Source organism: Cohnella lupini (genome assembly GCF_003386205.1).
Classification (GTDB): Bacteria; Bacillota; Bacilli; order Paenibacillales; family Paenibacillaceae; genus Cohnella; species Cohnella lupini.
On record NZ_QRDY01000007.1, the window covers coordinates 1 to 57,014 of the forward strand.

Consider the following 57,014-nt stretch of genomic DNA (forward strand, 5'->3'; position numbering starts at 1 on the left):
AAAGTCTAATTCGGCGTAAAACGGTGAAAATCATAGGAATACTAAGTGCACAATCGAATAAGAGGTGCGCTGTCCATAATACGGGGGTTTACCCGCTTCTGACTTGTAACGAGAATAATACTGCGTCACGAAAAATCATAGAATCAAACAAAGGAATCTTAACTGAAATGAAAAAGGGAACCTGTAAATATTGGATAAATGCCGGAAAATCCATGTGAACGGCATTGAGAAAAAATCAACCAATGATAATTTTGTGCAAATCAAATTGATAAACGACCTCTCAATCCTTTTTGTTTTATCTGATGACAGCTTGAAGATTAAATTAAAGAATTAAAAACGTTACCATAAGGAAATTGGAGCTAAGCCAATGCAGAGGGTAAGAAATTTTATTTTCTCTTTTATATTAGTTGCTGTTGGTTTAGTTGGATGTAGTCATGCGTCCCCTGTAATTAAAGAAGTGAAAATACAAGAACTTAATAACGAAGTGAAACTCTTCATAAGTAATCTTGAGAATGAAAACGGGTTATATCTGTATTCGTCAGCCGGAAAAACGCAATATCTGGTCGTTAAACATTCTAGTGTGCGACAAGGAGAAGAAGCAACATTTCTTCAATCGATTAAAGCACAAATACAGGATCAAATCTTAACAATAAATATGGAAGAACGAAGCACGAATGATTACCAAGATAAGAGGTTAGAAGCCACACGAATTTACAGACTAGGTAGTGCCGATGAGTATGGGACAATACAGATCAGCAATAACGGGAAAGAAGAAAGCTTTGATATAGTAGGCAGCTAATGAGTGCCTGATTTACTGGGTGGATCCCCTGCGGTAGTCTAGGACTTATTTCGAGTCCGAGGCTGCCTCATTTTTTTAGTGGGGATATAAAACTTCCTTGATGGATCCGGGCTTGACCTTAACATGATGTGATGGTTTAGAATGTTGGTTATCAGATACGGAAGGGGAGGCTGTCGATTCATATCAGCGAATTGTCCCGTAAGACCGGGGTAAGTCTTCGTTCTCTTCGTTATTATGAAGAAAAAGAACTATTCAAGCCTGCTAGACTGGAAAACGGTTATCGGGAGTACGATGATTTCCATATCGAACAAGTCAAAATTATTCAATTGTATTTCAGTCTGGGTCTCACCGTTAAAGAGATAACCAGATTCTTTCATTGTACGAATAGTCAGGAGATTCAAAGAGAATGCATACCGAGTGCCATAAAAGTTGGTGAAAGAAAGCTTGCTGAAATCAAAGAACAAATCGACAACTTAAGAAAAGCCGAATCTCATTTGGAAGAAAATCTATCCAGTTGGAGAAAGATTTTAAGTAAGGGAGACGGACCCATTGAACAATAAAATGAATCAAGAAGTCCCTCGAATTGCATTAGTCACGGGAGCTAATCGCGGTATAGGACGGGAAATCGCATATCAGCTGGCATTGAAAGGTTTACATGTATTAATCGGTAGTCGGGATGCAGATAAAGGGCGATATACAGCGGAAGAAATGCGTCTAGAAGGACTTTCGGTCGAACTACAAGTTCTCGATGTGGATGATACCGACAGCGTCAGACAGACGGCGGAGGAAATCAAACAACAATACGGTCGTCTGGATGTGCTGGTAAATAATGCTGGGATTTTACGCGATCAGGGAGTTTCCGTACTGAACGTGAAAGAATCGGTGATGAAAGAGACATTTGAGACTAACTATTTCGGGACATTACGCATGATTCAAGAGATTGTTCCTTTGATGAAAGAAAATCGTTATGGGCGCATCGTCAATCTTTCATCGGGTTTAGGAGCTTTCGAGGTTTTGCAGGGTGTCTTAGGTCTTAAAGGATCGACTTCCGCGTATCGCATCTCTAAAACGATGCTCAATGCCATGACCTGCTTAGTAGCGCAAGAGGTAGCTGAGTTGGGCATCAAAGTTAATGCTGCTTGCCCCGGCAGAGTAAGGACGGATATGGGAAGAGAAACTGCACCTGTTTCTAAAACGGACGAAGAGGGAGTGCCTCCTACCGTAACCGTTTTTGAAGGAGCGGATACGGCAGTCTGGTTGGCGACTCTGGATAATGATGGCCCTAACGGCGGATTCTTTCGAGATCGAAAGCTTGCGAATTGGTGAGGTTGTTGGTGAGTAGCCTTTATCCGTAGAATGGATTCGAGTCTGGACGGTTGAAGTTGAGGAATGAATGGCGTCTCCTTCTCATACTTAGTAATTGCGGGTTAAGCGCGATTCGGAAGGGGAACTGAAAATGGTTATACTGTATAAAAAAGCGAATATCGACGGGTTGGACATTTTTTTCAGAGAAGCGGGCAATCCCAACCATCCGGCTATTATTTTGCTTCATGGGTTTCCGAGCTCATCCCACATGTTCAGGGACTTGATTCCGCTGCTGGCCGACCGATTCCACGTCATCGCTCCCGATTATCCCGGCTACGGAAACAGTAGCATGCCTTCGACCAAAGAATTCTCGTACACCTTCGAGAATATCTCTCTTGTGATCGAGAAGCTCTTAGAGAAGCTCTGTATTCCCCGCTACATTCTATATATGCACGATTATGGCGGGCCGATCGGATTCAGGCTGGCGATTCGGCACCCGGAGCGGATACTCGGATTTGTTATTCAGAATGCGGTAGCTAACGAGGAAGGGTTAGGCAAACCCTTCGATCTGTTCAAAGCGCTGTGGGCTAACCGAAACCCGGCAACCGAGAAGGCTTTTGCCGAGCTCGTAACCTTTGATTTTACGAAAAAGCAATACCTGACTGGGGTATGTCACCCCTACTTGATTAGCCCGGACGGTTATTCGATGGACCAATTTTTCCTGGATCGTCCCGGAAATAGCCAAATCCAGCTCGAATTAGGTTACGATTATAGGACGAACGTGGAGCAATATCCGCTCTGGCAGCAATATTTGCGGACGTGTCAGCCTCCTACCTTAATCGCTTGGGGGAAAAACGATTTTATTTTCACGTTGGAAGGCGCTCTTGCCTTCGGCAAAGAATTAACGCATAGCGAAACTTGTTTTCTGTGCGGGGGACATTTCGTGTTGGAGGAACAGAGCCGGCATGTCTCGGAGCTGATCAAGAGCTTCTTCGGTCGCATGTACATGTGGCGGTGATCGAGGAGTCGCTTTCATTCGATGGAGGGAGATAGGCAGCATGGCAGTAAGCAACAACGATAAGAAGCTTGCGACTTTCGCGGGGGGATGTTTCTGGTGCATGGTAAAGCCGTTCGACGAGTTGCCGGGCATCGTATCGGTCATCTCTGGCTATACGGGCGGTCATACGGAAAATCCGACATACGAAGAGGTATGCACCGAGACGACGGGACATGCGGAAGCCGTTCAGATTACGTATGAGCCGGAGCTTTTTCCGTATGAACGCTTGTTAGAGCTGTATTGGCAGCAGATAGATCCGACGGACAAGGGCGGTCAGTTCCACGATCGCGGGTACTCTTATCGGACGGCGATCTTCGTTCATGACGAAGAGCAGAGGGAGCAGGCGGAAGCCTCGAAGCTGACGCTAAAAGCAAGCGGCCGATTCAAAGGCCCCATCGTCACGGAGATCGTAGACGCGGGTCCGTTCTATCCGGCGGAAACGTACCATCAGCACTACTACAAAACCCATTTCGCCGAATACAAAGGGTACGAGAAGGGCTCCGGTCGCTTGGACTATCTGGCGGGTAAGTGGAATACCGAGAAGGACAAGAGGGGCTTACGGGAGCGGTTGACGGAATTGCAGTACGAGGTTACGCAAAATAAGGCGACCGAGCCGGCGTACGAAAATGAATACTGGAATCACGTTGGAGAGGGGATATACGTGGATATCGTCAACGGCGATCCGCTCTTCAGCTCGGCGGACAAGTTCGATTCGGGCACCGGCTGGCCAAGCTTCACGAAACCTCTCGACGAAGGTTTAATCCGCCGGGAAGCCGACCTCAGCAAAGGACAAGTCCGCACCGCCATCCGCAGCCGTTTGGGCAACACTCATCTCGGCCATCTGTTCCACGACGGCCCCGGTGACGATCATCTCCATTACCGCGTCAACTCCGCTTCTTTGCGTTTTGTTTCGGTGGAGGATCTCGAGCGGGGAGGGCTTGGACGGTATTTGGTTGGGTTTTGGGGTTGAGGGGATTAGCAATTACGGAGTAAGGACTAAGGATTGAAGAAGGGGAGTAAATTCGGGCTCGCCGTCATTCGACGGCGGCTTCTTTGTCGTTGTGGAAATTTTCGATAATTATTTACATATACAGGGATTCGGTGTCGGGTTGTAGAAGATTAAGGGAGAGAATATTTGTGAAGTTCGTGGATTGATTGTTATCAGAAAGTCTCGAGATCAATACATAAAGAGGAGATATCTATGACAATCGTTGGTGTCTTAGGGACAATTCATAATGAATCATTAAGAAATCAGTTTAATTGTTCTTTGGATCTTTATCGAGATCTTGTTGAAGAATTCAAACCAGAAATTATCTGTGGTGAGGTACATCCACTAAGCTGGAATAGATATAAGAAAGACAAGAACGATAAAGGATACTGGGGAGAACCTGCTAGCGAATACTGGGAGCTAATATTTCCGCTCTGTGAAGAAAAGAATATAGAATTCATTCCGATCGATTGGTTTGAATTAGATGTGTGGAATGATTTCAATCCTTTTGATAAGTTTTCAGAAGAAAAACGAAAAGAATTAGAATCAATGGATGATGAATGGTTTTCAAGACAAATGAAAACTCATTCATTTGGCAGTATTCCATTTAACTCGAAAGAATTTGATGAAGTAACTAAACAAAAATATGAATGGTTATATCAATTAAATCCTGAAGCACAAAATTTTCGATGGGTAGTAAGAAATCAAATAATGATTCAAAGGGCAAGGAACGCAATAAAATCAAATCCAGACAAAAGAATTCTATGTATTGTAGGAGCAGACCATAGCTACTTATTCAAAGAAGGGTTAATAAACGATCAGATAAGACTTAAATATCCATTAAGATAATTCGAAGAAGTCGAGACCTTCTGATAACACCATATTCACGCTTCGGGCCATTCGGCCCTCGGTCCGGCAGAAGTCCGATGAGAATTCGAAGAGGCATTTCAGTAGCAGGGAAGCAGATTCAGCCGGACACACCCGCACCACCTAACCGCATCGCGGCCGGTTCCTTCGGAACCTTAAGGTGGTGGGGCGTCGCGAATACATGAACGTTAGAGGAAATTCATTTGGGGGTTCAATTATGGAAGAGATGAATTCAACAGACCTTGATAATAGTTTTTCGTTAAATAGAAATTCGTATTCTACTGATTTTCTGCCAGTGTATGTTGATAGAGGTATTGTTCCCCAATACCTTATTCAATTTCCAGTATTACTTCCATTTGAACTTCCTTTTAAGAATGGATTATGCAATACATTTGTACTTGAGAATGGAGATGGTTGCACATTACATTTTTCGGAAGTTCTTGTGACGGATCATATCCATCCTGGTGTTGTTTCAACAACACCATTAGCAGTAGAAATTTGTAAAACAAGAGTTGAAATGACTTATGTATCTGCAAATGCAAATGAAAATCCACTAGTTAAAGATATTGAATACCTAAGTGAGATCTTTGATGTACTGGTAGATAGTTTGAATTGGATTATCTCAGCATACCAACTCTACAAAAAAGATATTCATGTTCATCAAGTAAGTCGTGAAATGTTTGAATTCACTAGTCTTGCAAGAATTATTCCAGTAAATGATTGGGATAACACGAAAGTAATGCTTTTTCTCACAAACTTAAATGTCAAACATAAAAAAGAAAAACTAAATGATGAACAGCAATATGAAGTTATAAGACATGCAAGCATAATATTTACAGAATCAAATCCCTTTATATTATCTGAAGAATTACTTTTATCATCGAGACACAACTTTAATTATGGCTTCTATAAAGAAGCAATAGTATTTTGTCAGAGCTTTGTTGAAACTTTTTTAAATGCGTTATATGTAAATATATTGGTAGGTGAAGGGAAATCAGATCAAGAGATACAGACAAGAATAGAAGAATTGTCTTTCATGAGTATGATTAAGAAAGAACTTCATCCTAGAATTGGTGGAAATTGGAACATTGAAGACATTTCAATTCCAATAGGTAAGTGGTATTCAAATACATATCTTCTTAGGAATAGAATTGTTCATGCTGGATACCTACCTTCTTTTGAAGAAGCATCTTATGCATTGGATAGCGCTGGGAAATTTAGAGCGTTTGTAATACAACAATTAAAAATGAAAAAACAATATCAAGAAATTCTTAAGTATTTTCACCTGTTGTAATGAACTTCGTCTAACACCATATTCACGCTTCGGGCCATTCGGCCCTCGGTCCGGCAGAAATTAGAAGAGGATTCGAAGAGGCATTTCAGTAGCAGGGAAGCGGAATCAGCCGGACACACCCGCACCACCTAACCGCATCGCGGCCGGTCCCGTTGGGATCTTAAGGTGGTGGGGCGTCGTGAATACAAGAACGTTAGAGGAAATTGGGGTAACTGCTAATAAATCATTATTGTACTCCTCACTCATTTATTATTTGGAGGAATGAATTTGAGAACATTTGGAATAGTGTTTTTAATAATTGGAATTTTCTTAGTAAGTTTGAGCGGATTAGAAAAAATCATCATATATTCATCTTTAAGTCAAAGTGCAGGGGATATTCAAACTTTAAGAAATATAACACCAAAGGGAATTTGGAATATAACGCAAATGACATTTGTTTTTGGAATTATTTTTATAATTGTTGGCTTAATAATGTCGTTATGGAAAATTCTCATTAAAGAAATGGGGAAAATTAAAAATGCTGATAGGGAATTTAAAGAACAATATGAAAGAAGAAGTAATAACCATAATGAATAAATACTGCAGGTATTCCTTCGAAGGTCCCGACATCCTCTAACATCATATTCACACATTGGGCCATTCGGCCCTCGGTCCGGCAGGAGTTAGAAGTAGATTCGAAGAGGCATTTCAGCAGCAACGAAGCACATTCAGCCGGACACACCCGCACCACCTAACCGTATCGCGGCCGCCCTTCCGGCTTAAGGGAGTTGGACGTCGTGAATACAAGTAACGTTATCTGAAACCGACCTAACTGTTAAAAAAAGTTATGAAGGAGTTACCGATGAAGAAGGAACTAAAAATACTTATCGAATCGTTGGTAGTTTCATTGTGTATATTAATTTCAGTCATATTATTCTTTGTAACTAAAGGATACTTTACAACAAAAACTTATCAACCCAAGATTCAAGATGTATATATAGTAACTGAAGAACTTACACATGAAGTCAGAATAGGTTGGATAAAACCTTTAAGCTGGTCGGAATATATCTCAAGTTACCTAATAATACTTTGTATTTATTTCTTAATTCGATTTGGCTTGTGGAAATTCTTTAATAAGAAGAAAACATGAAATAATGATTATGTAAGCAGTATCAAGAAGAGGTCGGCATCAGATACACCATATTCACGCTTCGGCAGGAGTTAGAAGTAGATTCGAAGAGGCATTTCAGCAGCAAGGAAGCACATTCAGCCGGACACACCCGCATCACCTAACCGCATCGCGGCCTGTTCCTTCGGAACCTTAAGGTGGAGGGGCGTCGTGACTATAAGAACGTTATCTAAAAGGGACGAAATGATATTATTTTGGAGGTTTAATCGGTGAAGCTGATGATAAATAACCAGGAGTACTTTTTTCGTGAAATCTCGATTGAATTTACTGATACTACCTACACTAATGTATTTTCAAGTAAAAATAACAAAACACTCAGAGAAACAATCAAACATCATAGGTACAATAGATTCAAAGGCATTGTTGAAAATAAATACTCAAATTCCCTCGATAATAGTCTAGGCGCCTTTCTGGCTCGAATGAAAGAAGAGGGGGATTTGTTTTATAGAGAGTTTTTGAATAAGAACGGAGATAAGATTTATTCAACCTTCCGAATTACGGATAGAGCTGCGCAGGACAGCAAAGGTATCTATATATATTGTATTGATAATAAAATTAAATATATTGGCAGATGCCGTGATTCTTTCGGAAAGCGCATTAATCAGGGATACGGAAAAATTCATCCAAAGAACTGCTTTATTGACGGACAATCAACAAATTGCCATTTGAATTATCTTGTAACTGAAACTAAAGAGAAGGTTAAATTTTTTATTTTAGAGCTTGCTGAAGAAATACAAATTATGGAACTTGAAGAAATGCTAATTAAGAAATACCAACCCGAATGGAATATCAGTTTAAAGGCAAATTGAGATTAGTTCGAGAAGTCGTCCCCATCAGATACACCATATTCACGCTTCGGGCCATTCGGCCCTCAGTCCGGCAGAAGTTAGAAGTGAATTCGGGGATGAATTTTCAGTAGCAAGGAAGCGGAATCAGCCGGACACATCCCTCCACCTAACCGCGTCGCGGCCGCCCTCCGGGCTTAAGGTGGAGGGACGTCGTTACGAAGTCCTTGTAGGTCTAAGGAAATTGAGAGCGGGTAACGTATGAGGAAGAGAACTATCTTATTTCTTGTAATGTCACTTCAATTATTTATTATTGGATGCTCAAATAATAATAAGGATATAAATCCTAATATTACGAGAGAATTCTTAAAACAGCATGCAGTAATTGGGATGACAGACTCTGAAATTTCAATTGTATTTGGAAAGGAGGCATTTCGAGAATTCGGAGATGGATCCTTCGTGTGGATTTTTGATAGGGTGACAAATAATTATACTTACAAGCCTGATCTTCAAAGAGTCGCATTCGAAGACATAAAGAGCGGTAAAATTAAATACCAACTATACATTAACGAATTAGAAAATAAAGCTTTTATGTTTTCATATTTTTATAAAGGAGATAACAATGAGGTCTGGAATTATGAAATAAGACCGGATGGAACAAGTGATAAACAAGCAACAACAAGTTAAGTATTTCAAGAGGACAAGGACTTCGTATAAACACCATATTCACGCATCGGGCCATTCGCCCCTCGGTCCGGCTGAGGTTAGATGCAGATTCGGGGAGGACATTGGGCAGTAGCAAGGAAGTAGATTCATCCGAACACACCCGCACCACCTAACCGCATCGCGGCCAGTCGCTGCGCTCCTTTAAGATGGTGGGGCGTCGTGAATACAAGAACGTAATCCGAAATGATTGTAACTAATGAAAGGAAGGGCAGTAATGTACAGATGGATATTTAGTTTTATTTTACTGTCAATTCTTGTAGCCTGTAACTCTGATAAGTTACCAACAAATGATGATTTTGTAGTTAAGGTCCGCACAGTTAACAAGACTGCAAAAGTTAATGAAGAAATTGAAATCATTACTGAACTAATCAATAAGTCCAATAAAACTTTTTTGATTAAACATTCGAACCCATTAGTGACTGTTCAGGCCTATGATAAAAATGATAAACCGTTGTATGAATACCTTGTGGTGGACGATGTAGGATTAAGCCATAAGTTCAAGTCAAAAGAAACTTATAATCCTAATGAAGAATGGAAACCAAATGAAAAACGAATTATTAAAATAGACAAACCCGGAAGGTATGAATTAATTGGAAATGCCTCTTTCCTAATTGATCAAAGCAACGGAGAACGGCAGGAATATTCTTTGAAATCACAACCATATGAGATATTAATTGAAGAATGAGTTGGTAGAATTTCAATGAATACAATCACTTAGGATAACACCATAGTCACGCATCATCGGTCATTCGCCCGCGGTCCGGTAGAAGCTAGAAGTGAATTCGAAGATGCATTTCAGCAGCAGGGAAGCAGATTCAGCCGGACACACCCGCACCACTTCGCGGCCGGCTCCTTCGTAGCCTTAAGGTGGTGGGACGTCGTGAATACAAGGATCGTTAGAAGATATGGCCGTGAAAAACATAGTAGGGAGAAAATTTATGCATGAGAGAATCGCAATTATTTCAGATATTCATAGTAATAGTGTGGCATTAGAGGCAGTATTAAAAGATATTTCAGCCCGAGACATTCAATTAATTGTTAATTTAGGAGATAGTTTGTTCGGTCCGATTGATCCACTAGGTACAGCTAAACAATTAATGGACAACAAAAATATTATTAATATTATGGGCAATTGTGATCAAATTCTTCTAAATGATGAAAGCAATTCTGCTACCTTTAGATTTGTAAAACCAATGCTAGATGATGTAATCAAGGAATGGATTAGATCGTTTAAAGACACTTGGGTATTTGAAGACCTTTTGTTTTGTCATGGAACTCCATTAATAAATGACCAGTACTTACTAGAAGAGGTTAATGAATTTAGTGTTAGTTATAAGAACCCAGATCAACTATCAATGGAACTTGAAGAAGTACCTCAGAATTATATATTTTGTGGTCACAGTCATGTGTTCAGAATGATTTATTTACCGAATGGTAAGTTTATTGTTAATTCAGGGAGTGTAGGTTTGCCAGCTTATAAGGATGAACTGCCATTTCCACATGTGATGGAATCCAATTCACCTTATGCGGTTTATGTTATTGCGTATAAGACACAAGAAAAAAATTGGATAATTGAACATATAATGATTCATTATGATTGGGATAAAGCCAGTTCAATAGCTGAAGAAAACGGACGAGAAGATTATGCGTTTGCAATAAAGACTGGAAGAGCGATCCCTTTGTAGGTGGTAGGGCGCCGTGAATACAAGGAACGTTATGTAAAAGAACGAAGCCAATAATATTAAGCATAAATATGAAGATTCAAGAAATTAAGTTACTCTCGAACAACTTGGATAAGGTAATAGATTTTTATAACAGAATTCTTGAGCTTCCAATCATTGAACAATCTACAGCTAAAGTTTCTTTTCAAATTGGCGCATCAAAATTAGTGTTTGAACTAAGCGAAGAAGTTACTAATCCATATTACCATTTTGCAATCAATATTACGGAAAGCAAAATAGACTTAGCCATCAGTTGGTTAAAGGCTAAAGGAATAAAAATTAATTTAATTAACGAGGAAGAAGTCGATTTTTCAAAATCATGGAATTCTCATTCTATATATTTTTATGACTCCATCGGTAACATTGTAGAATTTATTGCACGACACAACATCAAAAGTATATTAAGTCATGAATTCTCATATGAAGACCTCTTAAACATAAGCGAAATTGGAATGCCGGCACAGGATGTGATAATCCTGTCGGGATATTTAACGGAACAATACAAAGAACAAATTTATATTTCTGGGAACTCAATGTTCACACCCATTGGAAATGAAGAAGGTTTATTAATACTTTCATCCTTAAATCGAAACTGGTTGGGATCGAACAAAAAAGTTGAAATCTTTCCGTTAGAAATTTTCATTGAAAATGGAAGAGAAGAAATTATAAGTGTATCAAATCACTCTTATATTATTTCAACAAGGTCAATAACAATTCAATAAATTGGAGGTTGAAGTTATGTTTTATAGAAGAAAGTATTACATTGTCAACAATGAATTTGTTGATACTTTTAATAAGCATTTCAGAGAAACAAATTTACCGAATCAATTGAAACACGGAGCTCGTTTAATAGGGAGATGGATGTCTCCATATACAGAGACAACAACTGAAGTATTCGCAATATGGGAATATGATAGTCATGAAAAATATGAAGAAGTCGAACGGAATGTTAGAAGCGATAGTGAACACTTGAAGATAATTAATGACTGGTACGAGAGAAACGGCGGCAGAGAGCGCTTATTTAAGGAATGCATCGTTCAAGTGAAAAATGAAGAACTAATCTCAACAGTATAAGAACTGATAAAGATAGAGCAGAATTTCAATTAATCGATTTGAGGTGAATATAATTTTGCTAAATGATCAGACAAATTTGATTGGTAATAAAGTTCAACTGCGTGATATTCAATTAGATGATTTCCTTGAACTGTATCAATTGACTTACGGTGAAGAAAAGCCAGAATGGAAGAATTGGGATGCTCCATATTTTCCATTGAAGCCTATTAGCTTTGAGGAATTCCAGGAAGGAATGCGTGAAAGAATCGAAGATACTATTGAACCAAGAACACGGATGATAATTCAGTCAAATAATGAAATTATCGGAATTGTAAGCTACTATTGGGAACATAAGCCTTCAAACTGGTTAGAGATTGGTATAGTAATATATAAGCCTGATTACTGGAATGGAGGATTTGGAACGGAATCATTGCGATTGTGGATTCAATATTTGTTTATTGAGTTTTCACTAGTAAGAATAGGTTTAACAACTTGGTCTGGGAATGTAAGAATGATGAAGGTAGCTGAAAAACTGGGAATGAAATTAGAAGGTCAAATTCGAAAGTGCCGTTTACATGATGGTATATATTATGATTCGATTCGGATGGGAATTCTTCGTGAAGAGTGGAATGAGAAGAAGTTAGGAGATAATGCAATTTCGTTGCGGAGAATGGAAAGAGACTAAATAAATTTGAGGTGTAGGAATGAAAGGTAAATTAACCAAGCTTGATTTCTCGTTTGTTGGGTATAAATTCTCCGGACTATTTTCAGAGTATGCTGATTTGATTCCTCGAAGTCTAAGGGAAGTAATGCAAAAGAAGGGTACTACGCATAATCAATTAGAAACTACTGTTATTCTATACGAGCCATGCAAGGGTGAAGATCATAAGATAGGTTATTTCTATATTGGTAACATGGTGACCAAGGAGCAGACTAATCTATCAAACGAGGCGGAGCTCATTAGAATCAACGGACAATACGCAACTTCTTCAGGGACGATAGACCAAATGGCAAGTATCTATTCTTATATAAGTAGTTGGATAGAGGGGAATGGATATAAGCCGATATGGCCGGACGCTTTATTCATTGAAATTTATGAAAAACCATTGCAACCGGAAGTGACATGGAAAGAAGAGGTACAAGTATATTTACCTGTTTGGCAAAAATAGCGCCAAGCGGCTAAGTTGAAGTGATCCAACTAGCCGCTTGGCGCTTCGTTTATTCACGCGATTAGACGACGAACCGTTACTTTTCCGATTGGTGTAGCAAATTTAAGATCATCGTTACGGCCTCCGCACGCGAAGCAGTGCCGAAGGAGTCGAACAGATTATTGCTTTTCCCTTGAATCAGGCCGGTAGCTTTAGCGGTAGAAACTTCATCATAGGCCCATACCGGGATCTTGCCATCATCGGCAAAGCCGGACGGCGTACCTTGGGACAACTCAAGGCTAGAGGCACGAATGATCATGACCGTCATCTCTGCCCGCGTAATGTTGTTGCTCCAACGGAAAGTACGATCCGAATAACCGACGATGGCGCCGGCAGCGGTTGCGTTCGCAACGTAAGGTGCGGCCCATTTAGGAATTTGATCGCTATCGGCATAATCCAGCCGCGATTCTCCCGCAGCAGTCAACTTAACGCCACGAGCCAGCATGGCGGCGAATTCCGCCCTGTTGATCTTAGCGTTCGGACGGAAGGTGCGGTCCGGGTAGCCGGAAACAAAACCGATGCGAGTTGCCTCCTCAATCGCCAACCTTGCCCAATGGCCATTGATATCGGTAAAAGTCGGAGGCAACGCAGGAGTGATTTGTAACGCTGCCTTGGATGGCGATGTTTCTACGACGGACTGAATCTTCGAGTCGACGAGCTTCACCCTAGTCAAGGTAATTGCGGCGTCTCCGGAGTCTTTGGCTATGAACGAGAATTTGGCTATATCGAGGGATCCGTTTTCCCCTTTGGTTTGACCGAGTTTCGTATGCGCGAAAACAACCTCCCCATCGTCGTCCGAATCCGGGACGGAGAAGCCCGGCCAGAGAGCGGAGGCACTCTTGAACCGAACGTGTTTAGGATCGTAAGTCAGATGGATTTCGTATCCGTACAAGTCTTGAATTTGATCTCCTCTAACGGTGACCGACACTTCTTCGCCGACTCCAGCAGTCGATTTGTTGACGACGATCGTAAAAGAAGGCGTGCTCGCTCCAAGAGCGGTAATAGGAAACAGGGAGAGGCCCAGCAGAACGATCAAGCTGAAATTAATCCATCTCAAATTCATTAATCAGCAGTCCTTTCCATAGGTAGTAAAGAGGGAGAAGCAGCTTCTCCCTCTTTACCGGACTTATTTCAATATCATTACTTCATTACTTGTTGAAAATAAGCAGCGCAATGGCGACAAGGTCGGCGATGTCGATAACGCCGTCCTTATTCATATCCAGGTGCTTGATTTGGTTCCAGTTAGCATCCGAGGATGTTCCGCCGTAGGCCTTAACCATAATAGCCAAGTCGCCGACGCTAACATTAGAATCGTTGTTGTAATCTCCCGGAACGGAGACGATAACCAGTGCTTTGAAGGCTTGCAGAGCTGCGCTCAATTCGCTCGCCGCTTGCTCGATCTGCGTTTGCGTCGACGTTGCATCATCGGCAATTTGTTTCGCATCGTCGATCGCCGTTTGCAAGGTTGCTTTGGAGCCTACAGGATATTGTCCGCCCATGCTGCCTTCGACGGCATCGTCGTGCACATCGTGTGCCTCTGCGATGAGATCGGTCAGAACCGACTTATCGATCACATCGATTTGAACCTCATGAGAGGATCCGCTTATTGACGATTCCTCGCCTAAACCGTTCGCGTTGACTAGCTTGTCGATAGCAATGCTGGTGATGCCCGATTCAGCCGTTTGCTTGGCTTTGAAGCTAAGCTTGATTAAGTTGCCGTTCGGCTCCGTTTGTTTGTCGCCGAGATGTACAAGCAATATTCGAACGGAGCCGGGCTTATCGTCGTAATTCGCGATAACGATCTTCTGTTCATCCAGCGAAGTAGGAGGAGCGATGAATTCCAACGTATCCGCATCGTAGGAAACGGTGATGTCCTGCGCGATCACTTCGTTTGCGATGTTTTGCAAGCCGTAGGTAATATCGAACGGCTGTCCGGATGTTACGGCGTCTACGCCGCTCAGAATACCGCCGCTAGTTACTTCGTTTACGAGCGGTGTCCAGAAGTCTAGCACCTTCACCTTAGAGAAGTCCGTATCGCCCGCGAAATAGTAGCTCGTGTAATCCGCTTGGTTATATACGGTTTGCTGTCCGGCAACTTGCGCTCTGTATTGGGCATCGTGCATCAGCGTATGAAGCTTATGATCCGTCACGCTTGTGCTCTCGAAGATCCGAAGAGCGGAGCTATCGGCCGTTCGGACGATGAGTTCTTCTCTCCAGTCTCCGAAAATATCCGCAACGAGATTAGGGTTGCCTTTAGTAGAGTTGTTCGTTCTCGTGCCCGTTGCCGTCAAGACCGTGGAAACGGTCGGATAACGCTGCTGGATCGTAGGGGTAGAGTTACCTGAGCCGTCAACGATCTGCGTCGTCATATCCGCGTTCCATTTAATGCTCATGTTCGTTCCGGGCATACCGCCGCTTACCGGGGCGCCGGTCGCGCTCAGCAAGGAAACCGCCCACGTTTCCAATCCTCTGACGTTCGGATTAATATCGCCGACCATGCCGCGGCCGGTGTCTCTGCCGGTGTAAGCGCCATATATGATTTCGCCGGTCAATGCATCGCGCAAGGTATAGCCGTAAGGTACGCTTGCGGCGCCCTCATGCACCATGAAGATCTCAAGTCCCGGACGATCCGGATCGATATCCGCGACGTGCAGCATATCGCCATGTCCGATCCTGCGCGTCTGGCCTGGCGCCTCGCTTCCTACCGGCATAACGCCTGCCGAATTGTACATAACGGTACCGTCATCATCTATCGTCGATGCGGCATAGATGATCTCTTGCTTGCCATCGGAATCGACATCCGCGGCGGTCATGGAGTGTCCGCCCTGAGTCGTCAATCCTTCATATCCGGGATTCGTTCCCAGTCGGCCATGCGGATTGTCGAAGAAGGGATTGGTCATCGGAACCCAACCGCTGTCTACGGTCCAATATTCCTCCAGATGCTCTCCATTCCAGCTGTAAGCAACCATCGTCACTCGGGTATATACTCCTCTAACGACTAGGGAGTATGGCTTCTTGCCGTCGAGGAAAGCAATGCCGCTCATGTACCGGTCTACGCGATTGCCCGGCTCGACTCTGCCCAACGCATAGTCTCCCCACATGAGGCCGTCGTCGGTACGTCCGACTTTGTAACGAATCGTTTCCATTTCATCGCCGGTCTCGCCGTTGAATATGGATAGATATTCAGGTCCCGAGAGGATGAAGCCTTCGAACGTGCGTAATTGGTTGTTGGCGCTCCGTTTGGGAGCGAGAACGTCGATATAGTAGTCTGCTAGAGTCTGAGCATCTGCTAGCGACAACGGATATTGATGAACCGGCATAGGAGGGATCGCCTGACTGCCGGTGAAGAGGGCCTCTAACGGACGGAAAGCTTCTTCAAGCGTTGCCGGCCAATGACCCGCTACAACCTCCGGATGGTTCTGATAGTCTTGGAACATCCGGACAAGATGGTCGTAATAGTCGTCGGCGCTATAACGATAGTCGTCCGTATTGCTATAACCGGCAGCGATATCCTCCGGCAGCATCGTAATATACCGTTCGGAAGCGACATTACCCGCCTCGTCGTACTTAATCACTTTCGTGCCGGGCGCGGTCTTAAACATAACTTCCGCTTTGCCGTCGCCATCGAAATCATAGACGCTGAATTGGGTGTAATGGGAGCCGGCTCTAATATTGACGCCGAGGTCAATTCTATAGAGCAGCTTGCCTTCAAGCGTATAACAATCGATGAATTCATTTCCGGTATAGCCCTTCTGCGAGACGTCCTTCGAGTTCGAAGGATCCCATTTGACGAAAAGCTCGTATTGACCGTCGCCGTCCACATCGCCGACGCTCGTGTCGTTCGCCGAGTAAGTATAGGCTTCGCCTTTGGGCGTCTGCCCTGGCGCGGGAACTTTAAGCGGAATATCAAGGTAATTGTTGGCCCAAGGCGTTACCGTATCGCTGGTTTCCTTCTCTACGTCGTTTACGACGGAGACGACGGAATACTCGCTCGTTACCGTACCGGCCGCATCCAGATAGTTGGTGCTGTCCGTGACCGTGGCGATCTTCTCGCCGTCCCGGTAGACGTTGAAGTTCGCTCCCGTCAGGCCCTCGTCGGAATATCCGGTCACCTCGTTGCCTAACAACCGCCAGCTCAAGAATACGCCGTTAGTTACCTTGGCGGCGACGAGTCCGCGATCCAGATACTCCAGCTGATAGCCGTTCTTAATCGTCGATTGATTGGTCTGTACGCTAGCCGCTACGATGCCTGTCATGCTCGAGAAAATCAACGAAGCTCCTAGAAGCGTTGTCAGTATCTTTTTGACGAAGGGAAGTTCCCTTGAAGCCATAGCGAACACCTACCCATCCTTGTATTTGAATACCCGCAGCATAGAAAAGCCGTTACGCGAATTACCTCCCTTAAAGCTCGAAGCATAGATGACAAGTCGATTGTAACCGGTTACATATAATGGGAAGCCGTTTTCCTCCTTTTCCGAATTTTCCACCTACAATCGAGGAGATTAGTTCCCATTATAGGTTTTCGCTAGGGACGTCAACATAGAAAAAACAGTGTTTAACTTTAGAAAACCAGTGATTATCCGCAAATACGATTCTTTCAATAAGCGTAATTCAGGTTAATCCTCAATCCGATCTACGCATAAGAGATGATTTAATAAAGATCCTCTAAGAGGAATTGATCTATGGGATAGAGAATCTATTGTAAGTATATCTACTTGTCTGTCACTCCTTTATATTGGAAAATAAATGAGATATATAGAAATCATTTTTTATATAGATTGAGACATCTAGTAGCATGCAATCAAAGCAAGCCCTAAAGACATCTGGAGGTGTTTGTCCGCAATGTTTAAGCTGAATTTTCATATTTCGGCAGATCAATTTTCTACGAAGAATTTGAATCTGGAAGAAGAAGTCTACGGTTTCTTGGAGCTTCAATTCGGGGAACAAACCTATGGGTTTTGTCCGAAAGAACCTATAGCAGCCGAAGGCAATGATCTATTGTCGACCTGGTTCGATCAATTAACCGAGGTGTGCGTGTTACTCAAAGCGTATCCCATTATTCTAATCAATGACATTACTTCATATAATTCGTGGCTTCAGATTCAACGTCAGCGTCGGGGGATTCTAGTTATCGATCAGATCATATCCCTGAAGAAGAGCGGGAGCAGGTCGATTCTGACCGAGCCCATTAGCGATGCCGAGCAGGGACAGATTAACAATGCCGAAGTCATAGAGGATGAATTCCGTCAAGAAATAATGGCGTCGGCTAAAGAGTTTCTAAGCGCTTTGAACGACATCGACGAGAAGTATATGGACACCGAATGGGTGAAAAGAATTTCCGATAACATGTCGAGTTTTCAATAAGGGATTCCGCGCCGGGATTATAATCATCCACGACACGCGAACGCGAGGTGCTATATGAAGTTGAAAAAGTTTCTTATCGTATTTACGACGACTTTAATTATCTTCATTGGGATCGTATGGAGCTCGCAGACGGCGCTAAGCGGGGAAATAGCTGTCGTAAAGGAAATAAGGCCGGATGAAATCGTAATACAAAATCTCAATGGAGAAACAAAAACCATTAGATCTAAAATCGTGAATAAATTGATAAAAGTCGAGAGCGAATATTTCATTCAGTACAACCAAAGAAAATGGGGAAAACCGGTATTAACCGGAATTGAGCCGGCTGGAGGACATTAGTATTGAAACCGTTAAACATCACCCATATCATTTGCTCGGCAATCATAGGGATATCGCTCATTGCGGGAAGCCTCATTATTAGTAATCATCGCGAAGACCCATCGGTCAAAGAAGCGGCAATGGAAGAATCGCAGGAGTCGGCTCAGGCTACTTACAAGCCTCTGATGACTATCGAAGAGACGGCGGAATACTTGAATCTATCGGAAATGCAGGTCAGAACGATTATTTCTACCGAGGAAGCAACCACTTCTTACGGCGGGATAATGTTTCCCATGATCCGGTTCCAGAATGAAACTTACGTGAGCACGGATGGATTAAAGGAATGGCTCAAACAATTTACGCAGCAACGAAAACAGTATTAAGGCGGAAAATAATCCAGCGAATGGAGGAAGTCGTCGAGTGGATACCCTACGTTTTCCCATCGGTTCGTTCGAGCCGGTTGTGCCTTTTAGCGATGAAGATCGGGAGCATTTCATTCAGCAGATTCCCGAAATTATCAGGACACTTAGAGACGCGGTGGAGGAACTCGGGCCGGAGCGTCTTCATATTCCCTATCGTGAAGGCGGTTGGTCAGCCGCGCAGATCGTCCATCACATGGCGGACAACGATATGAATGCGTATTTCAGATTTAAAAGGGCATTAACCGAGGATGAACCGATGGGGAGCTCTTATCGTCAAGATTTGTGGGCAGAGCTGAGCGATTACAAGGATGTTCCGATCGACAACTCGCTCTCCTTACTTGAAATCCTCCATAGCCGTTTTTCGATTCTGCTTAACGGTCTTAACGAGGACGACTTCCATAGAAAACTGAGAACGCAAGTACTTGGTACCATAACGCTGGATACGGCTCTTCAAAGGTTCGTCTGGCACAATCGTCATCATACCGCTCAGATAAAGTCATTGCTTCATCATATCGAAGACTAAGGTCTACCGTTAGTGACGGAGCGGTCAGACCATAGCTCGCCTAAGTCATTACTCCGGATAAAACGTTCCATATCGTACTTCAGGTCAACGACCGCATTCTTATGCGAAGAGCTGTAGAAGAGTAACGCTCTTAGGCTTTGACCGGGCTCGAGGAAGAGATATACTTCTTTGATTACATCGGAATAGATCGGATTCGTTACCGCAATCGGCGACGAGTACGGTACATGTACGATCAGTCCGGCTTTGGGATCCACGGAGAATCCGCCGTAAGGGGTCGGAGAGGACTGAAGCGCGTCCAGTATGGATTGATTCATTGTCGAAGTCAGCGGAGTTACTTTAACGACCTTCTCCTGTTTGACGCTGAAGATCGAGACCATGGGCGGCAGCTCTTCGGAATGGGTTCTGGTTCCTAGAGGCAGCGTAAGCAAGACAAGGAATACGGATAGGATTTTCAACATCATGTGATCACCTCGCAACAATTATTCCCAATTCCCTTGAAGAACATGAGAATGACAGAGAGCGAACAAAAGGAATGATTCCATTGAATGAATTATCAAGAGCCGTACAGCTTAGAGAAACGGGTCGGTGGGAAGAGGCCAGAGCGTTATTGCTGGAGCTGTCGATCAAGATGCCTGAAGATCCGTCCGTGTGGTATCAATGCGCATGGGTCCACGACGTGATGGAACTGGAGAGGGAAGCCGTACCTTTTTACGAGAAAGCATTGGAATTAGGCATATCGGGCGGGGAACGACAAGGTGCGCTGTTAGGTCTCGGGAGCACCTTCCGGACTCTCGGGTGGTATGAACGGTCCAAAGCCGTTCTCGAACAGGCCATTGCGGAGTTCCCCGAACGAAGAGAGTTCCAGGTTTTCTATGCCATGGTTCTATATAACCTGAAGGAGCATGGCCGCGCGATGGAAATCCTGTTGAAGCAACTAGCGGAAACGAGCCGGGATACGGACATTCAGTCCTATAAGAAAGCGATTCTGTTCTACTCGGACAAATTGGAGCGGGTGTGGGAATAAGGGGGATTCGAATGATCGACCGTCCGATATTTCTGAGCTGGCGGGGATGCGGGGAGATGTTCATGAGCATTCGTAGTAGAAGTATGGTTCTCATTATGATTGCTTTGTTGCTCTTAGTAGGCTGCAAAGCTGAATCCGAAACCTCTATACAACCTACGACTCTGGCTCAAGTCTACCCCGGCAGCATTATGGATGCGGATAAGATCGAACTAGTGGACGGTTCTTCCGGCGAAAGAAAAGCCATAACGGAACGCAAGGAGATTCAGGATTTGTTAGCGGAAATACAGGATATGGAATGGATTCCCGAGGAAGATCAAGAAGGCGTAGTCGGTTATTTGTTCGGGATCGGATTGTTTCAGGGCGAAGAGAAGAAGCTGCGATTCACGCCGACCAGCATCAACGATAGCTATTACAAGCCGAATGAGCAGTTGGAAAAAGCGATCAGAGAATGGTTCGAGAAGAAGTTCGAGCGAGAATTCTAGCAGGTGCCGGAGCCGGAAAATACGAAAAAACAGCGAAGAAGCTTTCTCTTTAACTTCTACACGTTCCATTACATAATGTGGGTGAAGCGCGCGGGTAGAAACGTTGAGGAGGTAGTTCGGTGGGGTACATCGAGGATTTGAGGGCAAAGGTGGGCCATTCGCCGCTTATTCTTGTCGGGGTGGCCGTTTTGGTTTTCAATGAAGAAAATGAGTTGTTGCTGCAGCAGAAAATTAATGGACAGTGGGCTATTCCCGGTGGATTAATGGAGCTGATGGAGACGACGGAAGATACCGGGCGAAGAGAAGTGCTAGAAGAAACCGGCTTGCAGATCGGGGATATGCAATTAGTCGGAGTATTCTCGGGCGAAGAATATTATCTGAAATTAGATAACGGCGATGAATTGTATCCCGTCACTATCGCTTACCTCACGAGAGATATCAGGGGAGGTATTCTACAAGCGGACGGAGTCGAAGGAATCCAGGTCAAGTTTTTCGAGCTTGATCAATTGCCCGAGGAATTTAATCCGAGAATAAAGGAACTTCTATCGCGAAGTCTTTCGGTGCATGGAATAGGACGGTTTGAAGGAGGCGGGCGGACATGATGAATTCGGTTTTGCTGCCCTTTGCGGAAGGGTTTATTGCAACGGATCATACGATGAACGATGTCACGGCCTTTTTCAAGCTACATAACGATTTAGATACTTTACGCCATACTTTGCAGGTAGCGGGCGAGGCTACTCGGCTTGCGGAATTGTATGGCGTCGATCCTGTAGCGGCCGAACAGGCGGCATTGCTGCACGACATTAGCAACGTCATTCCCATCCCCAATATGTTGGAAGCGGCAGAAGAGCTTTCCATTTCGATATTGGACGAGGAGCGCAAGTATTCACGGATCGTTCATCAGAAATTATCGACGGCCATGGCAAGAGAGATTTTCGGAATCGACGACGAAAAAATTTTATTCGCTATAGAGTGCCATACCACCTTCAAACCTAACGCCTCGCTCTTGGATAGAATTCTTTTCGTAGCGGATAAGATTTCGTGGAATCTATCGGGGGAACATCCTTATTTGCAAGTCATGAGAACCAAAGCGGACGGGCTTGAATTAGACGCTGCCATCTTGATTTACTTGAACCAGGTATGGGATCAGAGGAAAAGATTAAAGCTGGTGCATCCATGGCTGATCAGCGCGCGGGAACAGTTGCTTGGGGAAGCGGAGTTGCGAAATCGAGCAGAGCGATGATCGTGGGTCCGTTGATAGAGAGAATCTATTCGTTTTTAATAGCGATGCCTCTACAACTGCAACCTTTTGAAATAAAAACTCGTTTTGTAAGTGGTTGGCTAATCAAAATTTTACCAACACAAACATCACGAGGTGAAACAAATGAAAAAATCATTGAAGCTATTTACCGTATCCGCCGCTACCGTACTTACTTTAACATTCGCATCTCAAAGCTTTGCCGCAACAGGTACATTCAGCGATCTTGGGAATATTGCTTCCAAAGATAAGATAGCCACTCTACAACAAAAAGGATACGTGAACGGTATTAGCGCCAATCGATTTTTACCCGATGCAAAGATAACAGCTGCGCAGGGTATTCAACTCATCGTTAACACTCTCGGATTAAACATAGACACGATTAGATTCTTTAAGGAGCCTCAAGCCACCGATTATTTCCCGAAAGCCGACGATAACGCGTGGTACGAAGAAGCGTTGATTATCGCCGCTAACAACGACATTGGCTTACCGGCCGATCTGGATCCGGATAAAATATGGACGCGGGAAGAATTCACTCACCAGCTGATTCTGGCTACCGAGAAACACGGCAGGTTGCCGATGATCAACATCAAGCCGATCGAGTTCGGTGATCTGGACGATCTGACGATCGACTACAACGGAACGATCCAGCGCGCGCTTGTGCTCAAGATCGCCAGCCTGGACGCGCAAGGAAACTTCAACCCTAAAGTCGAGATCACCCGCGCGGAAGCTGCCGAGCTCGTGTACAACGCCGTCGAGTATCTCGAGGCGCACCCGGCACCGACTCAGACTCCGGTCGTTGACGTCGAAGAGTAAGTCACGGATAGGATAAGAGTAAGACAAGCGTAAGATAAAGAGTGAGATAGTTAGCGGGGAAGATACCGACTGCATTTGTTTGCAGTCGGTTTTTTGCGCTTTTCATGCAGTCGGCGCGTTTCGATGAGAGGAAGGCAGTTGGTTGCTGGTTTTTGGCCGGATGGGGCCGGGTAACGTTACGGCATCACTTTATTATCGCTCTCATGAGTGGCTCCCGTGGGGATAAGGTGATGACGCGTCGTTATTGGTTGGTTTCTCCACGTTCGGAGCCCCGGGTTGCGGCTATAGAGTTACGGCGTAACGTTATCCTCGAGTTAAGGTCTCAAACACGAACAATAAGGTGTTGGCGTAAGGCTAACACCCGAACAAACCCAGCCCCCGAACAAACTCAGCTCCCAGCACACTACGCATTTCAGCAACTACGTAAACGCCGAACGATTCGCAACTTCAATCTTCGGCCCGACGAAGATCTGGCGAAGATAGCGACAACGGGGAGGATAGTAACTTAGCGGGTATTGTGTTAAGGCAGTTGGTTAATATGATCGGCTGCGTTTTGATTCTAATATAATCAAGGTAAAATAGGGAATTCTGTATTGAATCGTGTTATTCTCAGTCGTGAGCGATACAGTACTATTCGCTTCAAACACAAAGCTTTTAAATCCTGAATGATTGGAAATGGACAAATGTCTGATTACCATGCCCTTTATGACCAATATCGTCCGCTGCTTTTCTCTATAGCCTACAGGATGCTCGGATTGTCTCAGGACGCCGAAGATGTCGTTCAGGACGTATTCGTAGCAGTACAACAACAGAATACTCGTGAAATCACGAATATAAAAGCGTATCTTTGTAAACTTGTTACCAATCGTTGCCTGAACGAACTCAAATCATCGCGAAGGGCAAAGACCGCCTACATCGGCCCTTGGCTGCCTGAGCCGATTGTAACTGCGGCGGAAGGCAATCCCGAGGAGGCGTTCGAGCTTAAAGACGACATCGCCTACGCCTATTTAGTCGTGATGCGGCGACTGACTCCGATGGAACGGGCCGTTTTTGTACTTCGGGAAACACTCGGTTTCTCTTTCGAGGAAATCGGAGAATGGATCGGTAAATCGGAGGTTAATTGCCGGCAGTTGTTCAGTCGCGGAAAACGCAAGCTGGACGCTGAGAACAACGACGCCGGAGTGCCGATTGCGCCATTAAAGCCTGAATTCCAGGCACTTAGCGCATTGTTCAGCGCGGCATTTCTCGCCGGCGATATCGCTGCTATTGTTGAATTGTTGAGCGAAGACGCCATCTTGCTTACGGACGGCGGCGGTAAAGTAAACGCTGCTATTAACCCGATTATCGGCCGGCATCGCGTCCAGGCTTTGCTGACCTATTCCATTTCTAACTATCTTCGGGATGGGGCTATCGAGAAGGTACTCGTCAACGGCCGCGACAGTTTTATGGTGATGTTCGACGGTAAACCGTTCGCCGTTTACTCCCTCGCTTTAACTCCTGACGGTTCGGCTATTTCTCGCGTATATGTCATGATGAATCCGGATAAACTTCAAAGCGCCGTCCGTTTGTTCGAAAGGCAATCCTAATTTTTATTGATCATTGTCACAGATAGGTTCCTTCGGTTGTCTTCTTTGATGTACAAACCAAAACAAAGTTGAAGGAGACAGTTATCGATGACGAATTTAATTGCCGATATAAAGATTCCCGATAGTAAACTAGCCGTTGAAGCTGCTGAATTATTGCGCGAGCATGGCGACGATCTTCTGTGGAACCACTCGAACCGGGTATTTCTGTTCTCTGCTATGAAGGGTAACCTGAACCAAATGAAATACGATTCCGAATTGCTTTATATCAGTTCGCTTTTCCACGATCTCGGCCTCACTCCCGCATTTCGAAGCGCTGACAAACGTTTTGAGGTCGATGGGGCTAATGCTGCCCGCGATTTTCTTAAGAGCCGCGGGATCCCGGAAGATTCCATTCGACTTGTATGGGATGCCGTTGCCCTGCATACAAGCATCGGAATCGTCGAATATAAGGAACCCGAAGCGGCGCTTATGAATTTCGGCGTCGGTTACGATGTGGTCGGAAAGAACTTCGATCTTATCTCGGCAGAAGCGCGGCAGCAGGTCGTCGAGGCTTTTCCCCGCAACGAGTTTAAACACGACATTTTACATGCATTCTTGGAAGGCTTCAAACACAAACCGGAAACCACATTCGGAACAATTAACGCGGACGTGCTCGAACTGTATCTTCCGGGATTTAAGCGCCCCAACTTTTGCCATCATGTCCTTCATTCCCCATGGGATGAGTAAATGTCTTGAATGATCGGTTTCAATAACAGCAGCAGTCTAGGACTTATTTCTTGTCCTGGGCTGCTGCTGTTTCGTTTTTTTTGGGTTAATCTAATCCTTATTTTTCGGAGTCAGGCGGCGGTACTTTTGTTGCTCCCCCCGCTCATGAATAATCAGGGAATTCGTTATATTATTACCTGTTGCATAAGAACGCACGTTCGCCATATAATAAGGGAACAAATGTTCGATTATGGAGGCGATGAGCATGCCTGAGAAATACGTCGGCCAGATGGTCCGAATCATCTACCAGGATGCCAAAGGGAAAATCACGATGCGCACCATCCGGGTTAGGAGCATTCGCGACGGCAAAGTGTTCGCATACGACGTGGCGAAGAGAGCGCCCCGGCCTTTCAGGATCGACCGGATATTGTCAGCGTTCCCGGTGAACCTGCATGCCTCCTGAACGTACTATTTTTCTTGTAGACGGACAGTCGTTCTATGCATCCGTGGAGAAGAGCGCGCACCCGGAGTATCGCGACAAACCGATCGCAGTAGGAGATCCCGAACGTAAATCCGGGATTATTCTCGCAGCCTGCCCGATGGCGAAGTCTCGCGGCGTGACCACGGCGGAACGGATCGGAGAGGCGCTCGTGAAGTGTCCCGACCTTGTCGTGATTCGTCCGAGAATGCAGCGCTACATTACGATTTCTTTGTTGATTACGGAGATTTTCGAGTCCATCACCGATCTGGTTGAGCCTTATTCGATCGATGAGCAATTTCTAGACGTGACGGGATCCGTCGGAACCTTCGGTTCCCCTAATCAGATTGCCCAACATATCCAAACCCATATTCGGTTGTCTACGGGAGTCTGGTCTAGGGTTGGAATCGGCCCGACGAAGATTCTGGCGAAGATGGCCACCGACAACTTCGCCAAGAAACGGGACGACGGCGTCTTCGAACTTGGATACGAGAACGTGGAGAAGGATCTGTGGCCGCTTCCCGTGCATCACATGTTCATGGTCGGATCCCGCATGACCAAGCATTTTATGTACATGGGTTTGAACACGATCGGAGATATCGCCCAAATGCCGCTTGCGGATTTCAAGCGGCGCTTAAGGCAACGGATGGGGAAGCAAAGCGATATTCAGGCAGAATATTATTGGCAAACCGCCCGGGGGATCGATCCGAGTCCGGTCGTGTCGTCCATCCGCGGCAACTTGAAATCGGTAAGCCACGGAAAAACGTTACGAAGCAGCCTCTACCGTAAATTAGCGGATATCGAAGTCGTGCTCTTAGAACTGGTCGTGGAGGTTTGCCGGAGAGCTCGCCGGCTGGGTTACCAAGGCAGGGTCGTATCCGTCGGCGCGGGGGAGACGGACGGAGAGAAGTCGTCCGGATTCGGCAGGCAAATGACGCTGCCTCAACCCACGTCGCTTACGCATGAAGTGGCGGCTGCGGTAATGAAGCTATTCGTCGAGCATTGGCGCGGCATGCCCGTGAGTCACTTGTATGTATCATTGACGCAGCTTTCCGACGACAGCACGTACCAACTGACGTTATTCGAGAATCGCGCGGAAGCTTACGACATAGAGCGGACTACGGACGAAATCAAAGACCGATACGGGAGCGATGCCATCATGAGGGCTTCGTCCTTACTGGGATCCGGCGTAGCCAGAGAGCGTTCAGAGCAAATCGGAGGACATTACAAATGAGCAAATTGGATGGGAACGAGCGCTGGAAATCGAAGATGCTGCTAACCGAACATCAAGAGCAATATGAGGAACGTAACAACAAGACGTTGATAGGCAGGGCGACAAGCGATGAACTAACGATGATCCGCGACGTGATCATGTTTCCCCATATGCTTACGATGAGCGAGAAGAGCTTGCAAGAAGCCAAGAGAACCCCTAATTTATACAAAAAGTATTTCGAGCAGTTCATTGAACTCGTGATGGATCGGATCACGAAGGATTTGTTCGCTCTCCGGCGCGAGCTGAAATCGCGCAATATTAAGGTGTACGACGACGAGACGGCGGATGGGATTATCTACCATAGGTACGTCTGCCGCGGATACGAAGACAAGTTCGGGATCGTGCGGGAGACGTTGCGTTCGGAGATCAGCTTCCGAATGGCTCGTTATGCTTCGTCAATATTCAACCCGAATCCGACGCCGCCCAAGAAAGAGTGAAGAAAGTCGCCCACATGCGACTTTCTTTGCTTCGTCTTCACCGTCAGAATCCGTAGGAAGAGAAAGGGAATTCCGGTCCGGAAATGGAATTACTTAAAGGCTAGACTGAAAGGAGAGTGAATGAACATGTACAAAGCGATTATTTTCGATCTGGATAATACCCTGCTTAACTATACCCTTAGCGAACTGGATTCCATGAAGAGAACGTGCAGCGATCATGCGCTCTTTGGCGATGACGAGACGCAATGGAGCTCGTTCTGGGAAACCTTCTTAAAGCACAATTACGCGCATTGGATGGATTTCGTGAATCAGGGCAGCGTCAAGAGCATCGAGGACGTATTGCGGTTTTCATTCCGGGATACGCTGAACGCCGACGTAGCGCTACATAATCAGCTAACGAGCACCTACTGGAATTACTTCTGCAATACGTGCCACTTCGAGAGCGGCGCCGAAGAGGTATTATCGGTCGTTCAATCCAAGTATCGGCTAGGCATCATCTCGAACGGAATCAGCGAAGCGCAGAAGAAGAGGCTCGCGGCGGGAAATATCCAGAGCCTGTTTCAATCGGTCGTCGTGTCGGACGAGGTCGGAATCCGTAAGCCGAAGAAAGAAATATTCGATATCGCGCTTCAAGAACTAAGGGTGGACTACGGAGAGGTGTTGTTCGTAGGGGATTCCTTGCAAGACGATTATCACGGAGCGTTGAACGCGGGGATCGATTTCTGCTTCTATAATCGCAATCAAATCGAACTCCCAACGTCCATAACGCCCAAGTATTCGATTGCCAGAATGCAGGATCTGTTATCGGTCGGGGGATTATAATCGGCATAAAGCCAAGCCAAGCCAAACCAAGCTCAATAATTCCGCAGTCTCGCCTCGAGCTGCTTGCGGCCTCTAAGGAGAGACCATTGTCCCATTAACGCGATACCCGTAATGGCGCCGCCGATATGAGCCCAAATATTGATGCCCGGCATTAGCACGGAGTAGATCAAACCGAAGATCAAGGTGGCGTATACGGTTTTCCGGGAACCGTCATCCAACGCGTTCTTGTGAAATATCGCAAGAAACAGATAACATCCGAAAACGCCGTATATAGCTCCCGATGCGCCGACCGAGCTATAATCGGAGCCCGCATGGACGAATGCGCTTAATACGTTTCCGCCAATCCCGGCGACGAGGTAGAACGCCAGATATCGAAGATGCCCCAGAAGCCTTTCCAGCGGAGGAGCGAATACCAGAATAGAGAAGCAATTGAATAACAGATGCTCCCATCCCGCATGCAGGGCGATAGAGGTCACGAACCTATAAGGTTCTTCGAACCCGTACCGATTGAAGACATGCTCCTGATAGAACATTCCCCATATCGTAATTTCCCGATCCAAGAACACGAAATCCACGATAAACAAAGCTACGTTAATGATCAGAATGAGTGAGGTAATCGGGTACAACCGGATATAGCTACGCAAATTCTCATATCGTACGAACATCATAAGCAACCCTCCGTATGCGATAGATTTACTTCTGTATATTCTAACATGAGGGATCTAAGATTAAGAAATTTCTTATTTCGAATATATACCTTGACAGGAATATTCCGCGTAGGGTATATTCTTTTTAGAAGTTAGCTAGCCCATGAAAACAATCAAATGCTAAGACGAAAGGAAGTTGAATGATGGCCAGACTTGTTCCCTATATTTTCTCGGAGGACGCTAAATCGCAAGCCGAATTCTACGTGAAGGCGCTTGGAGGAGAGATTCGTTCGGTCCAGACGTTCGGCGATCTTCCCGGATCTGCGGAAGAGCTCAAGAACAAAGTCATCCATCTGGACATGGAAGCTGCTGGAGTTCCGTTATTCTTGTCCGATTCCCCGTCCGGTCCGATTCACCGGGGCAACGGAACGGATCTTAGCTTGATCTTCGGCACGGAAGACGAAGCTCGTGAAGCATTCGCCAAGCTCTCGGAAGGCGGTGTGGTGAAGGATCCGCTGCAAGTTCAATTCTGGGGAGCCTTGTTCGGACGTCTGGAGGACAAGTTCGGTGTTTCATGGCAAGTGTCCAATGAATTTGCACCCATCCAATCGTAATTCCGTTCCATTAAGTTCTAACTAAATTCAATGAAGGGGTGAAGGTAATGGCATTGACATCGGATAAGATTTTCGTGAATTTGCCCGTGAAGGATTTGAACAAATCGGTTGCGTTCTTCAAAGCGGTAGGCTACGAATTTAACCCGCAATTTACGGATGAGAACGCGACGTGCATGGTTATCAGCGATAAAATTTACGCCATGCTGCTGGTGGAGGATTACTTCAAATCGTTTACCAAGAGCGGGATTTCGGATACGTCGACAGGTAACGAAGTGATCGTAGCCTTATCGGCCGAGAGCAGGGCTCAGGTAGACGAAATCGTGGACAGGGCGTTCGCGGCTGGAGCCCAGCATTACAACGATCCTGCAGATCATGGATTCATGTACACGAGAAGCTTCAAGGATCCGGACGGTCATTTGTGGGAGTTCATGCACATGGACGAGAGCGCGATTCAAGGTTAAATCATACGCAAACAGGAGATCGGCAGCCGCCGGTCTCTTTATTTTGTTCAGGAAAAAGCACCTCGAGTCTATTATAATGGTGATATTCGGATACAAGAGGGAGACGGCAATCATTCATAAGCGAATCATGGTCGTCGATGACGATCCATCTATAGTCAAGATCATCAAGCTCTATCTGACCAAACACGGATACGAGGTCGAGGATGCTGGCGACGGGTTTGCCGCGTTAAATAGCATTCAATCGGGCCGGTTCGATCTGGCGGTGCTAGACCTCATGCTTCCGAGGCTGGATGGATGGGCGGTGTGCAGGCAATTAAGAGAGAACGGAGACATGACGCCTATCATCATGCTGACCGCGCGGGGAGAGGTTCACGAACGGATAGAAGGCCTCCGCATGGGGGCCGACGATTATTTAGTGAAGCCCTTCGATCCCAACGAGCTGCTGGCGCGGATCGATTCCGTACTGAGAAGAACGGCTCAGACTCGGACGGGCATGAAGGCGGAAACGCAGAACGAGCTTAACATCGGAAATCTATCCTTGCTCATGGATTCGTATACGACGGCCGTAGATTCGAAGCCCGTGTCGCTGACCCGGCGCGAATTCGATCTGATTAGCTTCTTGGCTCGGCGTCCAGGCAAAGTCTATTCCCGAGAAGACTTGATCTCTCAGGTATGGGGCTGGGATTTCGATGGCGAGGATCGGGTAGTGGACTTATATGTTCAACGGATCCGACGCAAGCTCGGCAACGGCGACATCTGGAGCCTGACAACCGTGTGGGGCGTAGGTTATAAATTCGAGGTGAACGCCTGATGTTCCAATCGATCTTCCGGAAGTGGGTAGTCGCTGCCATAGCGATCACGATCGCTATTCTCCTAATCCTTACCTTCGTAATTAGCTGGCTCGTTCAGAAGGACTATTACCGGCAAAGCTTGGATCAATTAAACGATCGCGCAACAAGCGTAGAGAATGCCTATCATCGATTTCTTCAGAGCGAGATCACCCTCTCGGAGCTCAGGAAAGAATGGAAGAGGATGGAGCAAGAAAATAACGTTAGCATCAGCATTATCGGAAAAAAAGTAAAGTATCTCAAGCAGGATCTCTTCGACGTCGGGGTGCGCCCGGACGTGAAGGTTTGGGTATCGTCCGTGAACGAAGGGAATAGGGTCAATGAAATCGCGAGGTTCCGGCAACAGGACGGAGAGAAAATGCTGATCGTCGGTTTTCCTTTGCGCATGGACAACGAAGTGGTCGCTTCGGCGTTCATCTACTCCCCGGTTACGGACGTTCAACAGTTGGCCGCGCCGATCCGCAGAAGCATATGGCTAGTCGCGGTATGCTGCGCGGGACCTCTTCTTATTCTCTTATGGTTTGCAACCCGAAGGGTAGTTAAGCCGATACAGGAGTTAAGCATAGCGGCAACGGCGGTATCGAATGGAGATTTCGCAAGCCGGGTTACGACAAAGGGTAACGATGAAGTCGCGCGTTTAGGCAATTCGTTTAATCTCATGGCCGAAAGAATAGAGCGAATTGAGGAGCAAAGAAGACGGCTCATCATGGAGATGTCGCATGAGCTTCGTACGCCGTTGACGAGCATACGGGGCACGTTGCAAGCCGTTGCCGATGGAATACTGACCGACCGGGAACAATCGGAATTCATTGCTCTATCCTTGCAGGAATCGGAGCGGCTCGGCAAGCTGATCGATCAGATCATGGAGTTGTCTGCGTTCGAGGAGCACCAGATTCGATTCGACTTTCAAGAAGTGGATATGAACGAGCTCGTCGAACAAACCGCGCAACAATTGAAGCCGAAAGCCGAAGCGTTAGGCATGCGCTTGAAAGTCGCGATGCAGAAGGACAATGCTATCGTCATGAGAGCCGATCCGATGCGCTTAAGGCAAGCATTGGTCAATCTGATCGGTAACGCGCTCGACCACAACCTTGCTGGTACGAAGATTTTAGTAAAGCTATTCATGAATCATCAAAGAGTGGGGATATCCGTTCAAGATGACGGACAAGGTATCGAGCCGGAGCATATGCCGCACTTATTCGAGAGGTTGTACAAAGCCGAATCCAGCCGATCTACAAGAGGTTCGGGTCTCGGACTTACGATATCCCGCCACATCGTACACGCCCATGGAGGGAAGATTCATGCCGAATCGACGCGAGGGAAGGGCACGGAGATCAGGGTCGACTTGCCCCATGTTCGAGTGTGACAAACTTTTGATACATTTGAACGGTAAAGTGAGGATGTAATTAAAATAGTCGTAGGAGGTACAATGAACATGTTGAAGAAAAGAATCGTTTTAGTCGCGCTGGGAATGGCTCTATCCCTTGGAGCAGCGCAATCCGCTATGGCCGCAACGCCGAAATTGGACAAGGAGACCAAGGCAGCCAAGCAAGCGCAGCTATCCTCGTGGAAAGATCAAACGGAACAGCTGAAAGGCCAATTAGATACCTTAAGGGCAGAGCAACAAGCCTTGACTGCCCAGATTAAAAGTTTGCAACAAGCGACTAAATCCGCTCGCCATGCTTTAACCAAGGAACAGAAAGCAGCGCTTAAGTCATCGCTTCAAGCGTTGGGAGTTCAAATCAAGGCGCAGCATACTTCAATAGAAGCGCTTCGCACGCAGAAACAAGCGCTGTGGCTTCAAGTAAAGGCGGCAAAACAAGCGGGCAACGCGGATGCGGGAATCGCTTCGTTGACGCAAATCCTATCGTTGAAGGAGCAGATTATTCAGGCTAAGGAAGCCGTTCTCGTTCTTCAGCAAAATCTGCAAACGGCTTTATTGACAGCAACTGTTTAAGCCAAATTTCCAATCAAATCTGGTAGGCAGCAAGGAATCCGGGATATCATCCATCCTCGGGTTTCTTTTTTTAGCTGGGGTCACATCCGATTGGAGAGAATATTATCGGCACCGAAGGAGAAGGTAAGAAGATGACTTACCATTCGCGCGGAGGTGTATCATGTATTACTACAAAGAAGAATTGATCAATATCATCGAGCCGGATCAACCGGATCCCGCTGCGGCCAAGGTGCTTCAGGAAGCGCTCGGAGGTCAGTTCGGCGAGATGCGGACGATGATGCAGTACTTTTTCCAGAGCTCCAACTTTAGGGGGAAGGACAAACAGTTCCAAGATTTGATACGTGGCGTTTTCTTGGAGGAGATCGCTCACGTAGAGCTCGTCCAGAAAACGATCAATCAACTCTTGAACGGCGCCGGAGAGTCCACGCCGGGGAATGCCGGCATGAATGCCGCGCCGATAGACGAGGCAGTCAAGCATGCGAATCCGCATCACTTCATCATGGGCGCCCAAGCATCGTTGCCGGTGGATGCCGGAGGTAACCCGTGGAGCGGCTCTTACGTATACAGCCACGGAAATCTCATCGCCGATCTGTTGAACAACGTCGTTCTCGAATCGACGGGAGTGTTGCAGAAATCGAGGATATACGAGATGAGCTCGAACAAGACGTTCCGCGAAACGCTCGGTTTCCTGATCGTACGGGATAACGCTCACCAGAACGCGTTCGCCAAAGCGCTGGAGATGCTGGGCGTGAGTTGGGGCAAGTTATTCCCCGTTCCGAATTACGATATTAATAAGTATCCCGAGTGCCGGAAATACGTGGACAAGGGATTCCACAATATCCAATTCAATTTCAGGTTAGACGAAACCAGAATCGCGGAAATTTTCCAAGGCAAGAGTCCAAGCCGCAACGGCGGCGACCTGTCGGTTACGGAGCCTCCCCAAGGGTTCCCGGTACCTCAGATGCCAGAGATGCCGAACGAGCACGCTCCCGGCTTAAGCGATATGAACCGATAAGCAAACAAACCCCTGTCAACACTGGAAAGGAACAGACCAGTTTTGACAGGGGTTTTCATATGCTATATTCTTTCTCCCATTAATTCGATAAGCCTTTGCAAGTTGACCTTGAAGTCGGATGTGAAATGCCAGTCGCGGTACTTTTCGGGAATAGCGGCGTCCTCTGCGGTACGATTGTGCCGAACCAGTTTCTCGGCTATGGCCGTCATCTCGGTGATATATTCGCGAACTTGCCGGAGTGCTTCAAGCGTGCCGACATCGCCGTGTCCGGGTACGATGGTCTCCAAATCCAATTCCTCGACCCGGTCGAGAATGCTTATCCACTGATCCGGGTCTGCGCGTCGCATGACGGGATGTTGGCCTGAGAAAACGAGATCCCCCATTACGGCCGTTTGCTCATCCGGCAAGTAGACGAATGCATCGCATTCGGAATGCCCGCCGCCATAGGTAATCAGTTGCACCGAGCGGCGGCTGCCATGAAGAGTCAAGTCATGCTCGAATGTTATAGACGGCAGCGTTAAGATGATATCCGGAAGTCCTTTGATATATTCGCGATCATATCCAACGTCCAATTGCATCTCAAGCCTAAGCTTGTCATCCTTCTCTTCCCGTATCTTCTCTTCGATCGGCTGCAGCTCTTGATAGAATTCATCCGGCTGAGCAAGGTGTTGAGCGATTCTCTCCTTCAAAAGGGTGGACATCATTTGTCTCGTCTTGGATGTGGAAATGATCTGAGCGGCAGGAGCAAACACCTGATTACCGAACGTATGGTCCACATGCCAGTGCGTATTGAACACATACGAGACAGGCTTTCCGAACAAGCTTTCTGCGGCATCACGCAAATCCCGGGCAGCTTCAAGCGTTAACATCGTGTCGACGACAAGCGTCGCATCCCCAAGATCAATGATTGCGGCGTTGCCTAGCGAGCCTGTGCCGGGCTTCGAAATCGCGGCGAAAACGCCGTCCGCTACCCTCTCCATCCGAAAGTGTCTCGATTCGGAAAATGGTTTCATCAATGGTTTCAACCCCTTATCCCGCTTTTGCAGTTGCAAACTCAATCCTATCATTTAATCAAATTTACAACATGTAAAAAATGGGAGAAGCATGCCGGAAAGGATGAGAATTGAACTAAAGCAGGATATAATCAGGAGAATACCATCCTCGCGACGCTAGGATATACACCATATACAATCGAAGTTTCTATTCGACAATCGTATCTCAGAAGGAGCAGGGCGACTTGCATGTAATCGTTAACGAAGTCAGTAAGTTCAATGAGCTGACGGTATACGAATCGACCGAATTAAACGGAAAGACGGGCAAATACCGATGCTTGAAATTCGCGGACGAAGCCGTTCAGGGAGCGATAGACTTAAAGGATACGAAACGCGTCGTACTGGACTATCAACGGGCGATAATCGACTTGATGGATCTCCTGCAACCGGAATTCCGCGATGTTTTCGTTATCGGACATGGCATCGGAACCATAGCCGGCCATTATCCGGATAAGGATTTCAAGGTGGCGGAAATCGACGAGAAGGTCGTCGAGTTCAGCAAGACATACTTCGGGTATCTCCAGGATAACGTGATCGTGGGCGATGGGCGGCGAATTCTTGGCCAAGAGCAATCCAGCCGGTACGACTACATCCTCTTGGATGCGTTCACCAGCCAAGGAACTCCGCTTCATCTCGCCACGATCGGTTTTTTCGAGATGACTCTGGAGAAGCTTAAGCCGCAAGGAGCTATTCTCTTGAATGTGATGGGGAAACCCAAGAACGATCGGTATATGAACGCCGTGTATACGACCTTTAGCGAGGTTTATCCATTCGTTAAGGGCATGTCTTTGCAGGCAGACAGCGCCGCGGATGCTCGGAATATCATTCTTGTCGGTAGCCGTCTTCCGATAGATATGGCCGAGCAAGCTTCCCCCGGCTTAGTCGAGGTCGAATTCGATTCCGGCCATATCATAATAGACGAAGCTTGGAGTCGTCCTCATGAGTAAAGTGCTTATCCCAAACCGCCTTGGGTTAGCATCCAAGCGATGGCCTTATTCACGTCGAAGGGATGCTTTAAGATAATACTCCCCCATAACGCAGCCCCCAGGGTCGTAATTCCGATGAAGATGGCCTTGTCCTTCTTGGTTAATCGATAACCTCTTAACATCAACAGTCCGCCTAAGATAAACAAAACGTACGCGATGATCATCCGGGTCATGCCGAAGGCTCCCTCCCTTGCGAAGGTTTTTTCTTCCTAAACCACGAGCAAACGATGAGCAGGGCCGGGAACGCGACCGCGTAATGCAGGTAATATTGGAATAAATACTTTTGGATCCAGTCGACGTTATCGACGATGCTTTCGAATAATAGAGAATACGCTGAAATTATCCAGATTAGGGGAAAGGCGACGACCGCGCGCTCTTTCAATTGGAATAGCTGGCAGATACCCAATACCGCGCAGTAGAATAAAATGCTTAATTTGATGCAAACGATAAGAAGGGTATTGACGGAAAATATCGATTCCAAATGCTCGGCGAAGTTGGTAAACTCCATTTCGCGAAAAATGATGAATATGGGATAAATAAGATGGGAGCTGCGTTCAACACCCAGTATGCCGATCGTAAAAAATACACTTAGACTAAACAGAATTCCCGAAAAAGCGATCCCGGAGAAAACCGATAGTTTTAATCGGCGCGTTGAAAACGGAAATAGCATCATGAAGGAAACGACCTCCATATAGGGAAACGCGAGGGCATAGCGAGTATGAATAAATGTCTCTATGGGCCGAAACGTATAAGGAAAGCGGAAATTTTGCCAATCCCACTCCTGAACCATCACCCCGAAGGATAACCAGAAAACCAAAATGACGAAAGGCGCCAAAAACTCGCTTACCATGGCGATCGATTCGATTCCTTTGATGACGGCATAGGCGCATACGAACAGGATAAGGATATTGAAGACGGATAAGGGAGTCTTAGGCATCAGGTTAATGTGCATGAAATCGCTTAAATTTCGCGTAACCCAAGACGCGATTTGGATGAAGAAGAGAATGTATAGCAGGGACACTAACCCTCCGGCCCATTTACCCAATACTTGCACCGCGATCTGAACGATGCTTAATCCGGGAAATCGGCTGGACAAGTATAGCCAGAACCCCGCTAGCGCGATTCCGTAGACGAACGACCATACGCCGATCATCCAGCCGTATTGCTTGGCATCGGCGATGAGGCTTCCCGGCAGCAAGATGAACGAGGTTCCAATGATGTACATGAAGAGCAAGTTGAACATCTGCCAAGCGCTTAATTTAGGATTCTCCATCGGACGGTTTCCTCTATTCTAGAGTGTAGGGTGTACTGGAGTTACCGATCGTCGTCAGCCTGGAGTGGATTTGAAACGTGACTTCCGTCTCGTGCCATGTCATCGTATTGCCCCCATTATCTTGTATGCCAAGCAAATCCCAACCTTTATCTTTAGACAACCGCTCGAAAGCCGTTAGTCTTTGCCCGAAGCTTAGATCGAACGCCGCTTCGATGTCGTGAATGTTGGGCAAGGTCATTTTGTTTTTCTGTTGATTATTCAACAGATGGAGGTCGGTATGGACTTCTATAACCATCCGGGAGCCGGGAGTCACCCATTTACGCTTAACGTGTATATTCGCAGCCTGCACATCGACGAGACTTCCGTTCACTTTAAAAGTCTCCGTCGTTTGTCTGTATTTGCTGTTGATGATGAAAAATATATTTTTCATTTGCTCGCTGACCGCGCCTACCATGCGGTCTTGAATGAAGACGGCTGCTCTGCCATAGCTCATCCCATCACGGGTTGCATCGATCTGTTCCAATCTACTGGTTTTGGAGGATGGATTCTCTCCATTATAGTGGACGATGGGAACGACGATCGGAGTGTGGCGATTCATCTGCTTAGCGAAATCTTTAAACCGGATCGGAAAATTACTCATGCTAAAGTTGGGTTTATATTGACTCGTCATGTCTCGGATAAACCGACCGGGCACTCTTTCCAATGAAGTAAAGCTGTTCATGACCTTATACATCGGACTGTCCGTGACCAACAAGATCACGTTAGACCGACGTTCCGGGCTCAGCTCGACGAAATTGAGAATATCCAATATCCCGCTTCGGGCATACCGTTCGGAAATGATGTAGGTCTGCAGATGAGGCGTAAAGAACCTCCTCGGCATGGACATGCCTGTTTTCTCGGAAAATTTGCCGATGCTGTAGTCTTTGAAATTGAAGGTGTAGACGGCCGCTCTCGACGTAGAGCCAATACGGGTAGAAAGCCCCGTCGGATTAATGACTTGGTAATAAGCTGTGAATTCTCCGGTGTCCGGATCTTTGTCCACTCCGGCCATCGTAACGATTGCAAGAGAATTGATTTCTTTCATATCCCAGCATCCGGTGCAACATAGTAACAGCACTAGAAGGGTAAAGGAAGCTCTCATCTATATGCACCTTCTTATTTGGTAGCCGTTCTCTTCTTGGGAAAACGCTTCATCATATATCTGGGTACCCGTACCAAGGTATCTTTCCACTCGGAGACGGCTATCGGAGCTATCGGAGACATGTATTTCACGCCGAAGGATCGTAGGGAAACGAGGTGAATCAATAGAAAGAATACCCCGCACATTAGACCGAACAATCCTAGAAAACCGGCAAGAAGCATAAACGCGAACTGAATGATTCTCTGGGCAATTCCGAAGCTATAATTCGGAGAGACGAAATTCGATATGGCGGTAAGGGATGTGACGATAACCATGGCTGCGGACACGAGTCCGGCTTCCACCGCGGCTTCGCCCAATACGAGCGCGCCGACGATCGATATGGATTGACCGGCGATACGCGGCATACGCAAGCCGGCTTCCCTCAAGATCTCGAAGGTAATCGTCATGATCGCAGCCTCGAAGAAAACCGGGAAAGGAACTTCCTCCCGCTGCGCCGCCAAGCTGATTAACAGTGATGTAGGGAGTAGTTCTTGATGATAGCTGACAACCGCTATATACAACGCCGGCGTGAATATGGCTAATAAAAAGGCGAACATGCGTAGCCAGCGCGAGAGTGTGGCGAAGTCCGCCCTCTGATAATAATCCTCGGGAGAGTTGAAGAGTTGGAAAAAGGTAATCGGACCGATCAGAACGATCGGGGTTCCATCCGTAAGGACGCCGACTTGGCCCTCTATAATTTTGGCTACGACGGAATCGGGACGTTCCGTGCTTGTTAATTGAGGAAACGGGGTAATCGCCGTGTCCTGAATCCACTCTTCGATATAGGAACTCTCCAGAATGCTATCCGTATGAATGGCTTTAAGGCGCCGCCGAAATTCGTCTACGACTTGCGAAGAAGCGATGTTATCGACATAACATAAGTACACTTTGGTTCTGGTCTCGGTACCGATAACCATCTGTTCGAACACGAGATGCTCCGATTTCAACCGCTTGCGGATTAACGCGACATTCCTTGCGATATCCTCGACGAAGCCTTCTCTCGGTCCGCGGATGGAGGATTCCGTCGACGGCTCGGATATGCTTCTGTTCTGACCCTGGGATACGTCGTAGCAAAGAAAGCGGTCGCTAGAGGCGGGAATGAGAAGGCAATGACCTTCCAGAAGGTTGCGTATGCCTTCCGATGCATCTTCGAAAGCCATTAGTTCCGCTTTGGGAATTAATAATCTAAGCCATTCTATAAGATCCTCCGAGACTTCCCCGTGTCGACTTTGTTCCTGGATAGGTTTTAGTAGGATTTCATCGATAACGTCGGAAGATACGATCGTCGTAATGAAGATGCAATAAACGCTGGAGCCGGGTTTAATATGTATCTCATGACAGACAAAGTCCGGAGATATCCCCAGCCGTTCGGTGATTTGATCGACAATGAGCTTGCCGGTACCTTTGCGAACCAGGATGGAGCCCTCCCGACTTATGGTTTTCCTTATCATGCTCCGGAAAAGGAAGAATTATGCGATTAAGGGGCTGTAAGGAAAAGGCGAACGTTTTATGTGCGAAGTCGGATTGTGCTATGATTAAAACGTATATGAGCACCCGAGAGAGGCGGACTGGAGTTCCCGATGGAAAAGACGAAAATTCTAATTATCGAAGACGAAGAAGCGATCGCGGATTTGCTTGCCTACGGCTTGACCAAGGAGGGCTTCGAAACGATGATTGCCGGCAATGGAGCCAACGGATTAAGGGCAATGGAACAGTTCAAACCGAATCTACTACTGCTGGATTGGATGCTTCCCGATCAAAGCGGACTCGATATTTGTAGAAAAGTAACCGCGGATTACAATATTCCGATTCTTATGATTACGGCGAAATCCGATATTACCGATAAAATACTCGGTCTCGAGTTCGGCGCCGACGACTATATTACGAAACCGTTCGATTTGCGGGAGGTTATCGCGCGAATTCGCACCATTCTCAGACGGATGGCGCAAGCTAGCAAAGGCGTGGAAGTAGAAACGGAAAGAATCCGATTCAAGAATATCGAAATCGTTAAACACGAAAGAGTAGTCCGAAAAAACGAAGAAGTCATCGAGTTAACGCCGAAGGAATTCGACTTACTGGTCAAGCTTTCAGGCAATAGAGGTCGGATTTTCACGCGGGAAGAACTGCTGGAATACGTCTGGGGTTACGAATACGCCGGAGAAACGAGAACGGTAGACAATCACATTCAACGCTTGCGCAAAAAGCTGGACGCGAACGATCTGATTACGACCGTCTTCGGCATCGGCTACAAATTCGAGAAGGGCGCGGATTAAGCGAATGTTTCGAACGATAAGGGCGAAATTCATCGTCGGCTTCTTCTTGATCTTCTGCGTGTCGTTCTTATTATTGAACCAGACCGTCATGCGGATTATCGAGTCCAGCAATCAGAATATCATTACGGACGATTTGATCGGTTTGAAGAAGAACGGGAACGGTTACGTGCGTCAAGCTTTCATGATTAACCACTTCACGAACGACGATCTTTACTTCGGACAGGTAGCCGAGGAAATGGTAGGAGATCTACGCTACGCGACCTCCAGCGAGGTTAGCGCCTATACGGTAGGCGGAGTGTTGCTCTACTCTTCGAAGACGGACTCCTTCTCGGGCGGTTCCGAGGAGGATCTTAAGCAAGCGTTAGGGGGTGCCACGGCGTATACGATCTCTTACGAGAACGGTACGGCCTCGGTGCTATACTCTTACCCCGTTGTCATTGACGGAGTCAAGGTGGGCATTCTGCGTTACGCGAAAGAATTTTCATTATTGTACGAACAAAGCGGAAGAATTCTAAATGCGGTTTTCTATATCGCGCTCGCGATCTTCGCCGCCGCGTTCCTGTTCTCTTATTTACTCTCCCGCCACATCACGATTCCGCTCGTGAAGCTCGCGAGAGCTTCGACGGAGGTCACGAACGGAAACCTTGATGTTCGTTTAACGTTGCGACGCAGGGACGAAATCGGTCGACTGGCCGGTAATTTCAACGACATGATCGAACGAATCAAACACCAGATCGGCAGAATCGAACGAGATCGGGATAGACTGGAGAAGCTGAACTCCGAGCGGAAGCAATTTTTCGATAACGTCACCCATGAGCTTAAGACACCGTTAACGTCGATACTGGGCTATGCGGAGATGATCCGGGAAAACGGGGAAAAGGACGAGGCTTTTTTCCGCAAAGGGATGACCCATATCGTCGAAGAGAGCCAACGTTTGCACGGTTTGGTGCTTCATTTGCTAGAGCTGTCGCAGGAATCGTCCGGATCGGGCGAATACGACAGAATAGACGTCGGACAGGTATTGCGGGACGTCTGCGATTCGATGAACTTCAAAGCGAAGCGATATAATAAGGACATTAGGTGCGAGACGGGGGAAGGACTGTACGTTCTTGCGCAATCCGATAAGCTTAGGCAAGTGTTCATTAATCTTATCGACAATGCGATCAAATACGGCTATGCCAACTCGGAGATTGCGGTAACGGCCGAGAGGGCTACGGATTCCGTCCTGATCTCGGTTGTTAACGACGGAGATACGATTGCGCCCGATCATTTGACGAGAATATTCGAGCCCTTCTACCAGTCCGACCGGGAGAAAAAAGAGGCGGGGAGCATGGGACTCGGGCTTAGCATCGCCAAGGCGATTATCGACGATTCAGGGGGGAGCATCCGCATCGTCAGCGATAATGGACAAACGAGCGTATATGCGGAATTACCTTATATGAAACCGGAGAGGCTGCCCATATGAAAATTCGAAATCTTGCCGGGATATCGCTCATTGCTCTACTCGTCGCCGCAATGTCCGGCTGCATGGGGAGATTGCAATCGGAAACGATTATTATCCCGGATACGGAGACGGAGGTCGCATCCGCACCCGCTAACGCTCCGTTCGAAGTGAAGACGATTTATCGCTTGCCCTCGGTGGATTCGGAAAACAACGAAGGGTACGTATGGGTGGGACCGGAATCTCTTGTCGTCTCGCTGTGGAATAAGAGTCCCGAGCAGTTGCTTGGCCGCGTCGGATACCCTTACGATAAGTTGATGAAGCTACCGAGCCCTGGCCCCGATATTTCTATTGACGGATTTTCGCCGGATGGACGTTATATGGCCGGATTTGCCCGGGGAGAGAGTGGCTTTCAAATTAAATTACTTACCTTATCCGATGGGCAGGAACAAGTAATCGATACGATTACTACCAGCAAGTTCTTATTGGGAAGTTCAGTATGGTCTCCGAATGGCAGATTTGTATCTTATTTATTGGGAGATGCCGGAATCAAGGAAACAAGAATAAGCGTATACGACGTGAACAAAAAAATCGGCAAGTCGTATACCATACCGGGAAGCAAAGAAAAAATGAACCTTTCTTCGGCTATCCTTGCCGATGACGGAAAAAGCGCGCTGATCGTTAAGGAGACGTATGAGGGGTGGGGCTTTCAGTTAGGGACATGGCAAGGCAGCGAATTCTCCACCGAATACGAGCATTCCTTAAGCGCGGACATTCAAGTCGCTTGGCTTAATAACGATCAGATCGCTTTTGTCGGCACGGACAGGACCTTATTCTTGTACGATAGGAGAAATAAAATGATTTCCGTGCTCAGGGAGCAGGTGGTGGGCTTTCAGTTATCCTCGGATCGCCAATATATGGCCTTCTCGACGAACGAAGACAAGATTTACGTGAGCAAGCTTCAAGGCAACAATCTGCTGAACGAGAAGATGGTTTACCAAGGCGTCGTTTCGTCTCGCATGTCATGGAGTCCGGACAACGGCAAGCTTCTCGTACAAGGCCGTAAGCCTTACTCCAGGGCGTCCCAGGCCGCCGAAGCGGCACCGGCGGTAATTTCTAATAGCCCGTTCATCATCGAATTCCAATAAAGCTGGTTATAAGCCTCTATTCGAAATAATGGAACCCGTGCGGGTATCCCTTTATCTCGTAATAGAGGCTTTTTTGTTGCTCACACTTAGTTTTACTACTTAGGTAGCTAACGTTCTTCATCTTGCTTTAATCGAATATTTCGTGCAGCTCCAAATTATTTCACCCAATTTGCTCCCGTTACTCGAATACTTCGTTTCCATCTCCCCGACAATTCCTCTCAACCGAACCGAAATAGTAACGAAATCGGACTATCTCCGCCATCTACAGTCGAATCGAGCCGATATAGTAACGAAATCGGACTATCTCCTGCATCTACAGTCGAATCGGGCCGTTACTACTCAGGTCTATAAAAGAAAGCTCTCCTGGGTACATATCAAATTGCGATGTTATTCAATGTAATTTCGATGCATGATCAAAATATGAGCTGGATAAAGATGGTTATCATCGCTATTGTTCTCAATTTATCGTATTCCTTCCGAATATTCGATTAATAGCGATGTTCTTCATCCTACTTTGATTTCAATATCGCTCATTGGCTCGAATAACGATGATTACCATCGTACTGGACAAGCGGGCACCTGAGTAGTAACCGCTTAGGCGTCATTCAAGCGCCCATTCAGGCGTCTATTCGATGTTATAACCGTCCGTGACAACTTGTTTACAAGTCGAAGAAGCTTTGATGACATCCGTGTTATACATTATAAAAGCCATAATCAAGTATGGATTCTGGTGGAGAGGGGTGCGCAATGAAAAAAATCACATACGCCATATTAAGCTTTACTCTTGTATTCGGTTTAGTCGCCTGTAGCAATTCGAGTAATGAAGGTAACGGACAACAGACCCCGAGTAACCAGACCGGCTCCTCCGGAGACATCGGTACGAATTCGGGAGTGGAGACGGGCACAGCAGGTACGGGAGGGACGAAATCGCCGGATTTAGACGCCAAGGCGACGGTCGTATTCTCAACGTTCTGGCCCGACGATCGCTTTAAGGAAGCGAAGAAGAAATACGAAGCCTTGCATCCGAATATCGAGATCAAGCTTCAGAACGTGGAGACCGATAATTCCCACTTGGAAGCGGAGCTGGAGAAATATACGACAGCTACGAATACGGCCATGCTGGCGGGCAAAGGGCCGGATATGCTGGAATTGGATTTACTGCCTACCGACAGCTACGTAAAGCACGATCTGCTAGCCGATATGGGCGAAATGATGGATCAGGATTCTACATTCAAGAAGGAGGATTATTTCTCCAACATCCTGGACGGCGCCCGGGTCGGCAAGGGGCTTTATGCCATGCCATTGTCCTTCTTCCTCATGGGTTTTACCGGCGATGAGAAAGCGATCGCGAATTCCGGCGTGAAAGTAAATGACAAAACGTGGACTTGGAACGACTTTGCGCAAACCGCGAAGGACTTGGCCAAGACGGACGGCAATACGGCGGCTTTTAGCTACCCTGCTAACTATATGCTTAGCGAGATGGTCAAAGACAACTACCCGCTGTTCATCGACAAGGCTAACGGCAAAGCGAATTTCGAATCGGCGTCGTTCAGCGGATTAATGCAGCAGGTTAAGGGGATGGTCGACGACGGCGTTATCGTCGAAGGAGGAAGGAACTCGTATTTTCAATCCACCCAGATCAATTCTCCATGGGACTACTTAGTATCGCTTAGGGAGAACGGCGAGAACACCAAGCTATTCACGAAGCCGCACGCCCAAGACACGGCTGAAGGAGGCTATTTCCGGTCTTATCGAACGATCGGCCTTAACGCGAATTCCAAGGTGAAGAACCAGGCGTGGGATTTCATCAAGTTCATGATGTCGGAAGAGATCGAGACGCCGCCGGAATCCGCGGGCATCCCCATTAACAAGAACAACTTCGCCAAGCAGATCGCGGAATTGAAAAAAGAGGGAACCGTAAAGGCTTACGTGGAAGGGCCGCTCCAGGGACTAGAGTTCAAGGTGGACGAAGCGAAGCTGGGCGAGCTGGAGAGCTTCGTTCAAGGAGCGGTACATGCGGTAGCCTACCAATCGGATAAAATCGGGGAAATCATCTCCGAGGAGTCGCAAGCGTATTTCAGCGGACAGAAATCGGCCGAGGCGGTAGCGAAGCTCATACAGAATAAAGTGACGACCATCTTGAATGAGTAAGAATATATTCGGGAGATTAGCGCGCGGCGATTGGAAGGTTGCCTTGATGTTTCTCGCGCCAAGCTTGATCGGGTTCGCTATGTTCTACCTGATTCCGTTCGCAATGGGAATCTATGAGTCGTTCACGGACAATGCGATTGGCGGCACGTTCGTGGGCCTCGATAATTACAAGGAGCTGCTTGCCAGCGGCTCCTTTCGCAAAGCGGCATCCAATATGTTCCTCTTTACCGGCATTAGCGTGCCGCTGCTTATCGCGTTGTCGCTCTTCTTGGCTATCTTGCTGAATCGTCCCTTATTTCTGCGTAATTGGCTGCGAACGGCTTTTATTTTACCGCTCGTCGTACCCGTTGCTTCGATCGTAATGATATGGCAAATCTTCTTCGATTGGAACGGTACGTTAAATGCTTGGCTGCACCATTACGGCATGGCGCGAGTCGATTGGCTGCAATCCGATGGATCGATGGGCGTACTGGTCGTTATGTATATTTGGAAGAACATCGGCTATAACATGATTTTGTTTCTGGCGGGCTTGCAGACGATTCCCCAGGATTATTACGAGACGGCCCGCATCGAAGGAGCCGGACGAGTACGACAGCTATTTCACGTGACTTTGGTTTATTTAACGCCGACGATGTTCTTCGTGCTTCTGATATCGATTATTAATTCGTTCAAGGTGTTCCGCGAGACCTATTTGCTGGCCGGCGACTATCCGTACGACCGGATTTATATGATGCAGCATTTCATGAACAATATGTTCTTCTCGCTGGATATCCAGAAGCTAACCGCTGCGGCCACTCTTATGGTAGGTTGCATCGTTATCGTAGTGACGGGATTATTGCGGGTAGAACGCCGATTCCGGGAATTCATGGAGTAAGGCGGGAGGTGCGGGATGAAGAAATTAAACGTTTTACCTATGATTGCCCTGACGATTATGCTCGGAGCGGTCGCCGCAGCCATGCTGATTCCCATTCTGCTTACTTTTACGAACTCTCTGATGACGGAGCAGGAAATCGGAAGGAATTACGATCTGATCGGCCAGATGACGGACGTGGCGGCAGGAGGTAAAGACGCTTTCGTCAACTTGAAGATTTTGCCCGATTGGCTTTCGTTGGAGCAGTATACGCAGCTGCTTATCTTTTCGCCTAAATATTTGCGCATGTTCTGGAATTCCGCTGCTATGGTCGTGCCTATCATCGCGGGTCAGACGGTTATCGCGGCATTAGCCTCATACGCATTGGCCAAGCTGCGCTTCTGGGGACGGGATAAGCTGTTCATGCTCTACATCATGACGATGCTTATGCCTTTTCAGGTAACGCTCGTTCCCAATTATTTGGTCGTGGACAAGCTTGGGCTTATGAATCATGAGGCTGCGATTATATTACCCGGCATCTTCGGCGCATTCGGAGTCTTCATGCTGAGACAGTTCATGGCTCATATTCCGAACGCGTATACCGAAGCGGCTAAGATAGACGGGGCAGGACAATGGACGATTTTCTCGCGGATCATTATTCCCATGGTCAAACCGGGCTTGGCCGCATTGATCGTGCTGCTATTCGTGGATTATTGGAATATGATCGAACAGCCTCTCATTTTCCTTCAGGATTCCGCCAAGCAGCCCTTATCGCTTTACTTGGCCCAGATCGACAAAGAAGCTAGAGGGATAGGGTTCGCAGCCTCCGTGCTGTACATGACTCCGCTCGTCTTATTGTTCCTTTACGCGGAATCGTACTTTATTGAAGGAATTCAATTGTCGGGCATTAAAGGATAGTTCGGGAGTGATCGCAATGAAAGTGGAGTCAACTCAGCCGATGCAGGATAAGAAAAAACGCAAAATTCGCTTGATTGCCGTCTTATTCATCGCGTTGCTGGTTATTTGCACGTTGCTAGGAAACACCCTCCAAGCGCTTACGTTGCCGAAAGTGGCGACGATTCAGAGCAGCAAAGGGGCGCTCGTTCATTCTTATCAAGGAAGCGCGACGGTTCGATCGGAGATGGAGAGGGACTTGCTAAATCCGATGAATTGGATCGTCGAGAAATTACCTGTTCAAGTTGGAGATAAGGTGGAAAAAGGCCAAACTCTCGTTGAATACGATGATCGCAGCGCCGTGCAGCAATTGGCCGACGAGCAATCTGCTTTGCAGAAGCTTGAATTATCCATGAAGCAGTTAGAGCAACAGTATATTCAAGCCATGCAAACAGAGGACGAGATGGCCAAGTCAAGCGCTTCGTCGGCCATCGAGCTGGCGAAGATCGACATCGCGACCCAGAAGTCGCATATTCAAATCGGAATGGGCGAGCTGGAGGAGCATCGTCGAATCGTCGCCCCGTTTGCCGGAATCGTCACCGATGTCAACGCGGTAGTCGGACTCGCGTCTTCCGGCGAGCCGGATATTCGGCTTGCCAACGCGTCGGCGGGATTCCGCATCGATCTCCAGATTCCGGCGGACGTAGCGGCATTGATGAAGGAGGGCGAGGATCTTGACGTTCTGCTCTCCGGCGAGAAGACCCGCATTCTTGCAGGTAAAGTCGCGAGCATCGAAGCGGGAGACGGTCCTCCCGTCGACGAAGATTCCGACTCGATGGGAGGGAATCAGACTGCGGTCGCGACGGAGAAGCTAACCGTCTCGTTGCAAGACAAGTCTCTTCAAGGGGGCGAACGAGTGAAGGTTCAAATTCTGAAATCGAACCCGGAGGAAGAAATTCTACTATCCAACCAAGTGATTCTCGAGGATAATGAAGGGAGTTACGTCTTCACATTAGAAGAAAGACAAGGCCCGCTCGGCAACGCCTATTACGCCGTGAGGACACCGATCAAGAAATCCGATTCCAACGGCAGCATGACGGCCGTTAGCGAGGGACTGTTCGAGGAGCAACAGATCATCGTGGTTGGCGACCATGCCATTATGGACGGGACACGGGTTCGGTTGTAGGTAACCGCAAGCATGACCCGTAACGGCACGTCGTGCCACGTACTCTACCATTTTCTACACAAGTTGGTGACAAGTTTAAGATACTCCCGTGACTTCCGAGATTTATAATGATGAAGTGACTTATTCCTAACATCTTAAGGAGGACACCATGAGCAATCGCGGGAAACGTAATCGATCTTCAAAGTCCGCCGTTCTTCTTTTTTTCTTATTAGTGCTCGGCGGTGCTTTCTTATTTATACAGAGCGGCAATCGAATCGACGGCGCGCCTAGTAAAGAGGAGGCTTCAACCGAAACTCCGGTGAAGCAAGAAGCCGAAGACGTTAAATTATCGTCGGATAAAGTCTTCAAGATCGTTATCGATCCGGGACACGGCGGTAATGATCCGGGCGCGCCGGGCTACAGCGGTATCGAGGAAAAGGCGGACATGCTTGCCATCGGGCTTAAAGTGTACGACTTACTGCAGCAAGAGCCGATGTTCGAAGCGCGCCTAACCCGAAACGACGATACATTCGTGGAGTTGGGGGATCGTGCGGCAATAGCCAACGACTGGGGAGCGGACGCATTGATATCCATCCACGGCAATTCTTACACGGATGAATCCATTTTCGGGACGGAAGTGTATTACGAGAAAGAAAACAGCCTTCAACTGGCGGAAACCATTCATAGCAAGATGCTGGAAAAAACGGGACTAGTCGATCGGGGCGTAAGGAACGAGCAGCTCAAAGTACTTTCGGAAAGCGAGATGCCCGCCGTGTTAATGGAAACGGGATACCTCTCGAATCCGGACGAAGAAGCGTTCATCCAAAGCGAGGACGGACAAGCCCGCATAGCGCAAGCGATCGTGGATGGATTGAAGCAATATTTTCAAGATCGACAGTAAAATGCCATTATTCGATTAGTCGTCTACACACGTGCACCCCCTATCCAATGGATAGGGGGTGTTTTATTGATCCGGAACTATTCTAGAATTTCAATTCGGTACGATTATTAGTCGCTCCGTAGTTGCATTCAATAGTTTAGTCTCTTGATGCTACGTAGAGCTGCTGGGCAATTCGGGCAGGCTCCAAGATGATGGCGGAGAAATGATCTCCGGGAGTCTTAACCAATCGGAACAATCCAAGCCTGCTAGACATATGCGGGTGCCAACCGTAACCTTCGCCTTGAGGCAGGACGTTGTCCTCCGTCAAGTATAAGTAGCTTTTCGGAGTAGTTAGCTTAAAGAACTTCTTGAGATCGAGCTTCTCGAAGAGAGGCGTGGCGGGTTCCGGCAATATTCGGCTGTATGCTTGCTGGGCGAACGGCAGATCGGCCAAGTTAACGAACGTCTCCCGGAAGACGGGGAAGGGCAGCATGATCGTATCGTTCCCGCTCGCTTTTCTAAGCTGCATGAAGCCTGCTTTGGACTCGGGCGGGAATTGATCCGCGAGGGACGCGCCGTCATTCACGACGAAAGCGTTAAGGAAAACGATTCGCTTCAGTCTGTCGGGAACTTGTTCCGCTACCTTCTGAATGACCGAACCGCCGAAGCTATGCCCGACGAGTATGATGTCTTTCAGTTGGTTCGCGGTAATGAAGTCCACGACCGATTTGGTAATCATCGCATGGGTCACGCCATCCGTCGGATATCCGCCGTGGCCCGCATACTCGGGAACGTAAACGGTGTGTCCTTGCTTGCGCAATTCCGCGGCAACGCCGTCCCAGAAGCTGGTATCCGCCCAAGAACCGTGAACGAGCACGAAGGTGAGAGGTTGTTGAGCATCCCGATAATAGCCGTAATAACGTTGGTCGACTTGAGGATATGACCCATGCGCCCAAGGTGTCGTATTCCGATAATACATTTAAGCCCACATCCTTATGGAGTACTAGGCTTTAGTCTATGTTCGCATGCCTAATCCGTTCCCGAGGGCGATGAAAATGCATTAAATGTACTCCCGCATTCCGTTTTTCTTTAACAAGACGACGATATCCTTCACGTCCTGCGCCCGATCCTTCGAACAGATCAGAAGAGCATCCTTGGTATCGGCGATGATCAATCCATCGATTCCGATGGTCGTGATGAGCCTCTCTTCGCCATAGATAATCGAATTTCTCGTCTGAATGCCCAGATGTTTCGACTTTACGATATTACCGAATTCATCCGGAGGAATAATAGCGCCGAGAGCATCCCAACTGCCGATATCGTTCCAGCCGAAATCCCCGCTGATGACGACGACTTCGTCGCTGCGTTCCAATATTCCGTAATCGATCGAGATATTAGGAAGGTTCGGATAGATATCGCGCACGATTTCTTCCCGATTATCTTGATTGATCTCTTCCACGAGAGGAAGCATCGTCTTGTAAAGTCTAGGTAAAAACCGTTTGAAGTTATCGATGATCACCGACGTTTTCCAGATGAATATACCGCTATTCCATAGATAGCTTCCCGAAGCCAAGTACTCCTCCGCCAGGAGGAAGCTAGGCTTCTCGACGAATTCGACCGCTTCATACACGTTGCACGGCTCGGTCATATACGTATCGCCGGAGTGGGAGATATAGCCATAGCCGGTAGAAGGGAAAGTAGGCTTGATGCCGATCGTTACGATCTTATTCGTCTCTTCGGCGACGGCGCATGCTTCGGTCAACGTCTTCCTGTATTTAACCTCATCGGTAATATGATGATCGGACGGAGACACGACCATCAGGGAGTCGCCGAATTTCCGATCGATGAACAATGCCGCGTAGAGTATGCTGGCGGCGGTATTGCGCGCGATAGGCTCCACTAAAATATTGCTGGCGGGGACGCTGATATGCATGATGCTTTCCAACTGAACCGCTTGCGACGAATTCGTTACGACGATCGTATTCTCGAGCGGAATGACGCCGCTAAACCGGCCGATCGTGTCGTTCAGCATAATGTCGTTACCGCTGATGTTCAGTAATTGCTTGGGCATTTCCTGCCGGGACAAGGGCCAGAACCGCGTGCCCCCGCCGCCTGCCAGTATCGTTACGAACTTATGCATGTTGGATCACCGAATACGCGATGCAGTAAGAGATGATATTTTCCGAGCCTTGATTCAAATTCAGCCCGCTTGCATGTATGCCGTCGTAGCAACCGCCGGTCTGCGGGTCTATCATGGAGTGATTGCTAGAGTTGCGGCCATGAAACCAATCCAGGCATAAGTTGGCCTGACGCAGGTACGAGGGGCTTCCCAGAATTTCGTAAGCTTCGCGGAAGGCAAGGAGCATCTCGCAGGCTTCGATAGGCTGCTCGTCATATCGCGCTGCTTCTTCTCCCCGAACGAGCCATCCGTTGCTTCCGATCGGCCTGAAATATCCCTCCGCCGTGAAGGTTAACGAAGCAAGAAAATCCAAGCTGGCTTTCGCGGTATGACGCAAATCCGTTCTTTCGCACAGACGCGAAGCTTTGAACAACGCCCATGGCAACATGGCATTCCCGTAAGTGATGCTGTCTTCGAACCAATGCCAATCGGAACCGCTGTATTGATCGTATTGCGTCTGCAGGCGATCGGCCAATCCTTCGACTAAGTCTCTGATCAATTTGTGCGGCAGAAATTTGGAGGCGTCCTCCGTCTTGTCCGTATGAGGATACGGGAACGAGTAGGAGAGAGAGTTTTTGGTTTCCAGCAAGTAGCACAGACCGACTAGGGCATACGCAATCGCTCTCGGAGATTGCAGTGCCGCAATGTGGGGAAGAGCTTGGTTAATCATATATCTGCAGCTATTGTGGAGGCTGTCCGGCACGTTGGAATCCGATACGGCGAAACCGAGCGCCCATATGCATCGTCCCAAGCAATCCTCCGAGCCGATTTGCTCCGTGAAAGTACGATTGTAATCCATGAAATTCTTGAAGCTTCCGTCTTCGTTCTGGGCATGGTGGACGAAGGATAGATAAGTGCTAACGAGTTCGAGCCAACCGGCGTCCTTATCGTTGCCGTGAAGCATGACGGCCGCGATCAGAGCGCGGGAATTATCGTCGGTCGTATAGCCCCTCGTCCGATCCGGAATTCCGAATTTGGTATGCTGAAAAATGCCGGTATCATCCGTTAGCCTGCGCAAATAATTCGATTGCAACGGTTTTAATATGATTTTCTCCATTAAATCACGCTCCCATGGTTCGTATAACTGCTATGGGCAGCGACGGAATCCCTTATGAGTCCCGCATATTGTTTGACGATTTGATTCCACATCATCGTTCGTCCAAGATCAAGCGTCCTCTGCTCCATATGCAGCTTTTTCTCCGGATGATCGAGAATATCCAGAATACCGGTTCCCAGAGACTTCGGATCGCGGAAATTCGCCAACAATCCTCTCCCGTCGGCCAACATCTCCGTTGCGTACCGGTAAGGTGTAGAGATGATAACTCTTCCGTAACCTATTCCGTAAGCGAGCGTGCCGCTAACCGCCTGTTCCTTGCCTAAGTAAGGAGTCATGTAGATGTCGGACAGGACGAGAGAATGAACGACTTCCTCTTGCGTGAGCAGCTTATCGACGAATACGACATGGTTATCCAACCCTAGCTCGGAGACGAGTGCTTGCAGCTTCTGCCGATACACTTCCCCGACTTCCTGTTTCACTACGGGATGCGTCTTGCCCCATACGATGTAGAGGGCATCGGGATGGCTTTCTTTGACTTCGCGCATCGCTTCGATCGCGTATTCGATTCCCTTACCCGGACTTAGAAAACCGAAGGTAGAGATGACTTGACGATCGGCATAGCCGTATAAAGCTTTGAGGCGTTCTCTGGACTCCGTCTCCAGTTGGGGAACCCCGTGATGAATCATTTCGATCTTGTTCAATGCGATCCCGTAGATGGCATGAAGATCCTTCTTCGTGCTTTGCGCCATCGTAACGGACTTGCAGCTTAGCTCGCCTAAACGGGCTACGATCTGAAATTGCTTAGGATTCGGAGACGACAGAACCGTGTGGAATATGACGATAAAAGGAACGGTCAGCCTCTCCGCGAGATCGATGAGATATTCGCCGCTATTTCCGCCGTAGATGCCGAATTCATGCTGAATGACTAGCAGATCGATATTGGAACGATTCAGCTCCAAAGCGATTCTTATATATTCCCATCTATGGTTCTGATTGAAGCTCATCATCACTTTTTTGCCATAGGCATAAGTCGCGTTGTTGTTCACCGCTATGACCCGCGGCGGATGAAAGTCGCTCATCGTCTCCAACTCGTTAATCATATCCTGCGTAAAAGTAGCCAATCCGCATTCCCTTGGGAGATAGGTGCCTAGGAACGCTACGTTCTTCTTATTTAAAGTCGATACCATCCAAAAACCTCCTCAAAATATAAAAATTTACAAAAAACCGAAATAAAAAAAAGAAATAAAGATTAACTTTATTTCTGGCGTAAAAGCGAATATTTAGTTCGGTCGTCATGACCCGGGTGAAATACATATTGATTTGTAAAATGTGATATGATATTATAATTAATTTGGCAAAATTTAGTTCCTCCTTAAACAATAGCACCCTAATCAATATCTGTCAATTCCGGCGATAATTGTACATTCGGAAATAAACATGATACGCTTATAGCTATTCAAGAGGGGGCTAATAAGCTATGAGTAACACTATCCAATTAACGGATCGTTCCAATCTTCCCTCATCGCAAGTGAAACAACTGAAAAATCAAGGCTTTATATCAGGCGTCGTATATGGCGTAGGCATTACGAGTATTCCAATCGTAGTGAATGCCAAGCAACTGTTCGCCGCGCTGAAGAAAAATCCGAAGGCCATTTTGCAGGCTGCCATTGCAGAGCGCGGACAACATCCCGTTCTCGTTCAAGAGGTTCAGAAGGATATGTTAACGGGCAAATGGACTCATGTTGATTTTCATCAGATTAATATGAACGAGAGCATCGACACGAAAGCGACTATTCACTTCACGGGAAATCCGATTGGACTAGTAGAGGGAGGCATCCTTCAAACCGAGGTTCACGAGGTCGAAATTCGTTGCATGCCGGACAAATTGTTCGCCGCATTCGAAGTCGATATTAGCAAGCTCGGTATAGGGGACCAGCTCCTGGTATCGGATTTGTCTATTCCCGAGGGAGTCGAGATCCTGACGGATGCGTCGGTCATGCTCATTAAAGTGTTAAGTCCGGATGCTCCCGTCGCGGAAGAGAAGCCTGTCGCTTAACCTATTGAACGCCCAATTACGAATCGTTGTCCAAGCTAAATTTCGCCGCGCAGGAATGACGTCTGCGCGGCTTTTTTGCGTCAATTTTTGGAGAATGCTGGAAGGTGAAAGGCGATCGGCGTCGAATGCTAAGGAGTCGGAAAACAACTTAGACTAGAAAGAGGTACTGAAATGAAGAAGAAGGTTCGCTTAGCGCTATCCATCGTTCTATTCGTTAGCTTAGGTTGGAGCGGTTGGATAACAGGTACGGCATCCGCCGCGGACTCGGCTCCGAAGATTAAAGACATTATCGGGGAAGATACGTATTTGATGGACGACGGCTCCGTATGGTCGAGGATCGATTTTTCTCGATTGATCCACACGCAAGGTGACGTCGAATATTTGACCGGCGACGAGAGGGAAGGTTACGGCATAAACCGCGAGGGTACTTTGGTCGAATGGAATTATGCCAAAGGGCCGAAAGCCGTAGCGGATCAAGTCGGAGTCAAGCAAGCATCAGGACTCTACTGGCTGAAAAACGACGGTAGCGTATGGAACAGCGTCGGCAAAGTAAGCAAGCTCCAAGGGATCTCGTTCATCGGGTACGGCAATCGAGCATTCGGCGCCTTGTCCCAGAATGGCGATGTGTTATACCAAGATCCTTATAACATCGAATCCTATCAGAAGCTGGGTACGATCTCGGATGCTTCGTCCGTAAAGGGTATCGCGGTATACTTCGGACGGGTTGCGTTGCTCTATACTAACGGTAAAGTCGTCGTCTTTGAGGCATCCAATTTCGACGACAACGGCAAAATTATCCCGGTTACGGTGGCGCAAGATGCGGTTCACATCTCCTACGCCTCCGGTAATACTACGGATGTATTAATCGTGACTCGCCAAGACGGTACGGTTTGGACGACGGGTGAATATCAAGATAGATGGAAGCTTACGAATCAAGCTCAAGGGCTTAATCAAATCGTGAGAACAGCCGTATACGAGGATTCCGAGCACTTCTTCGCGATGAGCGGCGACGGCGGTTGGGTGAAATACGACGACGGCCAAGTCAAGCCGGTCGACGTACCTGGCGTGATTAAGCTCGACGTAGCCGTGTCCGCTCAGAAAACCTTCCTGGGCGACAGCTTGAAGGTGGATATTCAAGAGACGTATTCCAACGGCGCCAAGCTCAAAGTAAAGGCGGACGATTCGAACGTCGAAGCGGATAAGCCGTATATGCTCAAGATTCAACCGAACGGAAGCTTCAAGGTACTCGGCGTCGGTCAAACGACGTTAACCGTGACGTCAAGCGGGTTAACGAAGTCCGTCAAGATTTCCGCCAGTCCAAAAAGTAATTTGAAATATTCAAAGCTGGTTAACGGAGTCGTGTTCCTCCCGGTTAAACCGATATTTCAAGCGATGGGAGGCACCGTTACCGCAGCGGGCGGCTCGATTACGGTGAAACTCGGAGAAGAGACCTCCTTAACGTTAAAGACGGGCGATAAGAAAGCCACCCTTAACGGCCAGGACATCACTTTGCAAGCCGCGCCATTGAGCGACAAAGGGGATACGTTATTTCCTGCCTCGATACTAACGGAAATACTGGACGCGAAAGTCCAATGGAACGCCAAATGGAAGCAAGCCGACATTTCTATCGGAGAGGCGCGCCTGTCCGTCGTTTCCGCGGAAACGGCGGCATTGGTCAAGAAGGCGGCGCAAGGTAGCTTAGTCAAATATATCGGCAGAAGCTATTGGTTGAACTATTTCCAAGATTGGGATCGGTTCTCGAAGGTTACGGTTACCGATATCGTTCCGGATAGCACCGGGGATTTCGTAATCGAGTTCAAGTCGGCTACAGGCAGAACTTTGAAGAGTTATCCCATGTCTTCCAGTTACGTGACGCAACTGTTCGCGGACAGTTCTTCTTTCCTGAACTATGATCCGTACAAAAGGTATAAGTGGTCTCCGTCCGTCTGGAAGCAGATCAAAGCCGGAAAAGTATCGCTCGGAATGACGAAAGAACAGGTCCAATTCTCCTGGGGAAATCCAACAGCCAAGAGTACGGCGACAGCAGCGGGCAAATCGATCGAAACATGGGTATACTCCAATTTCGACGCGGTTTCGTTCGTGAACGGCAAGGTGACGTTTATCCTATCGTAATATCGATTGTGATCCGATTTCGACCCGCCGATGGCGGGTCGTTTTAATGATAACAAACGGGCTTATCGGAGATGCTCGCGACTAAGTCCATAATTTTTATACACCTTTAGCTCCATGTTCCCGTTTATGTGTTATGGTTTAAAGGATTACGCGTCGAAGGAGATAGTTGCTCATGCTAAGCGATTGGATTAAAAACTTGCTAGAAAGCACCTCCCTCTCGGGATTTTACGTGCTCCTGCTTACGTTCCCGCTGACGATCGTCCAAGGAGTGCTTGGAT

General features: G+C 47.2%; 62 protein-coding genes and 1 pseudogene (1 of these 63 running past the window's edge). 49 read left to right on the forward strand and 14 right to left on the reverse strand.

Annotation, left to right across the window (positions count from 1 at the left end):
* The first annotated feature begins 367 nt into the window (after window positions 1–367).
* The 16 genes from DFP95_RS13745 (at window position 368) to DFP95_RS13825 (ending at window position 12,932) form a co-directional block, all read left to right on the forward strand.
* On the forward strand, window positions 368–799 hold the full coding sequence (locus tag DFP95_RS13745; RefSeq protein ID WP_115993221.1) for a hypothetical protein: 432 nt from the start codon (window positions 368–370) through the stop codon (window positions 797–799).
* Window positions 800–990: 191 nt separating this feature from the next.
* The gene (locus DFP95_RS13750) at window positions 991–1,359 is read left to right on the forward strand and encodes a MerR family transcriptional regulator (protein ID WP_342768219.1); all 369 of its coding nucleotides are present in this window, start codon (window positions 991–993) and stop codon (window positions 1,357–1,359) included.
* A complete protein-coding gene (locus tag DFP95_RS13755; protein WP_245987646.1) occupies window positions 1,349–2,125 on the forward strand; it encodes an SDR family oxidoreductase in 777 nt (258 codons plus the stop codon). The genes DFP95_RS13750 and DFP95_RS13755 overlap by 11 nt, the downstream gene beginning before the upstream one ends.
* 130 nt (window positions 2,126–2,255) lie before the next feature.
* A complete protein-coding gene (locus DFP95_RS13760) occupies window positions 2,256–3,122 on the forward strand; it encodes an alpha/beta fold hydrolase (RefSeq protein WP_115993223.1) in 867 nt (288 codons plus the stop codon).
* Between the two features lie 40 nt (window positions 3,123–3,162).
* A complete protein-coding gene (gene msrA / locus DFP95_RS13765; protein WP_115993224.1) occupies window positions 3,163–4,131 on the forward strand; it encodes a peptide-methionine (S)-S-oxide reductase MsrA in 969 nt (322 codons plus the stop codon).
* A gap of 231 nt (window positions 4,132–4,362) precedes the next feature.
* Entirely contained in the window at window positions 4,363–4,998 is a 636-nt protein-coding gene (locus tag DFP95_RS13770) for a hypothetical protein (RefSeq protein ID WP_115993225.1), read from the forward strand.
* Between the two features lie 199 nt (window positions 4,999–5,197).
* Window positions 5,198–6,310, forward strand: a complete 1,113-nt coding sequence (locus tag DFP95_RS13775; protein WP_147304162.1) for a hypothetical protein — start codon at window positions 5,198–5,200, stop codon at window positions 6,308–6,310.
* A 267-nt stretch (window positions 6,311–6,577) separates the two neighbouring features.
* A complete protein-coding gene (locus DFP95_RS13780; protein ID WP_115993227.1) occupies window positions 6,578–6,886 on the forward strand; it encodes a hypothetical protein in 309 nt (102 codons plus the stop codon).
* 801 nt (window positions 6,887–7,687) lie between these two features.
* Window positions 7,688–8,287 carry a GIY-YIG nuclease family protein gene (locus tag DFP95_RS13790; protein WP_115993229.1) on the forward strand — a complete coding sequence of 200 codons (600 nt, stop codon included), beginning with the start codon at window positions 7,688–7,690 and terminating at the stop codon, window positions 8,285–8,287.
* A gap of 237 nt (window positions 8,288–8,524) precedes the next feature.
* Window positions 8,525–8,950 carry a hypothetical protein gene (locus DFP95_RS13795; RefSeq protein ID WP_115993230.1) on the forward strand — a complete coding sequence of 142 codons (426 nt, stop codon included), beginning with the start codon at window positions 8,525–8,527 and terminating at the stop codon, window positions 8,948–8,950.
* 253 nt (window positions 8,951–9,203) lie between these two features.
* Window positions 9,204–9,674 (forward strand): hypothetical protein, encoded by a 471-nt coding sequence (locus DFP95_RS13800; RefSeq protein ID WP_115993231.1) that lies wholly within the window; start codon window positions 9,204–9,206, stop codon window positions 9,672–9,674.
* Between the two features lie 253 nt (window positions 9,675–9,927).
* On the forward strand, window positions 9,928–10,674 hold the full coding sequence (locus tag DFP95_RS13805; RefSeq protein ID WP_115993232.1) for a metallophosphoesterase family protein: 747 nt from the start codon (window positions 9,928–9,930) through the stop codon (window positions 10,672–10,674).
* A 68-nt stretch (window positions 10,675–10,742) separates the two neighbouring features.
* Window positions 10,743–11,432: a VOC family protein gene (locus tag DFP95_RS13810; protein WP_115993233.1), complete on the forward strand. Its 690-nt coding sequence runs from the start codon at window positions 10,743–10,745 to the stop codon at window positions 11,430–11,432.
* A 16-nt stretch (window positions 11,433–11,448) separates the two neighbouring features.
* On the forward strand, window positions 11,449–11,784 hold the full coding sequence (locus DFP95_RS13815; protein WP_115993234.1) for an NIPSNAP family protein: 336 nt from the start codon (window positions 11,449–11,451) through the stop codon (window positions 11,782–11,784).
* 55 nt (window positions 11,785–11,839) lie between these two features.
* On the forward strand, window positions 11,840–12,448 hold the full coding sequence (locus tag DFP95_RS13820; protein WP_181907405.1) for a GNAT family N-acetyltransferase: 609 nt from the start codon (window positions 11,840–11,842) through the stop codon (window positions 12,446–12,448).
* Window positions 12,449–12,467: 19 nt separating this feature from the next.
* Complete coding sequence (locus DFP95_RS13825; RefSeq protein WP_115993235.1) at window positions 12,468–12,932, forward strand: hypothetical protein; 465 nt, start codon at window positions 12,468–12,470, stop codon at window positions 12,930–12,932.
* Between the two features lie 76 nt (window positions 12,933–13,008).
* On the opposite strand, the gene DFP95_RS13830 is transcribed toward DFP95_RS13825, so the two are convergent.
* The 3 genes and pseudogenes from DFP95_RS13830 to DFP95_RS13835 form a co-directional block, all read right to left on the reverse strand.
* Complete coding sequence (locus DFP95_RS13830) at window positions 13,009–14,034, reverse strand: S-layer homology domain-containing protein (protein WP_115993236.1); 1,026 nt, start codon at window positions 14,032–14,034, stop codon at window positions 13,009–13,011.
* Between the two features lie 85 nt (window positions 14,035–14,119).
* Window positions 14,120–14,935, reverse strand: a complete 816-nt coding sequence (locus tag DFP95_RS29385) for a cohesin domain-containing protein (RefSeq protein WP_425453282.1) — start codon at window positions 14,933–14,935, stop codon at window positions 14,120–14,122.
* 6 nt (window positions 14,936–14,941) lie between these two features.
* A pseudogene (locus tag DFP95_RS13835) lies at window positions 14,942–17,302 on the reverse strand (rhamnogalacturonan lyase); the annotation flags it as partial.
* Between the two features lie 511 nt (window positions 17,303–17,813).
* Between DFP95_RS13835 and DFP95_RS13840 the strand changes: the two are divergent.
* From DFP95_RS13840 to DFP95_RS13855, 4 genes are read left to right on the forward strand one after another with little or no spacing between them, the layout of a single operon-like run.
* The gene (locus DFP95_RS13840) at window positions 17,814–18,335 is read left to right on the forward strand and encodes a hypothetical protein (RefSeq protein WP_115993238.1); all 522 of its coding nucleotides are present in this window, start codon (window positions 17,814–17,816) and stop codon (window positions 18,333–18,335) included.
* A 54-nt stretch (window positions 18,336–18,389) separates the two neighbouring features.
* Entirely contained in the window at window positions 18,390–18,671 is a 282-nt protein-coding gene (locus tag DFP95_RS13845) for a hypothetical protein (protein ID WP_115993239.1), read from the forward strand.
* A gap of 2 nt (window positions 18,672–18,673) precedes the next feature.
* Window positions 18,674–19,033 (forward strand): MerR family transcriptional regulator, encoded by a 360-nt coding sequence (locus DFP95_RS13850; protein WP_115993240.1) that lies wholly within the window; start codon window positions 18,674–18,676, stop codon window positions 19,031–19,033.
* Between the two features lie 37 nt (window positions 19,034–19,070).
* A complete protein-coding gene (locus DFP95_RS13855; protein WP_115993241.1) occupies window positions 19,071–19,595 on the forward strand; it encodes a YfiT family bacillithiol transferase in 525 nt (174 codons plus the stop codon).
* Here DFP95_RS13855 and DFP95_RS13860 read toward each other — a convergent pair.
* Window positions 19,592–20,056: a hypothetical protein gene (locus DFP95_RS13860; protein ID WP_115993242.1), complete on the reverse strand. Its 465-nt coding sequence runs from the start codon at window positions 20,054–20,056 to the stop codon at window positions 19,592–19,594. The genes DFP95_RS13855 and DFP95_RS13860 overlap by 4 nt on opposite strands.
* An 80-nt stretch (window positions 20,057–20,136) precedes the next feature.
* On the opposite strand from DFP95_RS13860, the gene DFP95_RS13865 reads away from it, so the two are divergent.
* The 11 genes from DFP95_RS13865 to DFP95_RS13915 all read left to right on the forward strand — a co-directional run bounded on the left by DFP95_RS13865 (window position 20,137) and on the right by DFP95_RS13915 (window position 28,476).
* Window positions 20,137–20,619 carry a tetratricopeptide repeat protein gene (locus tag DFP95_RS13865; protein WP_115993453.1) on the forward strand — a complete coding sequence of 161 codons (483 nt, stop codon included), beginning with the start codon at window positions 20,137–20,139 and terminating at the stop codon, window positions 20,617–20,619.
* A gap of 11 nt (window positions 20,620–20,630) precedes the next feature.
* Window positions 20,631–21,101 (forward strand): hypothetical protein, encoded by a 471-nt coding sequence (locus DFP95_RS13870; protein WP_115993243.1) that lies wholly within the window; start codon window positions 20,631–20,633, stop codon window positions 21,099–21,101.
* Between the two features lie 119 nt (window positions 21,102–21,220).
* The gene (locus DFP95_RS13875; protein WP_115993244.1) at window positions 21,221–21,703 is read left to right on the forward strand and encodes an NUDIX hydrolase; all 483 of its coding nucleotides are present in this window, start codon (window positions 21,221–21,223) and stop codon (window positions 21,701–21,703) included.
* Window positions 21,700–22,344 (forward strand): bis(5'-nucleosyl)-tetraphosphatase (symmetrical) YqeK, encoded by a 645-nt coding sequence (yqeK, locus tag DFP95_RS13880; RefSeq protein WP_245987648.1) that lies wholly within the window; start codon window positions 21,700–21,702, stop codon window positions 22,342–22,344. Before DFP95_RS13875 ends, yqeK begins: the two co-directional genes overlap by 4 nt.
* 141 nt (window positions 22,345–22,485) lie before the next feature.
* Window positions 22,486–23,175, forward strand: coding sequence for an S-layer homology domain-containing protein (locus tag DFP95_RS13885; RefSeq protein WP_115993245.1), 690 nt, complete (start codon window positions 22,486–22,488; stop codon window positions 23,173–23,175).
* A gap of 683 nt (window positions 23,176–23,858) precedes the next feature.
* Complete coding sequence (sigJ, locus tag DFP95_RS13890) at window positions 23,859–24,761, forward strand: RNA polymerase sigma factor SigJ (protein WP_181907407.1); 903 nt, start codon at window positions 23,859–23,861, stop codon at window positions 24,759–24,761.
* An 87-nt stretch (window positions 24,762–24,848) separates the two neighbouring features.
* Window positions 24,849–25,487 (forward strand): HD domain-containing protein, encoded by a 639-nt coding sequence (locus tag DFP95_RS13895; RefSeq protein WP_115993247.1) that lies wholly within the window; start codon window positions 24,849–24,851, stop codon window positions 25,485–25,487.
* A gap of 244 nt (window positions 25,488–25,731) precedes the next feature.
* A complete protein-coding gene (locus tag DFP95_RS13900) occupies window positions 25,732–25,929 on the forward strand; it encodes a WYL domain-containing protein (RefSeq protein ID WP_245987649.1) in 198 nt (65 codons plus the stop codon).
* Window positions 25,919–27,178 (forward strand): DNA polymerase IV, encoded by a 1,260-nt coding sequence (locus tag DFP95_RS13905; RefSeq protein WP_115993249.1) that lies wholly within the window; start codon window positions 25,919–25,921, stop codon window positions 27,176–27,178. Before DFP95_RS13900 ends, DFP95_RS13905 begins: the two co-directional genes overlap by 11 nt.
* Window positions 27,175–27,654, forward strand: a complete 480-nt coding sequence (locus tag DFP95_RS13910) for a YhjD family protein (RefSeq protein WP_115993250.1) — start codon at window positions 27,175–27,177, stop codon at window positions 27,652–27,654. Before DFP95_RS13905 ends, DFP95_RS13910 begins: the two co-directional genes overlap by 4 nt.
* A 120-nt stretch (window positions 27,655–27,774) precedes the next feature.
* Entirely contained in the window at window positions 27,775–28,476 is a 702-nt protein-coding gene (locus tag DFP95_RS13915) for an HAD family hydrolase (RefSeq protein WP_245987650.1), read from the forward strand.
* A gap of 32 nt (window positions 28,477–28,508) precedes the next feature.
* Here the strand turns inward: DFP95_RS13915 and DFP95_RS13920 are convergent, their stop codons facing one another.
* The gene (locus DFP95_RS13920; RefSeq protein WP_115993252.1) at window positions 28,509–29,144 is read right to left on the reverse strand and encodes a rhomboid family intramembrane serine protease; all 636 of its coding nucleotides are present in this window, start codon (window positions 29,142–29,144) and stop codon (window positions 28,509–28,511) included.
* Window positions 29,145–29,326: 182 nt separating this feature from the next.
* Here DFP95_RS13920 and DFP95_RS13925 point away from each other — a divergent pair, with 182 nt between their 5' ends.
* The 6 genes from DFP95_RS13925 (at window position 29,327) to DFP95_RS13950 (ending at window position 34,018) form a co-directional block, all read left to right on the forward strand.
* A complete protein-coding gene (locus DFP95_RS13925) occupies window positions 29,327–29,737 on the forward strand; it encodes a VOC family protein (protein ID WP_115993253.1) in 411 nt (136 codons plus the stop codon).
* A gap of 47 nt (window positions 29,738–29,784) precedes the next feature.
* A complete protein-coding gene (locus tag DFP95_RS13930; protein WP_115993254.1) occupies window positions 29,785–30,198 on the forward strand; it encodes a VOC family protein in 414 nt (137 codons plus the stop codon).
* Between the two features lie 76 nt (window positions 30,199–30,274).
* Window positions 30,275–31,009: a response regulator transcription factor gene (locus DFP95_RS13935; RefSeq protein ID WP_220376387.1), complete on the forward strand. Its 735-nt coding sequence runs from the start codon at window positions 30,275–30,277 to the stop codon at window positions 31,007–31,009.
* Window positions 31,009–32,412 (forward strand): HAMP domain-containing sensor histidine kinase, encoded by a 1,404-nt coding sequence (locus DFP95_RS13940; protein WP_115993255.1) that lies wholly within the window; start codon window positions 31,009–31,011, stop codon window positions 32,410–32,412. The genes DFP95_RS13935 and DFP95_RS13940 overlap by 1 nt, the downstream gene beginning before the upstream one ends.
* A gap of 69 nt (window positions 32,413–32,481) precedes the next feature.
* The gene (locus DFP95_RS13945) at window positions 32,482–33,003 is read left to right on the forward strand and encodes a hypothetical protein (protein WP_115993256.1); all 522 of its coding nucleotides are present in this window, start codon (window positions 32,482–32,484) and stop codon (window positions 33,001–33,003) included.
* Between the two features lie 160 nt (window positions 33,004–33,163).
* Complete coding sequence (locus DFP95_RS13950; RefSeq protein ID WP_115993257.1) at window positions 33,164–34,018, forward strand: manganese catalase family protein; 855 nt, start codon at window positions 33,164–33,166, stop codon at window positions 34,016–34,018.
* 62 nt (window positions 34,019–34,080) lie between these two features.
* Here DFP95_RS13950 and DFP95_RS13955 read toward each other — a convergent pair whose 3' ends face one another.
* A complete protein-coding gene (locus DFP95_RS13955; protein ID WP_115993258.1) occupies window positions 34,081–35,031 on the reverse strand; it encodes an MBL fold metallo-hydrolase in 951 nt (316 codons plus the stop codon).
* Between the two features lie 224 nt (window positions 35,032–35,255).
* Here DFP95_RS13955 and DFP95_RS13960 point away from each other — a divergent pair, with 224 nt between their 5' ends.
* Complete coding sequence (locus DFP95_RS13960; protein WP_245987651.1) at window positions 35,256–36,017, forward strand: spermidine synthase; 762 nt, start codon at window positions 35,256–35,258, stop codon at window positions 36,015–36,017.
* Between the two features lie 5 nt (window positions 36,018–36,022).
* Here the strand turns inward: DFP95_RS13960 and DFP95_RS13965 are convergent, their stop codons facing one another.
* From DFP95_RS13965 to DFP95_RS13980, 4 genes are all read right to left on the reverse strand, one after another.
* Window positions 36,023–36,229, reverse strand: coding sequence for a hypothetical protein (locus DFP95_RS13965; RefSeq protein ID WP_115993259.1), 207 nt, complete (start codon window positions 36,227–36,229; stop codon window positions 36,023–36,025).
* Window positions 36,226–37,329: a GerAB/ArcD/ProY family transporter gene (locus tag DFP95_RS13970; RefSeq protein WP_115993260.1), complete on the reverse strand. Its 1,104-nt coding sequence runs from the start codon at window positions 37,327–37,329 to the stop codon at window positions 36,226–36,228. Before DFP95_RS13970 ends, DFP95_RS13965 begins: the two co-directional genes overlap by 4 nt.
* A 13-nt stretch (window positions 37,330–37,342) precedes the next feature.
* Window positions 37,343–38,413, reverse strand: coding sequence for a Ger(x)C family spore germination protein (locus DFP95_RS13975; protein ID WP_181907409.1), 1,071 nt, complete (start codon window positions 38,411–38,413; stop codon window positions 37,343–37,345).
* A gap of 71 nt (window positions 38,414–38,484) precedes the next feature.
* A complete protein-coding gene (locus tag DFP95_RS13980; RefSeq protein ID WP_115993262.1) occupies window positions 38,485–39,960 on the reverse strand; it encodes a spore germination protein in 1,476 nt (491 codons plus the stop codon).
* A gap of 129 nt (window positions 39,961–40,089) precedes the next feature.
* Between DFP95_RS13980 and DFP95_RS13985 the strand changes: the two genes are divergently transcribed.
* The 8 genes from DFP95_RS13985 to DFP95_RS14020 all read left to right on the forward strand — a co-directional run bounded on the left by DFP95_RS13985 (window position 40,090) and on the right by DFP95_RS14020 (window position 49,332).
* A complete protein-coding gene (locus DFP95_RS13985; RefSeq protein ID WP_115993263.1) occupies window positions 40,090–40,782 on the forward strand; it encodes a response regulator transcription factor in 693 nt (230 codons plus the stop codon).
* Between the two features lie 4 nt (window positions 40,783–40,786).
* The gene (locus DFP95_RS13990) at window positions 40,787–42,247 is read left to right on the forward strand and encodes a sensor histidine kinase (RefSeq protein WP_115993264.1); all 1,461 of its coding nucleotides are present in this window, start codon (window positions 40,787–40,789) and stop codon (window positions 42,245–42,247) included.
* The gene (locus DFP95_RS13995; RefSeq protein WP_115993265.1) at window positions 42,244–43,371 is read left to right on the forward strand and encodes a WD40 repeat domain-containing protein; all 1,128 of its coding nucleotides are present in this window, start codon (window positions 42,244–42,246) and stop codon (window positions 43,369–43,371) included. Before DFP95_RS13990 ends, DFP95_RS13995 begins: the two co-directional genes overlap by 4 nt.
* A 747-nt stretch (window positions 43,372–44,118) precedes the next feature.
* On the forward strand, window positions 44,119–45,522 hold the full coding sequence (locus DFP95_RS14000; RefSeq protein WP_181907410.1) for an ABC transporter substrate-binding protein: 1,404 nt from the start codon (window positions 44,119–44,121) through the stop codon (window positions 45,520–45,522).
* Window positions 45,515–46,396: a carbohydrate ABC transporter permease gene (locus tag DFP95_RS14005; RefSeq protein ID WP_115993267.1), complete on the forward strand. Its 882-nt coding sequence runs from the start codon at window positions 45,515–45,517 to the stop codon at window positions 46,394–46,396. The genes DFP95_RS14000 and DFP95_RS14005 overlap by 8 nt, the downstream gene beginning before the upstream one ends.
* 15 nt (window positions 46,397–46,411) lie before the next feature.
* Window positions 46,412–47,290, forward strand: coding sequence for a carbohydrate ABC transporter permease (locus DFP95_RS14010; protein WP_115993268.1), 879 nt, complete (start codon window positions 46,412–46,414; stop codon window positions 47,288–47,290).
* A gap of 16 nt (window positions 47,291–47,306) precedes the next feature.
* Window positions 47,307–48,452 (forward strand): efflux RND transporter periplasmic adaptor subunit, encoded by a 1,146-nt coding sequence (locus tag DFP95_RS14015; protein WP_115993269.1) that lies wholly within the window; start codon window positions 47,307–47,309, stop codon window positions 48,450–48,452.
* A 148-nt stretch (window positions 48,453–48,600) separates the two neighbouring features.
* The gene (locus DFP95_RS14020) at window positions 48,601–49,332 is read left to right on the forward strand and encodes an N-acetylmuramoyl-L-alanine amidase family protein (RefSeq protein WP_115993270.1); all 732 of its coding nucleotides are present in this window, start codon (window positions 48,601–48,603) and stop codon (window positions 49,330–49,332) included.
* A gap of 136 nt (window positions 49,333–49,468) precedes the next feature.
* Here DFP95_RS14020 and DFP95_RS14025 read toward each other — a convergent pair whose 3' ends face one another.
* The 4 genes from DFP95_RS14025 to DFP95_RS14040 all read right to left on the reverse strand — a co-directional run bounded on the left by DFP95_RS14025 (window position 49,469) and on the right by DFP95_RS14040 (window position 53,734).
* Window positions 49,469–50,290 carry an alpha/beta hydrolase gene (locus DFP95_RS14025; RefSeq protein ID WP_115993271.1) on the reverse strand — a complete coding sequence of 274 codons (822 nt, stop codon included), beginning with the start codon at window positions 50,288–50,290 and terminating at the stop codon, window positions 49,469–49,471.
* 81 nt (window positions 50,291–50,371) lie between these two features.
* Window positions 50,372–51,451 (reverse strand): mannose-1-phosphate guanylyltransferase, encoded by a 1,080-nt coding sequence (locus DFP95_RS14030; RefSeq protein ID WP_115993272.1) that lies wholly within the window; start codon window positions 51,449–51,451, stop codon window positions 50,372–50,374.
* Window positions 51,444–52,547, reverse strand: a complete 1,104-nt coding sequence (locus DFP95_RS14035; RefSeq protein ID WP_181907412.1) for a glycosyltransferase — start codon at window positions 52,545–52,547, stop codon at window positions 51,444–51,446. The genes DFP95_RS14030 and DFP95_RS14035 overlap by 8 nt, the downstream gene beginning before the upstream one ends.
* Complete coding sequence (locus DFP95_RS14040) at window positions 52,547–53,734, reverse strand: glycosyltransferase family 4 protein (protein ID WP_115993273.1); 1,188 nt, start codon at window positions 53,732–53,734, stop codon at window positions 52,547–52,549. Before DFP95_RS14040 ends, DFP95_RS14035 begins: the two co-directional genes overlap by 1 nt.
* A 290-nt stretch (window positions 53,735–54,024) precedes the next feature.
* Between DFP95_RS14040 and DFP95_RS14050 the strand changes: the two genes are divergently transcribed.
* The 3 genes from DFP95_RS14050 to DFP95_RS14060 all read left to right on the forward strand — a co-directional run.
* Window positions 54,025–54,603, forward strand: a complete 579-nt coding sequence (locus tag DFP95_RS14050; RefSeq protein WP_115993275.1) for a 50S ribosomal protein L25 — start codon at window positions 54,025–54,027, stop codon at window positions 54,601–54,603.
* Window positions 54,604–54,774: 171 nt separating this feature from the next.
* Window positions 54,775–56,736: a copper amine oxidase N-terminal domain-containing protein gene (locus DFP95_RS14055; protein WP_115993276.1), complete on the forward strand. Its 1,962-nt coding sequence runs from the start codon at window positions 54,775–54,777 to the stop codon at window positions 56,734–56,736.
* 172 nt (window positions 56,737–56,908) lie between these two features.
* A protein-coding gene (locus DFP95_RS14060) for a TVP38/TMEM64 family protein (protein ID WP_115993277.1) crosses the window boundary here: on the forward strand, window positions 56,909–57,014 show its 5' end (the start). The gene runs 512 nt beyond the window's last position; only the first 106 of its 618 coding nucleotides appear in the window; its start codon is at window positions 56,909–56,911; its stop codon lies beyond the right edge, outside the window.

What these genes read in the sequence shown, in the direction of transcription:
- DFP95_RS13745 (WP_115993221.1), top strand. Translation starts at nt 368, where the DNA reads ATGCAGAGGGTAAGAAATTTTATTTTCTCTTTTATATTAGTTGCTGTT.
- DFP95_RS13760 (WP_115993223.1), top strand. Translation starts at nt 2,256, where the DNA reads ATGGTTATACTGTATAAAAAAGCGAATATCGACGGGTTGGACATTTTT.
- msrA (WP_115993224.1), top strand. Translation starts at nt 3,163, where the DNA reads ATGGCAGTAAGCAACAACGATAAGAAGCTTGCGACTTTCGCGGGGGGA.
- DFP95_RS13770 (WP_115993225.1), top strand. Translation starts at nt 4,363, where the DNA reads ATGACAATCGTTGGTGTCTTAGGGACAATTCATAATGAATCATTAAGA.
- DFP95_RS13775 (WP_147304162.1), top strand. Translation starts at nt 5,198, where the DNA reads ATGAACGTTAGAGGAAATTCATTTGGGGGTTCAATTATGGAAGAGATG.
- DFP95_RS13795 (WP_115993230.1), top strand. Translation starts at nt 8,525, where the DNA reads ATGAGGAAGAGAACTATCTTATTTCTTGTAATGTCACTTCAATTATTT.
- DFP95_RS13800 (WP_115993231.1), top strand. Translation starts at nt 9,204, where the DNA reads ATGTACAGATGGATATTTAGTTTTATTTTACTGTCAATTCTTGTAGCC.
- DFP95_RS13805 (WP_115993232.1), top strand. Translation starts at nt 9,928, where the DNA reads ATGCATGAGAGAATCGCAATTATTTCAGATATTCATAGTAATAGTGTG.
- DFP95_RS13810 (WP_115993233.1), top strand. Translation starts at nt 10,743, where the DNA reads ATGAAGATTCAAGAAATTAAGTTACTCTCGAACAACTTGGATAAGGTA.
- DFP95_RS13815 (WP_115993234.1), top strand. Translation starts at nt 11,449, where the DNA reads ATGTTTTATAGAAGAAAGTATTACATTGTCAACAATGAATTTGTTGAT.
- DFP95_RS13825 (WP_115993235.1), top strand. Translation starts at nt 12,468, where the DNA reads ATGAAAGGTAAATTAACCAAGCTTGATTTCTCGTTTGTTGGGTATAAA.
- DFP95_RS13830 (WP_115993236.1), bottom strand. Translation starts at nt 14,034, where the DNA reads ATGAATTTGAGATGGATTAATTTCAGCTTGATCGTTCTGCTGGGCCTC.
- DFP95_RS13840 (WP_115993238.1), top strand. Translation starts at nt 17,814, where the DNA reads ATGTTTAAGCTGAATTTTCATATTTCGGCAGATCAATTTTCTACGAAG.
- DFP95_RS13845 (WP_115993239.1), top strand. Translation starts at nt 18,390, where the DNA reads ATGAAGTTGAAAAAGTTTCTTATCGTATTTACGACGACTTTAATTATC.
- DFP95_RS13860 (WP_115993242.1), bottom strand. Translation starts at nt 20,056, where the DNA reads ATGATGTTGAAAATCCTATCCGTATTCCTTGTCTTGCTTACGCTGCCT.
- DFP95_RS13870 (WP_115993243.1), top strand. Translation starts at nt 20,631, where the DNA reads ATGATCGACCGTCCGATATTTCTGAGCTGGCGGGGATGCGGGGAGATG.
- yqeK (WP_245987648.1), top strand. Translation starts at nt 21,700, where the DNA reads ATGATGAATTCGGTTTTGCTGCCCTTTGCGGAAGGGTTTATTGCAACG.
- DFP95_RS13885 (WP_115993245.1), top strand. Translation starts at nt 22,486, where the DNA reads ATGAAAAAATCATTGAAGCTATTTACCGTATCCGCCGCTACCGTACTT.
- sigJ (WP_181907407.1), top strand. Translation starts at nt 23,859, where the DNA reads ATGTCTGATTACCATGCCCTTTATGACCAATATCGTCCGCTGCTTTTC.
- DFP95_RS13895 (WP_115993247.1), top strand. Translation starts at nt 24,849, where the DNA reads ATGACGAATTTAATTGCCGATATAAAGATTCCCGATAGTAAACTAGCC.
- DFP95_RS13900 (WP_245987649.1), top strand. Translation starts at nt 25,732, where the DNA reads ATGCCTGAGAAATACGTCGGCCAGATGGTCCGAATCATCTACCAGGAT.
- DFP95_RS13905 (WP_115993249.1), top strand. Translation starts at nt 25,919, where the DNA reads ATGCCTCCTGAACGTACTATTTTTCTTGTAGACGGACAGTCGTTCTAT.
- DFP95_RS13910 (WP_115993250.1), top strand. Translation starts at nt 27,175, where the DNA reads ATGAGCAAATTGGATGGGAACGAGCGCTGGAAATCGAAGATGCTGCTA.
- DFP95_RS13915 (WP_245987650.1), top strand. Translation starts at nt 27,775, where the DNA reads ATGAACATGTACAAAGCGATTATTTTCGATCTGGATAATACCCTGCTT.
- DFP95_RS13920 (WP_115993252.1), bottom strand. Translation starts at nt 29,144, where the DNA reads ATGATGTTCGTACGATATGAGAATTTGCGTAGCTATATCCGGTTGTAC.
- DFP95_RS13925 (WP_115993253.1), top strand. Translation starts at nt 29,327, where the DNA reads ATGGCCAGACTTGTTCCCTATATTTTCTCGGAGGACGCTAAATCGCAA.
- DFP95_RS13930 (WP_115993254.1), top strand. Translation starts at nt 29,785, where the DNA reads ATGGCATTGACATCGGATAAGATTTTCGTGAATTTGCCCGTGAAGGAT.
- DFP95_RS13935 (WP_220376387.1), top strand. Translation starts at nt 30,275, where the DNA reads ATGGTGATATTCGGATACAAGAGGGAGACGGCAATCATTCATAAGCGA.
- DFP95_RS13940 (WP_115993255.1), top strand. Translation starts at nt 31,009, where the DNA reads ATGTTCCAATCGATCTTCCGGAAGTGGGTAGTCGCTGCCATAGCGATC.
- DFP95_RS13945 (WP_115993256.1), top strand. Translation starts at nt 32,482, where the DNA reads ATGTTGAAGAAAAGAATCGTTTTAGTCGCGCTGGGAATGGCTCTATCC.
- DFP95_RS13950 (WP_115993257.1), top strand. Translation starts at nt 33,164, where the DNA reads ATGTATTACTACAAAGAAGAATTGATCAATATCATCGAGCCGGATCAA.
- DFP95_RS13955 (WP_115993258.1), bottom strand. Translation starts at nt 35,031, where the DNA reads ATGAAACCATTTTCCGAATCGAGACACTTTCGGATGGAGAGGGTAGCG.
- DFP95_RS13965 (WP_115993259.1), bottom strand. Translation starts at nt 36,229, where the DNA reads ATGACCCGGATGATCATCGCGTACGTTTTGTTTATCTTAGGCGGACTG.
- DFP95_RS13970 (WP_115993260.1), bottom strand. Translation starts at nt 37,329, where the DNA reads ATGGAGAATCCTAAATTAAGCGCTTGGCAGATGTTCAACTTGCTCTTC.
- DFP95_RS13975 (WP_181907409.1), bottom strand. Translation starts at nt 38,413, where the DNA reads ATGAAAGAAATCAATTCTCTTGCAATCGTTACGATGGCCGGAGTGGAC.
- DFP95_RS13980 (WP_115993262.1), bottom strand. Translation starts at nt 39,960, where the DNA reads ATGATAAGGAAAACCATAAGTCGGGAGGGCTCCATCCTGGTTCGCAAA.
- DFP95_RS13985 (WP_115993263.1), top strand. Translation starts at nt 40,090, where the DNA reads ATGGAAAAGACGAAAATTCTAATTATCGAAGACGAAGAAGCGATCGCG.
- DFP95_RS13990 (WP_115993264.1), top strand. Translation starts at nt 40,787, where the DNA reads ATGTTTCGAACGATAAGGGCGAAATTCATCGTCGGCTTCTTCTTGATC.
- DFP95_RS13995 (WP_115993265.1), top strand. Translation starts at nt 42,244, where the DNA reads ATGAAAATTCGAAATCTTGCCGGGATATCGCTCATTGCTCTACTCGTC.
- DFP95_RS14000 (WP_181907410.1), top strand. Translation starts at nt 44,119, where the DNA reads ATGAAAAAAATCACATACGCCATATTAAGCTTTACTCTTGTATTCGGT.
- DFP95_RS14005 (WP_115993267.1), top strand. Translation starts at nt 45,515, where the DNA reads ATGAGTAAGAATATATTCGGGAGATTAGCGCGCGGCGATTGGAAGGTT.
- DFP95_RS14010 (WP_115993268.1), top strand. Translation starts at nt 46,412, where the DNA reads ATGAAGAAATTAAACGTTTTACCTATGATTGCCCTGACGATTATGCTC.
- DFP95_RS14015 (WP_115993269.1), top strand. Translation starts at nt 47,307, where the DNA reads ATGAAAGTGGAGTCAACTCAGCCGATGCAGGATAAGAAAAAACGCAAA.
- DFP95_RS14020 (WP_115993270.1), top strand. Translation starts at nt 48,601, where the DNA reads ATGAGCAATCGCGGGAAACGTAATCGATCTTCAAAGTCCGCCGTTCTT.
- DFP95_RS14025 (WP_115993271.1), bottom strand. Translation starts at nt 50,290, where the DNA reads ATGTATTATCGGAATACGACACCTTGGGCGCATGGGTCATATCCTCAA.
- DFP95_RS14030 (WP_115993272.1), bottom strand. Translation starts at nt 51,451, where the DNA reads ATGCATAAGTTCGTAACGATACTGGCAGGCGGCGGGGGCACGCGGTTC.
- DFP95_RS14035 (WP_181907412.1), bottom strand. Translation starts at nt 52,547, where the DNA reads ATGGAGAAAATCATATTAAAACCGTTGCAATCGAATTATTTGCGCAGG.
- DFP95_RS14040 (WP_115993273.1), bottom strand. Translation starts at nt 53,734, where the DNA reads ATGGTATCGACTTTAAATAAGAAGAACGTAGCGTTCCTAGGCACCTAT.
- DFP95_RS14050 (WP_115993275.1), top strand. Translation starts at nt 54,025, where the DNA reads ATGAGTAACACTATCCAATTAACGGATCGTTCCAATCTTCCCTCATCG.
- DFP95_RS14055 (WP_115993276.1), top strand. Translation starts at nt 54,775, where the DNA reads ATGAAGAAGAAGGTTCGCTTAGCGCTATCCATCGTTCTATTCGTTAGC.